This is a genomic window from Microbacterium sp. sgz311019, assembly GCF_056135325.1.
Map to the genome: position 1 here is coordinate 509800 of NZ_JBWAXO010000001.1, position 57088 is coordinate 566887.

The 57088-nt window shown below is 69.6% G+C and carries 54 protein-coding genes (2 of these 54 running past the window's edge); 15 read left to right on the forward strand and 39 right to left on the reverse strand.

The genetic code is table 11. The features are described 5' to 3' along the window. Together gatA and gatC are read right to left on the reverse strand one after the other, a co-directional pair. A protein-coding gene (gene gatA / locus AC0NZN_RS02440) for an Asp-tRNA(Asn)/Glu-tRNA(Gln) amidotransferase subunit GatA (RefSeq protein WP_474590668.1) crosses the window boundary here: on the reverse strand, positions 1-294 show its beginning. It extends 1227 nt beyond the left edge of the window; only the first 294 of its 1521 coding nucleotides appear in the window; the start codon lies at positions 292-294; the stop codon falls past the left edge of the window. Next, complete coding sequence (gatC, locus tag AC0NZN_RS02445) at positions 291-590, reverse strand: Asp-tRNA(Asn)/Glu-tRNA(Gln) amidotransferase subunit GatC (protein WP_474590669.1); 300 nt, start codon at positions 588-590, stop codon at positions 291-293. The genes gatA and gatC overlap by 4 nt, the downstream gene beginning before the upstream one ends. A 118-nt stretch (positions 591-708) precedes the next feature. Here gatC and AC0NZN_RS02450 point away from each other — a divergent pair, with 118 nt between their 5' ends. From AC0NZN_RS02450 to AC0NZN_RS02465, 4 genes are read left to right on the forward strand one after another with little or no spacing between them, the layout of a single operon-like run. Further along, positions 709-1419 (forward strand): hypothetical protein, encoded by a 711-nt coding sequence (locus AC0NZN_RS02450; RefSeq protein ID WP_474590670.1) that lies wholly within the window; start codon positions 709-711, stop codon positions 1417-1419. Between the two features lie 2 nt (positions 1420-1421). Continuing rightward, a complete protein-coding gene (locus AC0NZN_RS02455; RefSeq protein WP_474590671.1) occupies positions 1422-2951 on the forward strand; it encodes a DNA polymerase Y family protein in 1530 nt (509 codons plus the stop codon). After that, a complete protein-coding gene (locus tag AC0NZN_RS02460; protein ID WP_474590672.1) occupies positions 2951-6460 on the forward strand; it encodes an error-prone DNA polymerase in 3510 nt (1169 codons plus the stop codon). Before AC0NZN_RS02455 ends, AC0NZN_RS02460 begins: the two co-directional genes overlap by 1 nt. A 53-nt stretch (positions 6461-6513) precedes the next feature. Further along, complete coding sequence (locus AC0NZN_RS02465; protein ID WP_474590673.1) at positions 6514-8217, forward strand: long-chain-fatty-acid--CoA ligase; 1704 nt, start codon at positions 6514-6516, stop codon at positions 8215-8217. A gap of 4 nt (positions 8218-8221) precedes the next feature. Here AC0NZN_RS02465 and ligA read toward each other — a convergent pair whose 3' ends face one another. The 3 genes from ligA to AC0NZN_RS02480 are packed head-to-tail and all read right to left on the reverse strand — an operon-like array spanning position 8222 to position 12146. Further along, positions 8222-10558: an NAD-dependent DNA ligase LigA gene (gene ligA, locus AC0NZN_RS02470; protein ID WP_474590674.1), complete on the reverse strand. Its 2337-nt coding sequence runs from the start codon at positions 10556-10558 to the stop codon at positions 8222-8224. A 42-nt stretch (positions 10559-10600) separates the two neighbouring features. Next, entirely contained in the window at positions 10601-11698 is a 1098-nt protein-coding gene (gene mnmA / locus AC0NZN_RS02475) for a tRNA 2-thiouridine(34) synthase MnmA (RefSeq protein WP_474590675.1), read from the reverse strand. Positions 11699-11708: 10 nt separating this feature from the next. Further along, a complete protein-coding gene (locus AC0NZN_RS02480) occupies positions 11709-12146 on the reverse strand; it encodes a YchJ family protein (protein WP_474590676.1) in 438 nt (145 codons plus the stop codon). Between the two features lie 40 nt (positions 12147-12186). Here AC0NZN_RS02480 and AC0NZN_RS02485 point away from each other — a divergent pair, with 40 nt between their 5' ends. From AC0NZN_RS02485 to AC0NZN_RS02500, 4 genes are all read left to right on the forward strand, one after another. Then, positions 12187-13146, forward strand: a complete 960-nt coding sequence (locus AC0NZN_RS02485; RefSeq protein ID WP_474590677.1) for a 5'-3' exonuclease — start codon at positions 12187-12189, stop codon at positions 13144-13146. A 58-nt stretch (positions 13147-13204) separates the two neighbouring features. Then, positions 13205-14377, forward strand: a complete 1173-nt coding sequence (locus tag AC0NZN_RS02490) for a sensor histidine kinase (RefSeq protein ID WP_474590678.1) — start codon at positions 13205-13207, stop codon at positions 14375-14377. Then, positions 14374-15027 (forward strand): response regulator, encoded by a 654-nt coding sequence (locus tag AC0NZN_RS02495; RefSeq protein WP_474590679.1) that lies wholly within the window; start codon positions 14374-14376, stop codon positions 15025-15027. The genes AC0NZN_RS02490 and AC0NZN_RS02495 overlap by 4 nt, the downstream gene beginning before the upstream one ends. Positions 15028-15142: 115 nt before the next feature. After that, positions 15143-15427 (forward strand): SHOCT domain-containing protein, encoded by a 285-nt coding sequence (locus AC0NZN_RS02500; RefSeq protein WP_474590680.1) that lies wholly within the window; start codon positions 15143-15145, stop codon positions 15425-15427. Positions 15428-15442: 15 nt separating this feature from the next. On the opposite strand, the gene AC0NZN_RS02505 is transcribed toward AC0NZN_RS02500, so the two are convergent. The 3 genes from AC0NZN_RS02505 to trpD form a co-directional block, all read right to left on the reverse strand. Continuing rightward, the gene (locus AC0NZN_RS02505) at positions 15443-16480 is read right to left on the reverse strand and encodes a PHP domain-containing protein (protein ID WP_474590750.1); all 1038 of its coding nucleotides are present in this window, start codon (positions 16478-16480) and stop codon (positions 15443-15445) included. Positions 16481-16506: 26 nt separating this feature from the next. Next, positions 16507-17025 (reverse strand): aromatic ring-opening dioxygenase LigA, encoded by a 519-nt coding sequence (locus tag AC0NZN_RS02510; protein WP_474590681.1) that lies wholly within the window; start codon positions 17023-17025, stop codon positions 16507-16509. Between the two features lie 124 nt (positions 17026-17149). Continuing rightward, the gene (gene trpD, locus AC0NZN_RS02515) at positions 17150-18211 is read right to left on the reverse strand and encodes an anthranilate phosphoribosyltransferase (protein ID WP_474590682.1); all 1062 of its coding nucleotides are present in this window, start codon (positions 18209-18211) and stop codon (positions 17150-17152) included. Between the two features lie 127 nt (positions 18212-18338). On the opposite strand from trpD, the gene ctaE reads away from it, so the two are divergent. From ctaE to qcrB, 4 genes are read left to right on the forward strand one after another with little or no spacing between them, the layout of a single operon-like run. Continuing rightward, positions 18339-18980 carry an aa3-type cytochrome oxidase subunit III gene (gene ctaE, locus AC0NZN_RS02520; protein WP_474590683.1) on the forward strand — a complete coding sequence of 214 codons (642 nt, stop codon included), beginning with the start codon at positions 18339-18341 and terminating at the stop codon, positions 18978-18980. 19 nt (positions 18981-18999) lie between these two features. Further along, positions 19000-19806, forward strand: a complete 807-nt coding sequence (qcrC, locus tag AC0NZN_RS02525) for a cytochrome bc1 complex diheme cytochrome c subunit (RefSeq protein WP_474590684.1) — start codon at positions 19000-19002, stop codon at positions 19804-19806. Between the two features lie 31 nt (positions 19807-19837). Next, positions 19838-20917, forward strand: a complete 1080-nt coding sequence (gene qcrA / locus AC0NZN_RS02530) for a cytochrome bc1 complex Rieske iron-sulfur subunit (RefSeq protein ID WP_474590685.1) — start codon at positions 19838-19840, stop codon at positions 20915-20917. Then, entirely contained in the window at positions 20914-22842 is a 1929-nt protein-coding gene (gene qcrB, locus AC0NZN_RS02535; RefSeq protein WP_474590686.1) for a cytochrome bc1 complex cytochrome b subunit, read from the forward strand. The genes qcrA and qcrB overlap by 4 nt, the downstream gene beginning before the upstream one ends. Before the next feature lie 208 nt (positions 22843-23050). Here the strand turns inward: qcrB and AC0NZN_RS02540 are convergent, their stop codons facing one another. The 6 genes from AC0NZN_RS02540 to AC0NZN_RS02565 form a co-directional block, all read right to left on the reverse strand. Continuing rightward, on the reverse strand, positions 23051-23881 hold the full coding sequence (locus AC0NZN_RS02540) for a PP2C family protein-serine/threonine phosphatase (RefSeq protein WP_474590751.1): 831 nt from the start codon (positions 23879-23881) through the stop codon (positions 23051-23053). A gap of 9 nt (positions 23882-23890) precedes the next feature. Beyond that, on the reverse strand, positions 23891-24307 hold the full coding sequence (locus tag AC0NZN_RS02545; protein ID WP_474590687.1) for a cytochrome c oxidase subunit 4: 417 nt from the start codon (positions 24305-24307) through the stop codon (positions 23891-23893). Continuing rightward, positions 24308-26050 (reverse strand): aa3-type cytochrome oxidase subunit I, encoded by a 1743-nt coding sequence (gene ctaD / locus AC0NZN_RS02550; protein WP_474590688.1) that lies wholly within the window; start codon positions 26048-26050, stop codon positions 24308-24310. Between the two features lie 2 nt (positions 26051-26052). After that, positions 26053-26952 carry an aa3-type cytochrome oxidase subunit II gene (gene ctaC, locus AC0NZN_RS02555; protein ID WP_474590689.1) on the reverse strand — a complete coding sequence of 300 codons (900 nt, stop codon included), beginning with the start codon at positions 26950-26952 and terminating at the stop codon, positions 26053-26055. 156 nt (positions 26953-27108) lie between these two features. Continuing rightward, complete coding sequence (erpA, locus tag AC0NZN_RS02560; RefSeq protein ID WP_474590690.1) at positions 27109-27474, reverse strand: iron-sulfur cluster insertion protein ErpA; 366 nt, start codon at positions 27472-27474, stop codon at positions 27109-27111. A 29-nt stretch (positions 27475-27503) separates the two neighbouring features. Then, positions 27504-28898, reverse strand: coding sequence for a M20/M25/M40 family metallo-hydrolase (locus AC0NZN_RS02565; RefSeq protein WP_474590691.1), 1395 nt, complete (start codon positions 28896-28898; stop codon positions 27504-27506). A 45-nt stretch (positions 28899-28943) separates the two neighbouring features. Here AC0NZN_RS02565 and AC0NZN_RS02570 point away from each other — a divergent pair, with 45 nt between their 5' ends. After that, positions 28944-29516 (forward strand): DUF3043 domain-containing protein, encoded by a 573-nt coding sequence (locus AC0NZN_RS02570; protein ID WP_474590692.1) that lies wholly within the window; start codon positions 28944-28946, stop codon positions 29514-29516. Positions 29517-29555: 39 nt separating this feature from the next. Here the strand turns inward: AC0NZN_RS02570 and AC0NZN_RS02575 are convergent, their stop codons facing one another. From AC0NZN_RS02575 to murC, 15 genes are all read right to left on the reverse strand, one after another. Next, on the reverse strand, positions 29556-30578 hold the full coding sequence (locus AC0NZN_RS02575) for a quinone-dependent dihydroorotate dehydrogenase (RefSeq protein WP_474590693.1): 1023 nt from the start codon (positions 30576-30578) through the stop codon (positions 29556-29558). Positions 30579-30588: 10 nt separating this feature from the next. Continuing rightward, the gene (nrdR, locus tag AC0NZN_RS02580) at positions 30589-31086 is read right to left on the reverse strand and encodes a transcriptional regulator NrdR (protein ID WP_474590694.1); all 498 of its coding nucleotides are present in this window, start codon (positions 31084-31086) and stop codon (positions 30589-30591) included. Position 31087: 1 nt separating this feature from the next. Beyond that, entirely contained in the window at positions 31088-32389 is a 1302-nt protein-coding gene (gene hisD / locus AC0NZN_RS02585; protein ID WP_474590695.1) for a histidinol dehydrogenase, read from the reverse strand. A gap of 17 nt (positions 32390-32406) precedes the next feature. Beyond that, positions 32407-33162, reverse strand: coding sequence for a type 1 glutamine amidotransferase (locus tag AC0NZN_RS02590; protein WP_474590696.1), 756 nt, complete (start codon positions 33160-33162; stop codon positions 32407-32409). Next, positions 33155-34291, reverse strand: coding sequence for a hypothetical protein (locus AC0NZN_RS02595; RefSeq protein WP_474590697.1), 1137 nt, complete (start codon positions 34289-34291; stop codon positions 33155-33157). Before AC0NZN_RS02595 ends, AC0NZN_RS02590 begins: the two co-directional genes overlap by 8 nt. Positions 34292-34370: 79 nt before the next feature. Continuing rightward, positions 34371-37841 (reverse strand): DNA polymerase III subunit alpha, encoded by a 3471-nt coding sequence (dnaE, locus tag AC0NZN_RS02600; protein WP_474590752.1) that lies wholly within the window; start codon positions 37839-37841, stop codon positions 34371-34373. Between the two features lie 157 nt (positions 37842-37998). Beyond that, on the reverse strand, positions 37999-38919 hold the full coding sequence (locus tag AC0NZN_RS02605; RefSeq protein ID WP_474590698.1) for an RluA family pseudouridine synthase: 921 nt from the start codon (positions 38917-38919) through the stop codon (positions 37999-38001). A 1-nt stretch (position 38920) separates the two neighbouring features. Next, complete coding sequence (gene lspA, locus AC0NZN_RS02610) at positions 38921-39490, reverse strand: signal peptidase II (protein WP_474590699.1); 570 nt, start codon at positions 39488-39490, stop codon at positions 38921-38923. Positions 39491-39499: 9 nt separating this feature from the next. After that, entirely contained in the window at positions 39500-40057 is a 558-nt protein-coding gene (locus AC0NZN_RS02615; protein WP_474590700.1) for a DivIVA domain-containing protein, read from the reverse strand. An 89-nt stretch (positions 40058-40146) separates the two neighbouring features. Further along, complete coding sequence (locus AC0NZN_RS02620) at positions 40147-40446, reverse strand: YggT family protein (protein WP_474590701.1); 300 nt, start codon at positions 40444-40446, stop codon at positions 40147-40149. A gap of 19 nt (positions 40447-40465) precedes the next feature. Continuing rightward, the gene (locus AC0NZN_RS02625; RefSeq protein ID WP_474590702.1) at positions 40466-40930 is read right to left on the reverse strand and encodes a cell division protein SepF; all 465 of its coding nucleotides are present in this window, start codon (positions 40928-40930) and stop codon (positions 40466-40468) included. A 32-nt stretch (positions 40931-40962) separates the two neighbouring features. Continuing rightward, a complete protein-coding gene (locus tag AC0NZN_RS02630) occupies positions 40963-41649 on the reverse strand; it encodes a YggS family pyridoxal phosphate-dependent enzyme (protein ID WP_474590703.1) in 687 nt (228 codons plus the stop codon). A gap of 47 nt (positions 41650-41696) precedes the next feature. Then, positions 41697-42863 carry a cell division protein FtsZ gene (gene ftsZ / locus AC0NZN_RS02635; RefSeq protein WP_474590704.1) on the reverse strand — a complete coding sequence of 389 codons (1167 nt, stop codon included), beginning with the start codon at positions 42861-42863 and terminating at the stop codon, positions 41697-41699. A gap of 206 nt (positions 42864-43069) precedes the next feature. After that, positions 43070-43843 (reverse strand): FtsQ-type POTRA domain-containing protein, encoded by a 774-nt coding sequence (locus tag AC0NZN_RS02640; protein ID WP_474590705.1) that lies wholly within the window; start codon positions 43841-43843, stop codon positions 43070-43072. Positions 43844-44059: 216 nt separating this feature from the next. After that, on the reverse strand, positions 44060-45493 hold the full coding sequence (murC, locus tag AC0NZN_RS02645) for a UDP-N-acetylmuramate--L-alanine ligase (RefSeq protein ID WP_474590706.1): 1434 nt from the start codon (positions 45491-45493) through the stop codon (positions 44060-44062). Between the two features lie 124 nt (positions 45494-45617). On the opposite strand from murC, the gene AC0NZN_RS02650 reads away from it, so the two are divergent. Further along, a complete protein-coding gene (locus tag AC0NZN_RS02650) occupies positions 45618-45989 on the forward strand; it encodes a GntR family transcriptional regulator (RefSeq protein ID WP_474590707.1) in 372 nt (123 codons plus the stop codon). A 3-nt stretch (positions 45990-45992) separates the two neighbouring features. Here the strand turns inward: AC0NZN_RS02650 and murG are convergent, their stop codons facing one another. The 10 genes from murG to AC0NZN_RS02700 form a co-directional block, all read right to left on the reverse strand. Next, positions 45993-47069, reverse strand: a complete 1077-nt coding sequence (gene murG / locus AC0NZN_RS02655) for an undecaprenyldiphospho-muramoylpentapeptide beta-N-acetylglucosaminyltransferase (protein ID WP_474590708.1) — start codon at positions 47067-47069, stop codon at positions 45993-45995. 40 nt (positions 47070-47109) lie between these two features. After that, a complete protein-coding gene (locus AC0NZN_RS02660; RefSeq protein ID WP_474590709.1) occupies positions 47110-48357 on the reverse strand; it encodes a peptidoglycan glycosyltransferase FtsW in 1248 nt (415 codons plus the stop codon). Further along, positions 48320-49897 carry a UDP-N-acetylmuramoyl-L-alanine--D-glutamate ligase gene (gene murD, locus AC0NZN_RS02665; protein ID WP_474590710.1) on the reverse strand — a complete coding sequence of 526 codons (1578 nt, stop codon included), beginning with the start codon at positions 49895-49897 and terminating at the stop codon, positions 48320-48322. Before murD ends, AC0NZN_RS02660 begins: the two co-directional genes overlap by 38 nt. Then, positions 49894-50997 carry a phospho-N-acetylmuramoyl-pentapeptide-transferase gene (mraY, locus tag AC0NZN_RS02670; RefSeq protein ID WP_474590711.1) on the reverse strand — a complete coding sequence of 368 codons (1104 nt, stop codon included), beginning with the start codon at positions 50995-50997 and terminating at the stop codon, positions 49894-49896. Before mraY ends, murD begins: the two co-directional genes overlap by 4 nt. After that, on the reverse strand, positions 50994-52406 hold the full coding sequence (locus AC0NZN_RS02675; RefSeq protein WP_474590712.1) for a UDP-N-acetylmuramoyl-tripeptide--D-alanyl-D-alanine ligase: 1413 nt from the start codon (positions 52404-52406) through the stop codon (positions 50994-50996). The genes mraY and AC0NZN_RS02675 overlap by 4 nt, the downstream gene beginning before the upstream one ends. 24 nt (positions 52407-52430) lie before the next feature. Next, the gene (locus AC0NZN_RS02680) at positions 52431-54218 is read right to left on the reverse strand and encodes a peptidoglycan D,D-transpeptidase FtsI family protein (protein ID WP_474590713.1); all 1788 of its coding nucleotides are present in this window, start codon (positions 54216-54218) and stop codon (positions 52431-52433) included. Between the two features lie 4 nt (positions 54219-54222). Further along, positions 54223-54846, reverse strand: a complete 624-nt coding sequence (gene ftsL / locus AC0NZN_RS02685; protein ID WP_474590714.1) for a cell division protein FtsL — start codon at positions 54844-54846, stop codon at positions 54223-54225. Further along, on the reverse strand, positions 54843-55814 hold the full coding sequence (gene rsmH / locus AC0NZN_RS02690; protein WP_474590715.1) for a 16S rRNA (cytosine(1402)-N(4))-methyltransferase RsmH: 972 nt from the start codon (positions 55812-55814) through the stop codon (positions 54843-54845). The genes ftsL and rsmH overlap by 4 nt, the downstream gene beginning before the upstream one ends. 100 nt (positions 55815-55914) lie before the next feature. After that, positions 55915-56346 (reverse strand): division/cell wall cluster transcriptional repressor MraZ, encoded by a 432-nt coding sequence (gene mraZ / locus AC0NZN_RS02695; protein ID WP_474590716.1) that lies wholly within the window; start codon positions 56344-56346, stop codon positions 55915-55917. A 222-nt stretch (positions 56347-56568) separates the two neighbouring features. Next, positions 56569-56940 (reverse strand): DUF3040 domain-containing protein, encoded by a 372-nt coding sequence (locus AC0NZN_RS02700; RefSeq protein WP_474590717.1) that lies wholly within the window; start codon positions 56938-56940, stop codon positions 56569-56571. A gap of 66 nt (positions 56941-57006) precedes the next feature. Between AC0NZN_RS02700 and AC0NZN_RS02705 the strand changes: the two genes are divergently transcribed. Then, on the forward strand, positions 57007-57088 hold the 5' end (the start) of the coding sequence (locus tag AC0NZN_RS02705; RefSeq protein WP_474590718.1) for a polyprenyl synthetase family protein. It continues 998 nt past the right edge of the window; only the first 82 of its 1080 coding nucleotides appear in the window; it begins with the start codon at positions 57007-57009; its stop codon lies off the right edge, out of view.

Sequence of the window (57088 nt, forward strand, 5' to 3'; positions counted from 1 at the left end):
GCCCTCGAGGATCTTCGATCCGCTCGTGGACGGCATGTCGGTGGTGACCAGCACGTCCTTGATGGCGAGCGGGACGCCGGCGAGCTCGTGGAGCTGCTCTCCCGCCGCGCGGCGGCGGTCGATCTCGGCGGCCACGTCGAGCGCGGCGCCGTTGACGTGGAGGAAGGCGTGGATGTCGGCATCCACCGCCGCGATGCGGTCGAGGTGCGCCTGCGTGGCCTCGACGCTCGACACCTCGCGCGCGGCGAGCTTCTCGGCGAGGGCCGCGGCGGAAAGGCGGGTGAGGTCGGTCACTGCTCTTCTCCCAGGATCGCGGTCACGCGGAAGCGGCCGTCGGCGGCGTCGGGCGCGTTCTGCAGCGCCTGGTCGACGGTGAGCGTGTCGCCGGGGACATCGGGGCGGAACACGTTCTCCAGCGCGACGGGATGACTCGTGGCGGGGACGTCCGGGGTGGCGACCTCGGACACCTTCGCGATGTTCGAGACGATCACGTCGAGCTGGCCGGTGAGGCGCTCGACCTCGACGTCGCTCAGCTGGATCCGGGCGAGCACACCGAGATGGCGCACGAGATCGGGGGTGATTTCAGACACCGCTCAAGTCTATGGGGCTCGATGGACACGCTTCATACGGTCCTCCTTCGCATCGAAGGACTGATGAACGACTCCCGATCGCATTGTCAATGTCGTACCTTCGTTCTACTCTCGATGCATGGCACTCACCCGCCCCGCTCCCGCCGACCTCGCGCAGCTGCGCGCTCGGCTCGCGCGCGTGGAGCGGCGGCAGGCCGACGTCCCCGTCCTTCCGGCGCCGTCCGCGCTCGCCGGCATCCTGCCCGAGCCGGGACTGCGGCGCGGATCGGTATACGCGCTGCCCCAGACATCCACGAGCCTGCTGCTGGCGATGCTGGCGGCGCCGTCGCGGGCGGGATCCTGGTGCGCGATCGTCGGGCATCCGGCGCTGGGGATCGAGGCCGCGGAGGACTACGGCATCGCGCTCGACCGGCTGGCGCTGGTGACCGAGCCCGGTCCGCGCTGGCTGTCCGTCGTCTCGGCGCTGGCCGAGGTGGTGCCGGTCATCGGCGTGCGGCCGGGGTCCGGCATCCGCCCGGCCGAGGCATCGCGGCTGAGCGCCCGGCTGCGCGATCGCGGCGGGGTGCTGCTGGTGAGCGGGTCGTGGCCGGATGCGCATGCCGTCCTGGAGGTGGAGGACCCGGTGTGGTCCGGACTCGAGGACGGCCACGGGCTGCTCGCCGCGCGCGAGGTGACGGTGAGCGTCGTGGGCCGTCGCTCCCCCGTCCCCCGGCGCGGACGGATGCAGCTGCCCGGACCGGAGGGCGCCTTCGTCGGTCTCTCTCCCGTGATCGCCGAGGCTCCGCGCATCCCGGCTCCTCTTTCTGCTGTTCTCTCGGCGGCGGGGTGATCATGCGCAGCATCGTGCTCGAGGTCCCGGACTGGCCGGTGATGGCCTATCTCCGTTCGATCGGCGACGGCGCGAGCGGCGAGGCCGCGCCGCCGATCGCGATCGTGCACGGCAACACGGTGGTCGCCTGCTCGCCCACCGCGCGCGCCGAGGGCATCCAGGTCGGGCGACGGCGGAGGGATGCGCAGGCCCGATGCCCCGAGCTGCGCATCGTGCCGGAGGACCTCGCCCGCGACCACCGCGAGTACCTCCCCGTCATCCGCGCCATCGAGGAGAGGGCGCCGGGCGTCCACGTCGTACGGCCCGGGCTGTGCGCCCTCCGCGCCCGCGGCCCCGCCCGTTACTACGGCGGCGAGCGCGAGGCCGCGCGCGTGCTGCGGGAGGTCCACGCCGGGCTCGGGCTCGCCGAGGTGCGTGGCGGCGTCGCCGACGGCCTGTTCACGGCCGAGCAGGCGGCTCGTCGTGCGGGAGGCGACGACCGGGTGCGGGTCATCCCTCCCGGCGGCTCCGCGCCTTTTCTCGCGCCGCTGTCGGTGACAGAGCTCGACGACCCCGATCTCGCGGACCTCCTCGTCCGGCTCGGCGTGCGCACGCTCGGGGCGTTCGCCGCGTTCGACGAGAACCAGGTGCAGGCACGCCTCGGCGAGCGAGGCGTGCGGCTGCGGGCCCTCGCCGGTGGCGCCGACTCCAGCCCGGTGACACCGAGTCCGCCGCCGCCGGAGCTCGAACGTGCCATCGCGTTCGAGCCGCCCCTCGAGTCCGCGGATCAGGTCGCCTTCGCGGTGCGGACGACCGCGGAGGCGTTCATCGCCGCGGTGGACGCCGCCGGCCTCGTCTGCACCGAGGTGCGGATCGAACTCGCCGACGAGGAGGGCGGCCGCTCCGAGCGCGTGTGGCAGCATCCGGCATGCTTCTCCGCAGCGGAGATCGTCGACCGGGTGCGCTGGCAGCTGGAGGGCGCGGGCCTGTCCGCACGGGTCGCGCGCGTCCAGATCGCGCCGGAGGCGGTGGATGCCGCGAACCGTCACCAGCCCGGCCTCTTCGGCCGGGGCAGCGATGAGCGGCTGCATCACGCGCTGTCCCGCGTGCAGGCCCTGCTCGGGCACACCGGCGTCGTGATCCCCGCGATCGGCGGCGGCAGGTGGCTGGCGGAACGGCAGGTGCTCGTGCCCTGGGGAGATCGGGGTCCCTCGCCCGAGGTGCGCAGCAGACCCTGGCCGGGATCCCTGCCCGAGCCGCGACCGACGACGGTCTTCCCCCGTCCGGTGCCCGTCGAGGTCCGCGCGGCCGACGGCGGTCCCGTGGAGATCGATGATCGCGGAATCCTGAACTCCGCTCCCGACGTGCTCCTGACCGACGGGACGACGAACACCGTCGTCGCCTGGACCGGCCCCTGGCCCATCACGGAACGGGAGTGGGATGCCACTCGACGTCGCCGTGCCCAGCGCTTCCAGGTGCTGGACGACGAGCAGAACGCCTGGCTGCTCGTCCGGGAGGACGGCCGCTGGTGGGCGGAAGGCAGGTACGACTGATGGGCTTCAACAATCCTCCGATCTCGTGGTCCGAGCTGGAGCATGCTCTCAGCGGCACGCGGCCTGATTCCATTCCCGCGGATGCGGACGGCGGCGACAGTCCGGCCTGGAGCCGCAAACGCGGCGCATACGTGGCTCCCCGGATCGAGCGTCCGGACGACGCCGTGCCGTACGCGGAGCTGCACGTCCACTCCACCTACTCGTTCCTCGACGGCGTCTCCTCCCCTGAGGAGCTCATCGAGGAGGCCGAGCGCCTGGGGCTCAGCGCACTGGCGATCACCGATCACGACGGGTTCTACGGCGCCTCCCGCTTCGCCGAGGCGGCGGAGTCTCGCCAGGTGCGGACGGTCTACGGCGCCGAGCTGTCCCTCGACCTCCCGCGGCCACAGACCGGCGAGCCCGATCCCGTCGGGACGCATCTGCTCGTCCTCGCCAGAGGCGAAGAGGGGTATCACCGCCTGTCCGGCGCCATCACACGTGCCCAGCTGCGAGGCCGGGAGAAGGGCCGGCCTCTCTACGACCTGGGCGATCTGTCCGACACCGGGCACGGTCACTGGGCCGTGCTGACGGGATGCCGCAAGGGCCCGGTCCGGCGCGCGCTGCACGAGTCGGGACCGGATGCCGCAGCCCAGGCGCTCGACCAGCTGACGGCGCTGTTCGGGCGCGACGGCGTCTACGTCGAGCTGTTCGCACACGGCGATCCCCTCGACGACCGGAGCAACGACATCCTGGCGGGGCTCGCCGCCGATCGCGGCCTGCCTGTCCTCGCGTCGGGGAACGTCCACTACGCCACTCCCGACCGCACCCGCCTGGCGAGTGTGGTCGCCGCCATCCGCGCCCGCCGCAGCATGGACGACCTGGACGGCTGGCTCCCCGCCCACGGCGGTGCGCACCTGCGCTCCGGCGCGGAGATGACGGCACGGTTCGCCCTGTATCCGGGTGCCGTTGCGCGCAGCGTCGAGCTTGCCGAGGAGCTCGCCTTCCCGCTCGCCCGCGCGCGGCCGGCGCTCCCGAAACAGGAGGTGCCGGAGGGCCACACGCCGATGTCGTACCTGCGCAAGCTCGTCTGGAATGCCGTCCCCGAGCGCTACCCACGGCTCGACGACGACGGCCGCACGCGGATCGCCCATGAGCTCGACGTCATCGAGCAGAAGGACTTCCCCGGCTACTTCCTCATCGTCCACGACATCGTCGCCGAGGCGCGAAGGCTCGGCATCCTGTGCCAGGGGCGGGGGTCCGCTGCATCCAGCGCCGTCTGCTACCTGCTGCGCATCACCGCCGTCGACCCGATCAAGTACAACCTGCCCTTCGAGCGTTTCCTCTCGGCTCTCCGCGACGAGGAGCCCGACATCGACGTGGACTTCGACTCCGACCGGCGCGAGGAGATCATCCAGTGGGTGTACCGCAGGTACGGGAGGGAGCGCTCCGCCCAGGTGGCGAACGTCATCCAGTACCGGCCGAAGAACGCGGTGCGCGATGTCGCTCGGGCACTCGGCTACTCCCCCGGTCAGCAGGACGCCTGGTCGAAGCAGGTCGAGCGGTGGGGTGCGTCACTGTCGACGGATGCCTCGCACGACATCCCCGATCAGGTCATCGAGTATGCCGGCGAGTTGCTGAAGGCGCCCCGGCACCTCGGCATCCACTCGGGCGGCATGGTGCTCACCGACCGTCCCGTCGGCGAGGTCGTCCCCATCGAGCATGCCCGGATGAAGGACCGCACCATCATCCAGTGGGACAAGGACGACTCGGCGTGGATGGGCCTCGTGAAGTTCGACCTGCTGGGTCTCGGGATGCTGTCCGCCCTCCAGCACTGCTTCGACCTGATCCACGAGACCACCGGAGAGAGGTGGGGACTCGACGAGATCCCGAAGGAGGAGCCAGCCGTCTACGACATGCTGTGCCGCGCCGACTCCATCGGCGTCTTCCAGGTGGAGTCGCGCGCCCAGATGGGTCTGCTCCCCCGGCTGCAGCCGCGCGAGTATTACGAGCTCGTGATCCAGATCGCGCTCATCCGCCCCGGTCCGATCCAGGGTGGCGCCGTGCACCCGTTCGTGCGCCGCAAGCTCGGTCAGGAGCCCGTCACCTACCCGCACGACGACCTCGAGCCGGTGCTCGAGCGCACCCGCGGCATCCCGATCTTCCAGGAGCAGCTCATGCAGATGGGCATGGTCATCGGCGATCTCAGCGGAGAGGATGCGGATCTCCTCCGCCGCGCGATGGGCTCGAAGCGCGGGATCGAGCGCATCGAGTCGCTGAAAGCGAAGCTCTATGCCGGCATGAAGCGGCACGGTCTGACGGATGCCGAGGCCGACGCGATCTACACCCGCATCCAGGCGTTCGCGAACTTCGGCTTCGCCGAGTCGCACTCGCTGTCGTTCGCGCTGCTGGTGTACGCGAGCTCATGGATCAAGCTGCACTACCCCGCCGCATTCCTCACCGGGCTCCTGCGCGCTCAGCCGATGGGGTTCTACTCCGCGGCGACCCTCGTCGCCGACGCGCGGCGACACGGTGTCGAGGTGCTGCGGCCCGACCTGCGCCTCTCCGGCGCGCTCGACGGGATGGAGGCGCTCAGCGACGACCGCCGCCCGATCCCGACCCCCACTCCACACGGCACCGGCGCGCCGCTGGGCCCGCACGCCGGAGGCTCCGCGCAACGCGAAGGGATGCGTGGAGTGGCGTGGGGAGGGGCCTCCGGGGACATGGGCCCTGGTCTCGACTCCTGTCTGGAGCGCGATCAGCCTCCGATCGGCGACTTCGACCGGGACGCTCCCGACGTGTCCGCCTCGCATCGCCGGGACAGCGCCTTCGCCGTGCGGCTCGGCCTCGCCGGCGTGAAGGGCGTGGGAACGGCGACGGCGGAGCGCATCGTGGCCGAGCGGGAGGCGCACGGCCACTACCTCGACCTGAACGACCTGGCACGGCGCACCGGCGTCACGGCGGCCCAGCTCGAGGCGCTGGCGACCGCCGGCGCCTTCGACTGCTTCGGTCTGACCCGACGCGAGGCGATCTGGCTCGCGGGCTCTGCGGCGCAGGAGCGGCCAGAGCTCCTTCCCGGCACCGCAGTCTCCGTCCAGCCGCCGCTGTTCCCCGATCCGACGAGTTTCGAGGTGCTCGCCGACGACCTGTGGGCGACGGGGGTGTCGACCGACGACCATCCGATCGCGCACTTCCGTCCGGCGCTGGACGAGCGCGGCGTGGTCTCCTCCGCAGCACTGCGGACCGCGGAGACCGGCAGACGCATCGAGGTGGCGGGACTGGTGACGCACAGGCAGCGACCGGCCACGGCATCCGGCATCACCTTCCTCAATCTCGAGGACGAGCACGGTCTCATCAACGTCATCTGCTCGATGGGGGTGTGGACTCGCCATCGCCGGGTCGTCCGCGACTCCCACGCGCTGATCGTCCGCGGGATGCTGGAGCGCTCTCCCGAGGGGGTGACGAATCTCCTCGCCGACGGCTTCGAGGACCTGCGGGTCGGGGTGCGCCACGCCTCACGCGACTTCCACTGAGGTCGACAGACGGCACCCTCACCCCAATCCTGACCGACCCGTAGGCTGAGCGCGTGACCGACTACGACCCGCCCCGGCCCTGGATCGCCAGCTACGCCGCCGGCGTCCCCGCCGACCTCGAACCCGTCTCCGGTTCGCTCGTCGACATCGTCGCCGCATCCGTCCGCGACTATCCGGATGCTCCCGCTCTGCAGTTCTTCGGGGCCGAGACGACGTACCGCCGCATGCAGGAGCAGATCGACCGGGCCGCAGCGGGACTGCGCGCTCTCGGCGTCGGCCATGGCGACACGGTCGCGATCGTGCTGCCCAACTGCCCGCAGCACATCGTCGCGTTCTACGCGATCCTGCGCCTCGGCGCTGTCGTGATCGAGCACAATCCGGTCTACACGCCGCGCGAGCTGCGCAAGCAGTTCGAAGACCATGGCGCCAAGACCGCGATCGTCTGGAGCAAGGTCGTCAAGACCGTCCAGGACTTCCCCGCGGATCTCGCCGTCACCAACCTGATCTCGGTCGACGTCACCAAGGCGATGCCGTTCGGCACGCGCCTGGCCCTGCGCCTGCCGATCGCCAAGGCGCGCGAGTCGCGGGCGGCACTCCACGAGAGGGTCTCGGGAACGCTCGAATGGGAGACGCTGCTGCGCTCCGACCCGCTTCCCGCGACGCATCCGAAGCCTGCCACCGACGACCTCGCGATCATCCAGTACACGAGCGGCACGACGGGAACCCCGAAGGGCGCGGCCCTCACCCATCGCAACCTGCTCTCCAACGCCGCGCAGGCGCGAGCGTGGGTGCCGCAGATCGTGCGCGGCAGGGGATGCGTCGTCTACGCGGTCCTGCCCATGTTCCACGCCTACGGACTCACCCTCTGCTTGACGTTCGCGATGTCGATGGGTGCGCGGCTCGTGCTCTTCCCGCGCTTCGACCCCGACATGGTCCTCGCGGTGACGAAGAAGCATCCCGCGACCTTCCTCCCGCTCGTGCCGCCGATCGCCGAGCGCCTTCTCAGAGCGGCGCAGGAGCAGGGGGTGTCGCTCAAGGGCACCGAGGTCGCGATCTCGGGCGCCATGGCGTTGCCTCACGAACTCGTCGTCCCCTTCGAAGCCGCCTCCGGCGGCTACCTCGTCGAGGGCTATGGGCTGTCGGAGTGCTCGCCCGTGCTCATGGCGAACCCCGTCGCCGACAACCGGGTGCCGGGCACCGTCGGCCTCCCGCTCCCGGGCACGGAGTGCAGGGTCGTCGATCCCGACGAGCCGACGAAGGATGTCGAGCCTGGCGCCCCGGGCGAACTCGTGGTGCGGGGACCGCAGGTGTTCAGCGGCTACTACGGCAAGCCGGAGGAGACCGAGGCCTCGTTCACCGAAGGCTGGTATCGCACGGGCGACATCGTGACGATCGACGAGGCCGGTTTCGTCCGGATCGTCGACCGCATCAAGGAGCTCATCATCACGGGCGGCTTCAACGTCGCCCCGACCGAGGTCGAGAACGCCCTGCGCCAGCACCCTGATGTCGAGGATGCGGCGGTCGTCGGTCTTCCCAGCGAGCGCTCCGGCGAGGAGGTCGTCGCGGCCATCGTGCTCACCCCCGGTGTGAGCGATCCCGACGTCGAGGCGATACGCGATTTCGCCCGAGGCATCCTCACCCCCTATAAGGTGCCGCGGCGCATCTTCATCGTGGACGAGCTGCCGAAGTCGCTCATCGGCAAGGTGCTGCGGCGTCAGGTGCGGGAGTCGCTCCTCCAGCTGACGACCGGCTCCTGACGACTCAGTCGGACGGAAGGGCCTGCAGGGCCTCCGGCCCCTGAGTGACGAGCAGGTGGAACTGCGCCGCATCTAGAATCCGGACACCGAGCTCCTCGGCCTTCGCGAGCTTCGAGCCCGCACCGGGCCCGGCGGCCACGAAGTCCGTCTTCTTCGAGACGCTGGACGCTGCCTTTCCACCGGCCTGGATGATGGCCTCCTGCGCTCCCTCGCGCGTGTAGCCCTCCAGCGAGCCCGTCGCGACGACGGTCAGCCCCTCGAGCACACCGCCTGTGACGGCGGCCGCCCCGGGGCCGGGATGCCCCGGGATGGCCCATTGCACGCCGGCGGCCGTCCACTGCTCGACGATCTCGCGATGCCAGTCGACCTCGAACCACTCGATCAGCGAATCCGCGATGATGCCGCCGACGCCTTCGACCTCCGCGAGCTGCTCGCGGTCGGCCGCGCGGATCGCATCGAGCGAGCCGAACCACTGTGCCAGCGCGCGGGCCGCGACGGGCCCGACATGCCGGATGTTGAGGGCGACGAGCAGCCGCCACAGCTCCTTCGTCTTGGCCTTCTCGAGTTCGGCCAGGAGCTTGACCGCCGCAGCTGAGGGCTGCGGCCCCTCGATCCCCTGCTTCTTCTCGACGGCCGTCGGGTTGCGTCGGAACGGGGTCCGCCGCACGGGCTGGCCGGTGAGCTCGTCGACCTTCATCTCGCCGGTCTCCGAGTCGCGTACGACGACCGAGATCGGCACGAGGTCCTCGAGCGACAGGGAGAACAGGCCGGCCTCTGTCTCGAGCGGCGGCACGGACGGCGGCTCCGCCTGCGTGAGGGCGGCCGCGGTCACCTCGCCGAGCACCTCGATGTCGAGCGCGCCGCGCGAGCCGATGTGCTCGACGCGGCCCTGCACCTGCGCCGGGCACGAGCGGGCATTCGGGCAGCGCAGGTCGATATCGCCCTCCTTGGCCGGGCGCAGGGGGAAGCCGCACACGGGGCAGTTCGCGGGCATCACGAACTCGCGTTCGCTGCCGTCGCGCAGTTCGACGACCGGACCGAGGATCTCCGGGATGACGTCGCCCGCCTTGCGCAGCACGACCGTGTCCCCGATGAGCACTCCCTTCGCGCGGACGACGTCCTGGTTGTGGAGGGTCGCCTGCCGGACGACCGAGCCCGCGACCCGCGCGGGGGCCATCACCGCGTACGGGGTCGCGCGGCCTGTGCGACCGACCGAGACGACGATGTCGAGGAGCTTGGTGTTGACCTGCTCGGGCGGGTACTTGTACGCGATCGCCCATCGCGGTGCGCGGCTCGTGGCTCCGAGCTCGTCGTGCATCGCGAGGTCGTCGACCTTCACGACGATGCCGTCGATCTCGTGCTCGACGTCGTGGCGGTGCTCGCCGTAGTACGTGACGAAGTCGAGGACGCCGTCGATGTCGTCGCTCGTGCGGAAGTAAGGACTCGTCGGCAGTCCCCATCCCGCGAGCAGTCCGTACACCTCGCTCTGCGAGGTGACAGGCGGGCGGGCCCAGGCGCCGATGCCGTGCACGAAGAGTCGCAGCGACTCCAGGCGCGCCCGACCGGCCTCGAGCTCCAGGCCGTCCTTCTTGTCCAGCTGCTGACGCAATCCGCCGCTCGCGGCGTTGCGCGGATTCGCGAACGACGGGAACCGGCGCTCTGCGCTGATCAGCGCCTTCATCTCGTCGAAGCCCTTGCCGCGCGCTCGCGCCTCCTCGACGACCCGCTCGCGCAACTCGGCCTGGAAGGCGTTGAGCCGATCGAACGCGGCCACAGGGATGAAGACCTCGCCGCGCACCTCCACGATCGGCGGATGCCCGGTTCCGCTGAGGCGCTGCGGGATGCCGGCCACACGGAGGGCGTTGACGGTCACGTCCTCGCCCACCCTGCCGTCGCCCCGCGTCGCGGCGGAGCTGAGCACGCCGTTCTCGTACCGGAGGCTGATCGCGAGCCCGTCGATCTTCAATTCCGTCAGCCAGCGCACTCGGGTGCCGGCGGCGGACTGCGCCTTGACGCACCAGTCCCGCAGCTCGTCCGGCGAGAAGACGTTGTCGAGGCTCAGCATCCGCTCGGCATGCTCGACGGGCGCGAACTGCGTGTTCTCGGCGGCGCCGACGGTGAGCGTCGGCGAATCCTGGCTCTGCAGTTCGGGATAGAGCCGCTCGATCGCCTCGAGGCGATGCATCCATCCGTCGTACTCTGCGTCGTCGACCACCAGCGTGTCGCGCCCATAGTAGGCGTCCCGCGCTTCGATGATGCGCTCGGTGAGGCTCGCGGCCTCCGCACGCGCCTGGTCGAGGCTCAGATCGGGAAGTTCCTCGGTGGCTGCAGCATCCGTCACCCCGTCAGTCTAGGAGCGAGCACCGACACGGATGCGGGCGCCTCACACGCCCGCGGGCACCGCCGACACGGTCCGGTCGATCGTGAACTGGCCGATGACACGCGTACCGTCGTAGAGCACGGCGGTCTGACCGGGAGCGACTCCCTCGAAGGGGCTCTCCGGGTTCACGATCACCGCCCCGTCGTGCAGCCGGGCCCGCGCGGGCACAGGGTCGGCGTGCGCGCGGATCTGCACGTCGCACGCGAACTCCGCTGTCTGCGGAGCCCGCCCCGCCCAGCTGAACCGAGCACCTGCGATCTCGCCGATCGCCAACGCCTCCTTCGGCCCGACGACCACGGTGTTCGATACCGGGCGCACCTCGAGCACGAAGCGCGGCTTGCCGTCGGGCGCGGGCACGCCGAGGCGCAGCCCGCGACGCTGGCCCACCGTGTACGCGTGTGCGCCGTCGTGAGAGCCGACGACGGCACCCGACGCATCCACGATGTCGCCCGTCTCGGAGCCCACCTTCTCGGCCAGCCAGCCGCGCGTGTCGCCGTCGGGGATGAAGCAGATGTCGTGGCTGTCGGGCTTGTGTGCCACCGACAGTCCGCGCGCCTCGGCCTCCGCGCGGACGAGCGCCTTGGACGGCGTCGCCCCGAGCGGGAAATAGGTGTGCGCGAGCTGCTCGCCGGTGAGGACGCCGAGGACGTACGACTGGTCCTTCGCGGCGTCCGATGCCCGGTGCAGCTCGAGGCCGTCCGGCGTTTCCACGAGCGACGCGTAGTGGCCGGTGCAGACGGCATCGAAGCCGAGTTCGACGGCGCGCTCGAGCAGAGCGGCGAACTTGATGCGCTCGTTGCAGCGCATGCAGGGATTGGGCGTGCGGCCCGCCTTGTACTCGGAGACGAAGTCCTCGATGACGTCGTCGCGGAAGCGCTCCGAGAAGTCCCACACATAGAAGGGGATGCCGAGGCGATCGGCCGCGCGACGGGCGTCCATCGCGTCCTCGATGGTGCAGCACCCGCGGCTGCCCGTGCGCAGTGTGCCGCCTGCGCGCGAGAGCGCGAGGTGCACGCCGACGACGTCGTGTCCCGCCTCGACGGCGCGCGCGGCCGCGACGGCGGAGTCGACACCGCCGCTCATGGCCGCCAGGATCCGCATGGTGTCCAGTCTACGAGCGGGCTCCTGGCAGGGAGCTCTGCCCGACGTCGCCGTCGACGTAGACCCAGCGCCCTCCGCGGCGGGAGAAGCGGCTGCGCTCGCGCAGCGTGCCCCGCTCGGCTCCCTCGACCCAGGAGGCCTCGAACACGACGACCCCCTCGTCGTCGTCCTCGCCGCCGGCGAGGATCCCGAGGATGCGCAGGCCCGTCCACCGCTGCGCGGGATCGAGCTCGAGCTGCGCCGGCCGCGTGCCCGGATGCCAGGTTCGCACGAGGTGGTCCGCATCCCCGGTCGCGAACGCCGTGTAGCGCGAGCGCATGAGCTGCTCGGCCGTGGACGCCGGCCGCCCCGCGAGCAGGGGGCCGCAGCAGGCGGCGAACGCCTCGCCGCTGCCGCAGGGGCACGGATCGCCGGACGCGGGGGCGGCGAGCCGGGCTCCGAAGGACATGCACCGACCCTATGTCGAGGGCGCATGCCAAGATGACCGCATGGCCGATCGCCTCATGCTGCTCGACTCCGCGTCGCTCTATTTCCGCGCCTTCTACGGCGTCCCCGACACGGTGAAGGCACCGGACGGGTCCCCGGTGAACGCCGTGCGCGGGTTCCTCGACATCATCGCGAAGCTCGTGGCGATGTACGAGCCGACGCACCTCGTGGCGTGCTGGGACGACGACTGGCGACCGCAGTGGCGGGTCGACCTCATCCCGAGCTACAAGGCGCATCGCGTCGAGGAGCTGGTCGAGGTCGGACCCGATGTCGAGCAGGTCCCCGATCCGCTCGTCGTGCAGGTCCCCCGCATCCGGGAGGCCCTCACCGCGGCGGGAATCGCGATCGTCGGCGCCGCCGAGCACGAGGCCGACGACGTGATCGGCACCCTCGCGACGCGCGCCACCCTTCCGGTGGACGTCGTGACGGGCGATCGCGACCTCTTCCAGCTCGTGGATGACGACCGCGACGTCCGCATCGTCTACACCGCCCGCGGGATGAGCAATCTGGAGAATGTCACCGACGCCGTCGTCCTCGCGAAGTATGGAGTGCATGCCAGCCAGTACGCGGACTTCGCCACGCTCCGCGGCGACAGCTCCGATGGCCTGCCCGGCGTCCCCGGCGTGGGTGAGAAGTCGGCGGCCACACTGCTGAACGCCCACGGCGACCTCGGCGGCATCATCGCCGCCGCCGAGGCGGGCACCGGGATGTCCGCCGGCGTCCAGGCGAAGATCCGCGCGTCACGGCCCTATCTCGACGTCGCACCGACGGTCGTCGGCGTCGTCCGAGACCTCGACCTCGACGTTCCCGACGCGCGGATCCGCCCGCTCGGCCCCGAAGAGCGGAGGGATGCGGCGGCCCTCGGCGAGCGCGGCGGCTACGCCTCCGCGCTCGAGCGGCTGCTCGACGCCTTCGACAGCGTCGGCGTCGCGAGCGAGCCTCCTGTACTCCCGGAGGAGTAGGCCCGGTTCCTCCGTGGGCACGGCGAACGCTCGGAAAGCCCGGCGTAGCATCGAGCGCATGCCGGATGCCGCGTGGACCCACGACACCGTGGGGACCGGCCGCTTCCGGCCGCCGGCCGCGGTGACGCTGTACGTCCCCGTCGTCGTCGCCCTGATCGTCCAGGTTCCCCCGACCATCGTCATCGCGATGCTCTCGCATACGGCGCCGCTCGCCGCGGCCGCGAGCATCGCGCTGGCGACGGCATCCGCCCTGGCACTCCTCGCGGCACGCGCCTTCCCCGGTCCCACCGTCGCGGCGGTGGCAGCGCTGACCGTCGCGGACGTCTTCATACCGCCGGCCTGGGGGCCGCCCTACATCTCGCTCGCCTTCGCGATCGTCGGCGCCGTCGTGCGCGGAGCCCGCGCGTGGGCTCTCGTCGCGGTCGGCGTCGGCTGGCTGATCGCGGTCGGAGCCGGCGCCGCCGTGGGCATCGACTGGCATCCCCTGCGGGTCGTCGCGACGACCGCCGTCCTGGCGCTGTGCTTCGGGATCGGCGAGGGCATCCGCCGACGAAGCGATCGTGCCGCCGCCTCCCGGGCCCAGCTCGCCGAGCGCCGCCGCACGACGGAGCGTGAGGAGCGCGAGCGCATCGCCCGCGAGCTGCACGACGTGCTCGCGCACTCCCTGAGCCAGATCTCGGTCCAGGCCGGCATGGGGCTTCACCTCTTCGACCGCGAGCCCGAGAAGGCCCGCGAGGCTCTCACCAACATCCGTGGGTTGAGCGCCACCGGCCTCGACGAGGTGCGGGGCGTCCTCGCGTTCCTGCGCGGCGACGAGCGCAGTCCGCAGACCGCACCATTGACGCCCGCTCCCCAGCTGGCGGATCTCGAGCAGCTCGCCGCTCAGCGCACGGGTCTTGGCCTCACCGTCGATCTCGACGATCGACTCGCGGGCGACCTGCCGCCGTCGGCCGTCCAGACGACGGCGTATCGCATCGCGCAGGAGGCGCTGACGAACGTCGTCCGGCACAGCGCCGCGTCCACGGCGACCATCAGGCTCCTCCGCGACGGCGACGACCTCGTCGTCACGGTCTCCGACGACGGCGTGGGGATGCAGGATGCCACGGAGGGCACCGGCATCCGCGGCATCCGCGAGCGCGCCTCTCTGCTCGATGGCACCGCGCAGCTCGGCGAGGGTGCGCGCGGCGGAACCGTCGTGACCGCGCGGCTCCCCTGGGACGGCGTCTCGTGATCCGCGTCGCCCTGGCAGACGACCATCAGCTCGTGCGCGCTGGATTCCGAGCGCTGCTCGACGCCGAACCCGGCATCGAGGTCGTGGCCGAGGCATCCGGTGGCCAGGAGCTGCTGCACACGCTGCGGGATATCCCTGTCGACGTCGCCCTCGTCGACATCCGGATGCCCGACGGCGACGGTCTCTGGGCGACCGAGCAGATCGCCGGAGATCCTGCGCTCCAGGGCGTTCGGGTCGTGATCGTCACGACGTTCGAGCTCGACGAGTACGTCGCGCGGGCGATCAGGGCCGGCGCCTCGGGCTTCCTCGTGAAGGACACCGAGCCGGTCGACCTCATCCGCGCGGTGCGCGTCGTCGCGCAGGGCGATGCGCTGCTCTCACCGAGCGTCACGCGCACGCTCCTCAGCCGCGCGGCGACCGGACTCCGTGTGTCACCCGCGCCCGAGGGCATCACCGAGCGCGAGACGGAGGTGCTGCGCCTCGTCGCCCAGGGACTGACCAACGACGAGATCGCCGCGCGCCTGTTCCTCTCGCCGCTGACGGCCAAGACCCACGTGTCGCGCATCATGCAGAAGCTGCAGGCGCGCGATCGGGTGCAGCTCGTCGTGCTCGCATACGAGTCCGGGCTCGTCGCCCCCGGTTGGCAGTAGCCAGTACTCCCCGCGGAGCAGAGGAGGTCACTCCCTCCGGCCGATGTGCGGCAGCATCGGTCGGCGTTGGCTGGAGGCATCCTGCAGCGATCTCCGCGCAGGAGAAGGGAGTCCCATGTCCGCCTCACTCACCGCCTCGCTCGCGGCCGCCCATGTCGCAGGCCCGTGGATCGGGTTCGGGTGGTGGTTCCTCGTCATCCCGCTGTTCTGGATCCTCCTCTTCGTGATCCTGTTCGCGGTGTTCGGCCGACGCTGGCGCAACGCCGCCATGAGCCGTCGCGACCCGTCCCGGCAGGCCGAGGCGACGCTCGGCGAGCGCTACGCGCAGGGCGACATCGACGAGGTCGAGTACCGCAAGCGCCTCGAGGTCCTGCGCGCCAATTCGGCTGCGGGCGCCTGACCGGATGCGGGCGGTTCAGAATCCTTCTGAGCCGCCCGCGTCGCGCGAGCGTTCCGTCCAGGTCCGCAGCCGCTCGAGCGGCCACGCCGTCACGATGCGCTCCGGCGGCACACCCAGCGTCATCGCGCGGGCGGCGCCGTGGTCGATGAGCGAGAGCTGGCCGGGAGCGTGCGCGTCCGAGTCGATCGAGAACAGACACCCGAGCTCGAGCGCGAGCGCCATCAGATCATCCGGCGGATCCTGCCGCTCCGGGCGCGAGTTGATCTCCACCGCCACTGCGTGCGCGGCGCACGCTTCGAAGACCGCGCGCGCATCGAACGTCGAGGGCGGACGCGTGCCGCGGCTCCCCTCGACGAGCCGGCCCGTCACGTGACCGAGGACGTCGACGTGGGGATCGGATGCGGCGGCCACCAGCCTCCGCGTCATCGGGGCGCGCTCCATCCGGAGTTTCGAGTGCGCCGACGCGACGACGACGTCGAGCGCGCCCAGCATCTCCGGCGTCTGATCCAGCGCGCCCTCCTCGAGGATGTCGACCTCGATTCCCGTCAGCAGAGTGAAGCCCGCCGATCCGGATGCGTTGATGCCGGCGACGACCTCGAGCTGCTCCCGCAGGCGCTCCTCGGACAACCCGTTCGCCACCCGCAGCCGGGGTGAGTGATCGGTGAGGGCGAGGTACTCGTGGCCGAGTGCACGAGCGGCCTCGACCATCTGATCGATCGGCGTCAGGCCGTCGGACCATTCGCTGTGGCTGTGGAGGTCGCCCCGGAGCTTCGCCCGCAGCGTGGCTCCGGCCGTCGGCGCCTCCACACCGGCGGCCTCCCGCAGCTGGAGGAGATACCCGGGCACCTGGCCGTCCAGCGCCTGCTGGATCACCGCGAACGTCGAGTCGCCGATTCCCTTGCGGCGACGGAGGGATGCAGCGTCCCGCAGCTGCTCGTCCGTCAAACCCGTGATGGCGGCAGCGGCCGCCCGGAACGCCTTCGAGCGGTAGCGCGACGCCCGTTCGCGCTCGAGGAGGAACGCGATCTCTTCGAGCGCCGCGAGCGGCGTCAGCGCCTGATCGTCGTCCGCCATGCCGGTCAGGGTGCGAGGGCCGCGGGCTTGACGATGACCGGGGCGGTCGCAAGGCGGTGCAGACCCCAGCCGAGAAGGATGAACAGGATGCCGAGACCGACGACGAGCGCCGCGACGCCGAAGGCGACGACCGACGTGAACAGCGACGCGCGCAGGAACGATGCGGTCATCATCGTCTGGCGCGCCGGGTCGTCCTGCGACAGCTCGGCGTAGGTCTGGCCCCCGGACGAGGCGAGCGCGTGCTTCTGGATGACCTCGGCCTGCGCGTATGCGGTGAAGGGGCCGGCGACCGGCTGACCGGCGAAGGCCGCCGCGTCGTCGGAGACGATGATCTTCTCGGCGCGCAGCTCGTTGGACACCGCCACGTACGCGATGGTGCCCGCGATGATCATGACGATCCCGGCGAGGATGCCGAGGATGCCGACGGTCTTGACGAGTCCGAGACTGCGCGCGGGCGGTGCGACGGCTCCTTCCATCGGTGCGGTCTGGACTGCGCCCTGCCCTGCGGCGGTGGATTCCGACATGAGTCCTCCTGGGTGCGTGCATGCGCACCATGGCACGTCCTGGTGCGGCCGGCTCCCTCGGCCGGCTGGTGCTCACGCTAGCGCGGGCCGACGACCTGTCGCCACGCGCCGAGCCGTGGCAGACTCAGCCGGCGAGCTCGCGCGTCGCCGCGACCCAGTCGTCGAGCTTTCGAGCAGCCGCGCCGCTGTCGATCGCCGCGGCCGCAGCATCCTTCGCCTCCGCGAGACGCTCCAGGATCGGACGCTGGACGAGCGCCGGATCGCGGAAGAGCCGGTACGCAACGATCCCGGCCGCAGCGTTCAGGAGCACGATGTCCCGCACCGCGCCCTCCTCGCCGGCGACCGTGCGACGCACGACCTCGGCGTTCTGCGCGGGCGAGCCGCCGATGAGCTCGTCGATGCGGGCGAGACGGATGCCGAGATCCCGCGGGTCGATGTCGTGCTCGTGGATGTCGCCGAGGCTGACCTCCCACATCCGGCTGTGCCCCGTCGTCGTGAGCTCGTCGAGTCCGTCGTCGCCGCGGAAGACCAGGGCCGTCGCGCCGCGCGTGCGGAAGACGCCCGTGATGAGCGGCACGCGGTCGAGCTGGGCGACCCCGACGGCATTGGCCTCGGCACGAGCCGGATTGCACAGCGGGCCGAGGAAGTTGAAGACCGTCGGCACGCCGAGTTCGGCGCGTGTGGGTCCCGCGTGCCCGAAGCCGGGGTGGAAGGCGGAGGCGAAGACGAAGGTGATCCCGGTGCGCTCGAGCACCTCGGCGACCGCCTCCGGCTGCAGCGTGAGCTCGACGCCGAGCTCGCCCAGGACGTCGGAGGACCCGGACGACGAGCTCGCGGCCTTGTTCCCGTGCTTGACGACGGGGATGCCGGATGCCGCGGCCACGATCGCCGACATCGTGGACACGTTCACGGTGCCGAAGCGGTCTCCGCCGGTGCCGACGATGTCCAGGACGGCGGCCGGAACCGGCAGCGGGCGAGCCGCTTCGAGGATCGCGTCGCGGAACCCGACGACCTCGTCGACGGTCTCGCCCTTCGCCCGGAGGGCCACCAGGAACCCCGCGAGCTGGGACGGCGTGGCCGCGCCCTCCATGACCTGACGCATCGCCCAGGTCGACTCCGAGACACTCAGATCGCGGCGCTCGAGCAGCGCTGACAGGATGTCGGGCCACGCGTACAGATCGGTCACGAGCACCGATCCTATCCAGCCAGCGGATTCCAGGCGTTCTCGCGGAATCTTCTTAGGTTCACCTAACTTCACACGGGCTCGAAGTCGAGGGCCGCGATGGGGGAATCCGGCTGAGAATTCGGCAATAATGGGGTGTGTGACGACCCCCGCTACTTACAACCAGGCCCTGCGCACCGTGAAGAGGCCCGACCCGGTGGCCGTCGGCACGATCGTCTGGCTCGGCAGCGAAGTGATGTTCTTCGCAGGTCTTTTCGCGATCTACTTCACGCTGCGCAGCACCTCCCCCGGCCTGTGGGCCGAGATGACGCAGCACCTGAATGTGCCGTACGCGTTCGTGAACACCGTCATCCTCGTGCTGTCCTCCGTGACGTGCCAGATGGGCGTGTTCGCCGCGGAGCGCTTCCAGCCCTACACGGTGAAGAGCAACAAGCGCTGGAGCCGCTGGGGCATGGTGCCGTGGTTCTACCTGACCTTCGCGATGGGCGCGATCTTCGTCTCCGGCCAGGTGTGGGAGTACTCGCAGCTGGTCATGGAGGGCATGCCCATCCAGGCGAACGCGTACGCCTCCGCGTTCTACCTGACGACCGGCTTCCACGCCCTCCACGTCACGGGCGGCCTCATCGCATTCCTGCTGGTGATCGGTCGCGCGTACGCCGTCCGGAACTTCGGCCGCAAGGAGATGACCACCGCGATCGTCGTGTCGTACTACTGGCACTTCGTCGACGTCGTGTGGATCGCCCTGTTCGCCGTCATCTACTTCATCCGATAGAGCGGAGCTGCACACCCCCATGGCACGAGAGAAGAAGCGCCGCCAGACCGGACGCCGGAGCCGAGTCGCCACCGCCGCCTTGATCGGCGCGGGCCTGCTGCTCACGGGCGGCATCTACGCCGGAGCATCGGCCGCGATGGCCGCGACGAGCGACGACACCAAGACGGCTGTCAGCGCGTCCGGCGTCGAGGAGGGCAAGAAGCTCTTCCAGGCGAACTGCGCCACCTGCCACGGCCTCGACCTGCAGGGCACCGCGAACGGCCCGTCGCTCTACGGCGTCGGCGAGCTGGCCGTGCACTTCCAGGTCTCGACCGGTCGCATGCCGCTGCAGATGCAGGGACCTCAGGCGCCGGCCAAGCCCCCGCAGTTCACCACCGAGCAGATCGACGCGCTCGCCGCGTACGTCCAGTCCGTCGCGCCCGGCCCGACTTACCCGTCCGCCGAGATCATCGACGGCAAGGGCAACGTCGCCGAGGGTGCCGAGCTGTTCCGCATCAACTGCGCGATGTGCCACAACGTGGCCGCCGCAGGTGGCGCGCTGACCGAGGGCAAATTCGCTCCGTCGCTCGACAAGACCACGCCGCTCAACATGTACGCGGCCATGGTCACCGGCCCGCAGAACATGCCGGTGTTCAGCGACATGAACCTCACGCCGGATCAGAAGCGCAACATCATCTCGGCGATCCTGTACCTGCAGAAGAACAACTCGCCCGGCGGCTTCGACCTCGGCAATCTCGGCCCTGTCTCCGAGGGCCTCTTCATCTGGATCTTCGGCATCGGCGCTCTGATCGCCATCACCGTGTGGATCACGGCGAAGTCCAACTGACCTCTAGCTAACGGAACGTACGAGGAGCACCATGTCACACGAGGACGACCCGCTCGAGCACGAGAGGGCTTCATGGCAGCCGTCTGCGGGGCTCGCTGTCGCGGTGACCGACCCCGTGCAGAACCCCGAGCTGCCGCCGCACCGCGAGCGGGTGACGGACAGCGACCCCGACGCCATGAAGCGCGCGGTGCGCACGGTCTACACGCTGTTCTATCTGTCGGTCGCCGGAAGCATCTGGGCCATCGCCGCCTACATGCTGTTCCCGATCGAGGACGGCCAGCCGGTCGCGATCCGCAACAACAACCTCTTCATCGGTCTCGGCATCGCCCTGGCGCTGCTTGCTCTCGGCATCGGCGCCATCCACTGGTCCAAGGCGATCATGTCGGACAAGGAGTTCATCGAGCCCCGGCACGCGACGCGCGGGCGCGACACCACGCGCGAGGCGGCCGTGCAGGCGTTCGCTCTCGCCAACGAAGAATCCGGCTTCGGCCGCCGCACCATGATCCGCAACTCGCTGATCGCCGCCGTCATCGCCTCCATCGCACCCGGGATCACACTGTTCCGCGGCCTCGCCCCCGAGGACACACCGGAGCGCCCCAACGCTGGGAACCCGGTCTACCTCCTGAGCCACACCATGTGGAAGGAGGGGAGCCGCCTCGCGCATGACCCGAGCGGCACGCCGATCAAGGCGTCCGAAGTCACGCTCGGCTCCGCATTCCACGTGATCCCTGAGGACCTCGCGGCCATCAGCCACTCCGAGGGCTACCTCGAGCAGAAGGCCAAGGCCATCGTCCTGCTCATGCGCCTGCCGCAGGATCAGCTGCATCCCTCCCCCGGCAAGGAGGACTGGGCCTACGACGGCATCGTCGCGTACTCCAAGGTGTGCACGCACGTCGGATGCCCCGTGGCTCTGTATGAGCAGCAGACGCACCACCTGCTGTGCCCCTGCCACCAGTCGCAGTTCGACATCACCCACGAAGCCGCGGTCATCTTCGGCCCGGCGGCCCGTCCGCTGCCGCAGCTTCCGATCACCGTCGACTCCGAGGGATACCTCGTCGCCCGGAGCGACTTCCACGAACCCGTCGGCCCGAGCTTCTGGGAGCGCCATTGAGTACCGCAACCGCACCCTCCACCTCCCAGGAGGAGGTGAAGGAGAAGCCCCTCGGCGGCAGCTTCGTCGGCTGGGCCTCCAACTACATCGACGAGCGCACGAGCCTCTCCGGCTTCGTGAAGGAGCTCGGACGCAAGATCTTCCCCGACCACTGGTCGTTCATGCTGGGCGAGATCGCGCTCTGGAGCTTCGTCGCGGTGCTCTTGTCGGGAACGTTCCTCACGTTCTTCTTCCAGGCCTCGATGGTGCCGACGCACTACATGGGAACCTTCATCCCGATGCGCGGCGTCGAGATGTCGGCGGCGCTGGACTCCACCCTGAACCTGTCGTTCGACATCCGCGGTGGCCTGCTGGTCCGTCAGATCCACCACTGGGCGGCACTGACCTTCGTCGCAGGCATCGGCGTGCACATGCTGCGCATCTTCTTCACGGGTGCGTTCCGCAAGCCGCGCGAGCTGAACTGGGTGATCGGTTTTATCCTGTTCATCCTGGCCATGGCCGAGGGCTTCACGGGCTACTCGCTGCCCGATGACCTGCTCTCGGGCAACGGTCTGCGCATCATCGACGGCATGGTGCTCGGCATCCCCGTGATCGGCACCTGGACCTCGTTCCTGCTGTTCGGCGGAGAGTTCCCGGGCAACGACATCGTCGGGCGCCTGTACACGCTCCACATCCTGCTCCTTCCGGCGATACTCGTCGGTCTGCTTGTGCTGCACCTGATGCTGATGGTGATCAACAAGCACACGCAGTTCGCGGGCCCCGGCCGTCAGAACAGCAACGTCGTGGGCTACCCGATGATGCCGATCTACATGTCGAAGATGGGCGGCTTCTTCTTCATCACCTTCGGTGTGATCGTGCTGATCGCGTCGCTGTTCACGATCAACCCGATCTGGAACTACGGCCCGTACGACCCGTCCCCCGTGTCCGCGGGCACGCAGCCCGACTGGTACATCGGCTTCGCCGACGGTGCGCTTCGCCTCGTGCCTCCTCATCTCGAGTTCGTGTGGCTGGACCGCACCTGGTCGTTCAACATCCTGATCCCGCTCGTCGTGATCGGCCTGTTCATCGTCCTCGTGCTCATCTACCCCTTCATCGAGGGTTGGGTGACCGGTGACAAGCGCGAGCACCACATCGCGCAGCGCCCGCGCAACGCCCCGACGCGTACTGCCATCGGCGTCGCCGGCGTGATCTTCTACGCGGTGCTGTGGGCTGCGGCATCCTCCGACATCATCGCCACGCACTTCTCGCTGACGATGGAGGGCGTGATCCACGCGCTGCAGATCCTCCTCATCGTCGGGCCGATCATCGGCTACTTCGTGGCCAAGCGCATCGCGATCGGTCTGCAGAAGAAGGACCGTGAGATCGTGCTGCACGGCTACGAGTCCGGTCGCATCGTCCGCCTCCCCGGCGGCGAGTACATCGAGGTCCACCAGCCGGTCGACGAGTATGAGCGCTTCAAGCTCGCCGACTTCGAGATCAACGAGCCTCTCGTCGTGCGTCCGAACGCCAGGGGCCGGATTCCGTGGCACGAGCAGCTTCGCTCCGGCATGTCGCGCTGGTTCTTCGAGGACCGTCTCATCCCGCTCACGCAGGCGGAGCTGGAGGCGCATACGCACCACCAGCACGAAGAGCTGGACGAGATGGCCGAGACCGAGGCTGCGGAGATCCAGGGTGCGCACACGCGGGCCGGTTTCCCCGATGCGCCCCTCCGCCCCGTGGACACGTCCAAGAGCGGCGAGTTCCCGGTCCGTCCGACGAGCGTTCTGGCAGCCGGCCAGAACGTGCCTCGCACCGGCGAAGGCACCGCTCCCCCTGCGCCCGAGAACCAGCCGAGCCCGATGGCCGACACCGACGCTGCACCGTCCTCCGATGTGCCGTCGACGGCAGACGGCGACAACGACGAGGACGCGCCCGGCAAGCCGTAGGACGCTCTCAGAGCACACAAGATGCCCCGTTCCGACCCGCAGTCGGAACGGGGCATCTTGTGTGTCGCGGGCGTCTGCGGCCGAGCTCACGAGGATCGTCACGCACGGGCCGAAGGCGCGAGGCCGGCTGTGCAGCGCAGGCGATCTCGATCCGCCACTGGGACGTCGATCGATCGGCCGTCCTCACGTGCCGCGGGAACAGGACGGGTCAATCGTGCGGATCGCGCCCGTCTTCGTTCCGGTCGTCATCGTCGTCGAGGTCTTCCAGTTCCTCGGCGAAGAGGCCCGCTGCCGCACCGTAGAAGGCAGGCCGCTCCCCCGCGTCCGCATCGCCTTCCGCCATGTCGCACACCACCACCGTGACGTTGTCGCGCGTCGGGGCCGCCAGCGCGATGGCGACCAGCTCCTCTGCCGCACGAGCAGGCGTGAGCGGGCGGGCGAGAGTTGCGAAGATCCGCTCCTCGGCGACGTAGTCCGTCAGGCCGTCGCTGCAGAAGAGCCAGCGGTCGCCGACCGCGGCATCCGCACGCATGACGGTCACATGATCGTCCTCGGCGCCCGTCATAGAGGCGGTCACGATGTTCCGGCGGGGATGGGATGCGGCCGACTCCGGCGCCAGCAGACCGTGGTCGATGAGACTCTGGACCAGAGAGTCGTCGCGCGTCTCACGCCTCGCGACACCGTCGCGGAGCCGGTACGCACGGGAATCGCCGGAGTGGCCGATCAGAATGTGCCCGGTGCGGGCGACGACGATGCCGGTGAAAGTCGTGGCCATGCCTTCCAGCGAGGGATCACGGGAGACATGGGCTCGCAGGTCCCAGTTCGCGCCGCGCAAGCGCTCGGAGAGGTCATCCTCATCGCGCACATCCACATGCGCCGCCGCAAGGCGCCTCAGAAAGGCCGCTGAGGCGAGATCACCGGCCGGGCCTCCCCCAACGCCATCGGCCACTCCTGCCCCCCAGGACGCCGTGAAAGCGGCGTCCTGGTTCTCGGAGCGGAAGCGGCCGGCGTCGGAGGCGGCCGCCGCGATAAGGCGCAGCGGTCGACCTCAGCGTGCGAAGTATCCGCGGTAGTACTCGTAGACCCATCCGACGATCGCGACGACGAACACACCGATGCCGATGGGCATCATCCATGTACCGACCGCCAGACCGATCATGCCGAGCGCAGCTGCGGAGGCGAGCACGATGGGCCACCACGACCACGGAGAGTACTCACCCAGCTCGGGGTCACCGTCGTCGATGTCCGCCGTGAGGACGTCCTCGGGCAGCTCACCACCCTGGGCGCGGTGCACGCGCTGCATGTAGAACGCGATCAGCGCAGACATGAGCGCCGTGAACAGAAGGGCGACCGTGCCGACCCACTCGGGCTGTCCGTGCTCGAGGATGTTCCATCCCGTGTACAGCACCGCGACGATCAGGAAGAAGGCGCAGAGCAGCCACCAGAGGCCGGTATTGGTGCGCATCTACTTCACCTCTCCTGCGACGACCGCGGTCTCGTGGCTCGCGGCGGCCACCGGGTACTCGGCAGCCTCGGGGTGGTTCAAGTCGAACGCGGGGCGCTCGCTGCGAATACGCGGGATCGACGTGAAGTTGTGCCTCGGCGGCGGGCACGATGTCGCCCACTCGAGAGACGCACCGTAGCCCCACGGGTCATTCACGGTCACCCGTGGCGCCTTGCGTGCGGTGATCCACACGTTGAACAGGAACGGGATCATGGACGCCCCGAGCAGCATGGCGCCGATCGTCGAGATCTGGTTCATCCACGTCCAGCCGTCGGATGCGGCGTAGTCCGCGTAGCGGCGCGGCATCCCGTCGACACCCAGCCAGTGCTGGATGAGGAACGTCATGTGGAAACCGATGAACAGCATCCAGAAGTGGATCATGCCGAGTCGCTCGTTGAGCATGCGGCCCGTCCACTTGGGCCACCAGAAGTAGAAGCCGGCGAACATCGCGAACACGACGGTTCCGAACACGACGTAGTGGAAGTGTGCGACCACGAAGTACGAGTCGGACAGGTGGAAGTCCAGCGGAGGGGCGGCGAGGATCACGCCGGTCAGTCCGCCGAACACGAACGAGACCAGGAAGCCGAGCGCGAACACCATGGGTGTCTCGAACGTGACCGAACCTCGCCACATCGTGCCGATCCAGTTGAAGATCTTCACGCCCGTCGGTACCGCGATCAGCATCGTCATCAGAGCGAAGAACGGCAGCAGAACGGCACCCGTGACATACATGTGGTGCGCCCACACCGCGACCGACAGGGCCGCGATCGAGATCGTCGCATAGACGAGGGTCTTGTACCCGAAGATCGGCTTGCGGCTGAACACCGGGAACACCTCGGAGACGATGCCGAAGAACGGCAGCGCGATGATGTACACCTCGGGGTGGCCGAAGAACCAGAACAGGTGCTCCCACAGGAGGACGCCGCCGTTGTGCGGGTCGTAGATGTGCGAGCCGAGCACACGATCGGCGGCCGCGGCCAGGAGGGCGGCGGCGAGAACCGGGAACGCCATCAGCACGAGGATGCTCGTGATCAGCGTGTTCCAGGAGAAGATCGGCATGCGCCACATGGTCATGCCGGGCGCGCGCATCGTGATGACCGTCGTGATGAAGTTCACGGCGCCGAGGATCGTGCCGAAGCCGCTCATGCCGAGACCGAGCATCCACAGGTTTCCACCGGCACCCGGTGAGAAGGTCGCGCTCGCCAGTGGCTGATAGGCGAACCATCCGAAGCCCGCCGCACCCTGCGGGGTGAGGAAGCCGGCGACGGCGATCGTCGACCCGAACAGGAAGAGCCAGAACGCGAATGCGTTCAGACGCGGGAACGCCACGTCGGGGGCGCCGATCTGCAGCGGCAGGATCGCGTTCGCGAAGCCGGCGAACAGCGGCGTCGCGAACATCAGCAGCATGATCGTGCCGTGCATCGTGAAGAGCTGGTTGTACTGCTCCTTCGTCGGGATGATCTGCATCCCCGGCGCGAAGAGCTCGGCGCGGATGATCAGCGCCATCACACCGCCCAGCATGAAGAACACCACCGAGGCGATCAGGTACATGTACCCGATCGTCTTGTGGTCAGTGGAGGTGATCCACTTGACAACGATGTTGCCCTTCTGCTCGACACGCGTCGAGCTCAAGAGCGCCGCCTGTCGCGGCGGAAGGGTCGTGGGGCGGCCCTGGGACTCCTGCAGCGGAAGCGTCGTCGCCATGGTCACTTACCTCCCTCGAGGTTGGTCGCGTCCGTGCCGGGAACGTTGTTCAGCCGGTCGTACGCATCGGTGATGTCACCGGTCTGGCCCGCGTCACGCAGGTCGGAGAGGTGCTGCTGGTATTCGGCCTCGCTGACGACCTTCACGTTGAAGAGCATCGCCGAGTGGTACTCGCCGCACAGCTCGGCGCACTTGCCGGCGTAGGTGCCCTCGCGCGTCGGCGTGAAGGACCACGAGTTGTCGCGACCGATGTACATGTCCTTCTTGTAGAGGAAGTCGATGATCCAGAAGGAGTGGATGACGTCGCGCGACTGGAGGTCGATGCGCACCGACTTGTTCACGGGCAGGTACAGGGTCGGAAGCTTCGACTGGTCGTAGTTGCCGTCGGAGTCCCTCGGCTGCGCCTGCACACCCATCGACCAGACGGCGTCGGAGTGGTCCGACTGCGTGCCGTTGTACTGGAAGTCCCACGCCCACTGCTTCGCGATCGCGATGATCGACACATCCGGGTGCTCGTCGACCGTCTCGATCGTGGCCTGGTCACGTGCCGTGAAGGCGAACATGCCGAGGATGAGGATGAACGGCACGATCGTGTAGAAGATCTCGATCGGCATGTTGTAGCGCAGCTGCACCGGGAGGCCGACCTGGCCCTTGCGGCGCCGGTAGGCGACCATCGCCCACAGCATGAGGCCCCACGTGATGATGCCGACGCCGAGGAGGACGATCCACGAGTTGACCCACAGGCTCGCCACCATGTCGGTGCGGTTCGTGGTGGGCACACCGGACGCGTCGAAGCCGGGCAGGAAGCCGTGAAGTTCGGTGGGCGAGCATCCCGCGAGGGCGACTGCGGTTGCGATCCCGAGCGGGATGACGGCCCAGCGGAGGCGTCGTTTCGAGTGCACGGTGCACCTTTCCGGGGACAGAGAACTTACCTTCGTAGTCTAGGGCAACCTCTCACCGGATTCCGGTCAATCGCCCAGCCGGAGAGGGGTCGCGCAGCCCGCCTCGCGGGCACGCCGAAACACCGGCCCCTAGTGGCCGGCGTCCTCATGCGGGGATCAGTGGAAGCTGTCTCCACAGGCGCAGCTCCCCGAGGCATTGGGGTTGTCGATCGTGAACCCCTGCTCGGAGATCGTGTCCTTGAAGTCGATCGTCGCGCCGTCCAGATACGGCACGCTCATGTCGTCGACGATGACCTCGACGCCGTCGAACTCCACCGTCTTGTCACCGTCGAGATAGCGCTCGTCGAAGTAGAGCTGGTAGATCAGGCCCGAGCATCCACCGGGCTGCACGGCGACGCGCAGGCGAAGGTCGTCGCGGCCCTCCTGCTCGAGGAGGCTCTTGACCTTCGCCGAGGCGGCGTCGGTGAGCAGCACGCCGTGGGCGCTGACGGTCTGGTCTGTCGACAGGGCTGTGTCGGTCATGATGCTCCTTCTGACGGGATGCTTCGAGTCTACGCCCGCCTCGCGTCCAGGCTCTCCAGCAGGAGCGCCTCAGCGAGGACCGCATGGCGGAAGGTCTCGATGTGCAGGGACTCGTTGGGACTGTGCGCGCGGGTGTGCGGATCCTCCACACCCGTGATGAGGATCTGCGCGCCGGGGAACTCTCGGACGAGGTCCGCGATGAATGGGATCGAGCCGCCCACGCCGATGTCGACGGAGTCGGCGCCGTACCCCTCGACGAGCGCCTGGCGTGCGTCGGCCACCGCCCATCCGCTCGCGTCGACGAGGAACCCGTCGCCGCAGTCGATGTCGGAGAACCCGAGCTCGGCGCCCCACGGTGCGTGGGCCCGCAGGTGCGCCTCGATCGCCTCGTACGCCTCGCGGGCACGCTGCCCCGGGGCGATGCGGGCGCTGATGACGACCGAGACCTGCGGGGCGAGGGTGTTGGATGCCGCCTCCACCGAGGTGTGGTCGATGCCCGTGATGGTGATCGACGGCTTGTTCCAGATGCGGCTGAGGATCGTCCCCGTGCCGATCGGACGGACACCCTCGGGCAGGCCTGCCTCGGAGCGCAGGGTCTCCTCTGCGTATTCCGGCGTCTCGGCATCCCGCTCGGTGAGACCGGACACGGCGACCGCGCCGTCCTCGTCCCACAGGGTCGCGAGGAGCGTGACGGCAGCCATCATGGCATCGGGCACCGCACCGCCGAACATGCCGGAGTGCGAGGCGTGCTCGAGCGTGCGCACCGTCAGGGTGAAGCGCGCGTTGCCGCGGAGCGAGACGGTGAGGGCGGGGGTCACGTCATCCCAGTTGCCGGAGTCGGCGACGACGATGACATCGCTGCGGAGGGCGTCGGCATTGTCGGAGAGGAATCGGCCGAAAGAGCGCGAGCCGTGCTCTTCCTCGCCTTCGATGAACATCGAGATGCCGAGGTCGAAATCGGTGCCGGCGGCGTCGACGAGGGCACGGATCGCGGCCACGTGCGCCATGACACCGGCCTTGTCGTCGGCGGCTCCGCGGCCGTAGAGTCGCCCGTCGCGCACCGTCGGCTCGAACGGATGCGTGTCCCACTGGGCCTCGTCGCCCGTTGGCTGGACGTCGTGGTGCGCGTAGAGGAGGACGGTCGGACGACCGTTGCGCGCGGCGCGGCGCGCCAGGACGGCGGGCTGGCCGACCTCGTCGGTCCCGGGGATCGCCGCGGTCTTCACCTCGACCGAGTCGAACACGCCGGTCTGCTCGACCAGCGCCGCCACCGCGTCGGCGCTGCGGCGCACCTGTGTCTGGTCGAATGCGGGCCACGCGATGGACGGGATGCGGACGAGGGCGCCGAGATCGGCGAGGGCGGCGGGGATGCCGGCGGCCGCTGCCTCGCGGATCGCCTCCCGTCGGGACAGCTCAGAGGTCATGCCGGTAATCTTAAGGGAACCCCGTTCGACGTTCCGAGGATCACTGTGACCAAGACACCCGCACCCGCACCGCACGACGCACCTGCCGGCGATGCCGGCGCCACCGGCGGGAAGGGCCGTCCGACGCCGTCCCGCGCGGAGCAGGAGGCGGCCCGAAAGCGGCCGCTGGTGCCGGACACGAAGGAGGCCAAGGCCGCCGCTCGTGCAGACCTGGCCCGTCAGCGCGACAAGGCCCGCCTCGGCATGGCCGCCGGCGAGGAGAAGTACCTGCCCGCTCGCGACAAGGGACCCCAGCGCCGTTTCGCGCGCGACTTCGTCGACGCCGGCTGGCACCTCGGTGAGATCGTCATGCCCGCCATGGTGCTGGTGATCGTGCTCACGTTCGTTCCGGTGGGCGGCATGCAGTACTGGTCGTTCGTCGGCCTCTGGATCTTCATCTTCTTCGTCATCGGCGACATGATCATCACCTCGATGCGGATCAAGAGCGCCGTCAAGGCGAAGTTCGGGGCGACGAAGCTCGAGAAGGGCCTCGGGTGGTACGGGGCGATGCGATCGATCCAGATGCGCTTCATGCGGCTGCCCAAGCCCCAGGTGCGCCGCGGCGAGTACCCCGCCTGACCCGCTCCTGGCGCCCTGACCCGCTCCTGGGCCTGAGTGTCAGCGCGCCGCGAGACCGCGGTTGATCTGGCGGCCCCAGAGGGGACCCTGGTAGAGGAACGCCGTGTAGCCCTGGACGAGGTCGGCACCCGCATCCAGTCGTTCCCGCACATCGCCGGCCGTCTCGACGCCGCCGACCGAGACGACGCAGAACCCCTCGGGAACGGTCGCGCGCAGGAGCTTCAACACGGCGAGCGAGCGGTTCTTCAGAGGTGCGCCGGACAAGCCGCCCTCCCCCGCGGCGGCGACGACGGCCGGATCGGTCGCCAGTCCCTCTCGGGAGATCGTCGTGTTCGTGGCGACGATGCCGGCGAGGCCGAGATCGACCGCAAGGAGCGCGACCGCGGCGATCTCGTCATCGGGCAGATCGGGCGCGATCTTGACGAGGAGTGGCGTGCGGCCCGCGGCATCCTTCACCGCCGTCAGCAGCGGGCGGAGCGTCTCCACCGCCTGCAGACCGCGCAGCCCCGGCGTATTCGGTGACGATACGTTGACCACCAGATAATCGGCGAGCGGCGCCAGCAGGGTCGCGCTGCGCACATAGTCGGCTGTGGCGTCCGCGACCTCGACCACGCGGCTCTTGCCGATGTTCACGCCGATGATGACGTCGCGATTGCGCCGGCGCAGCTTGTGGAGGCGGTGGGCGGCGGCCTGCGCACCCTCGTTGTTGAAGCCCATCCGGTTCACGACGGCGCGGTCGGGGATGAGACGGAACAGCCTCGGCCTCGGGTTCCCGGGTTGCGGGATCGCCGTGACGGTGCCGATTTCGACATGGCCGAAGCCGAGGGCCGCGAGACCCTTCACGCCGACGACGTTCTTGTCGAAGCCTGCCGCGACGCCGAACGGCGACGGGAAGCTCAGACCGAGCGCCTCGGTGCGCAACTCGGGCGCCGGCGCCGTCAGGCCGCGGGCCACCCACGAGAAGGGCGGGACTCCCGCGATCCGGATGACGAGCATCGCGTCGTGGTGCGCGACCTCCGGATCCAGGCGCGACAGAACGGTGCGGAAGAACAGGGGATACATCCCCGCCAGGCTACCGGGAGGTGGCATCCTCCGACGATTCGGCGATCGCGACGGCCTTGTCCGCATGATCGGCACGGAGCTGCGCGATCGATGCCTCGAAGTCCTCGAGCGACTCGAACGCCTGGTAGACGCTGGCGAAGCGCAGGTACGCCACCTCGTCCAGCTCGCGGAGCGGACCGAGGATGGCGAGGCCGATCTCGTTGGTGTCCACCTGGGACGAGCCGGTCTGGCGCACGGCCTCCTCGACGGTCTGTGCGAGCACGGCCAGGTCTCCCTCCGTCACCGGGCGTCCCTGGCACGCCTTGCGCACGCCCGACATCACCTTCTCGCGGCTGAACGGCTCGACGACGCCCGACCGCTTGATGACGTTGAGGCTCGCGGTCTCGATGGTCGAGAAACGCCCCCCGCACTCGGGGCACTGGCGACGGCGACGGATGCTGAGCCCGTCGTCGCTCGTGCGCGAGTCGATGACGCGGGAGTCGGGATGACGGCAGAAGGGACAGTGCATGTCAGACCTCGAATCGCGCCTGGACGGCTTCGCCGTGCGCCGGCAATTCCTCGGTGTCGGCGAGCGTCACGATCTCGTCGCGGACCGCCGCCAGCGCGTCGCGGTCGTACCGGATCACTTGCTGCGGTCGCAGAAAGGTGGCCGCCGACAGGCCTGCGGCGTACCGCGCCTGCCCCCCGGTGGGCAGCACGTGATTGCTGCCGGCGAGGTAATCGCCCAGGCTCACGGGTGAAAAGGCGCCGACGAACACGGCGCCGGCGTTGACGAACTCGTCCGTCCGCGGATCGGCGAGGTGCAGCTCCAGGTGCTCCGGCGCGTAAGCGTTGCTGAACGCGATGGCGGCGTCGATGTCGTCGACCAGGACGATCGCGGACTGCGGTCCGACGAGGGCCTCCCGTGCACGGGCGCCGTTGTGCGTCGCCGCCGCGCGGGCCTCCGTGCGCCGATCGACCTCGGCGGCGAGCTCGGGGCTGTCGGTGACGAGGACAGCGGAGGCCTGCTCGTCGTGCTCCGCCTGGCTCACGAGGTCGGCCGCGATGAGGTCGGGGTCCGCCGCGGCGTCCGCGACGACCAGGATCTCCGTGGCACCGGCCTCGGCATCCGTCCCCACCATGCCGGCGACGGCCCGCTTCGCCCCGGCGACGAAGTTGTTGCCGGGGCCGGAGACGACGTCGACGGGATCCAGCCCGAGGCTGTCGACGCCGTAGGCGAAAGCGCCGATCGCCCCGGCACCGCCCATCGCGTACACCTCCGTCACGCCGAGCAGGCGCGCCGCGGCCAGGATGACCGGGTGGACCCGGCCGCCGTGCTCACGCTGAGGCGGGGAGGCCAGCGCCACCTGGACGACGCCGGCGACCTGCGCCGGCACGACATTCATGACAACGCTCGACGGATACACGGCCTTGCCGCCGGGAACGTAGACGCCGACGCGGCGGACCGGCTGCCACCGCTGCTCCACGAGGGCGCCGGGTGCGAGCTCGGTGGACGACGGCGCGGGGACCTGCGCCGCGGAGGCCGCACGGACCCGGAGGATCGCCTCCTCGAGCGCCGCGCGGACATCGGGGGCCAGCGCCTCGAGCGCCTCGTCGAGCTGCTCGGCCGGGACGCGGATGTCGTGGCCCGATGCTCCGTCGAAGCGCTCGGCCTGATCGCGGAGCGCCTCCTCCCCGCGGGCGGCGACATCGTGGACGATCTGCGCCGCGGCCGTGAGTGCCCGATCACGCGCCGCCTCGGCGCGTGGGACGACGGTCAGCCACTCGGCCGCGGACAGCGTGCGGCCGCGAAGGTCGATGGTGCGGAGCATCCTGCCAGGCTACCGGCTCAGGACGGCAGGGCCGCCCGATCACGGGCGTCCGCGGACTGCCGGACGACGTCGATCCATCGGTCGGCGACGATCGACCAGGTCGCCCGGAGGTCGTCCTCGGCCGCCCGCACATCGGAGACGACCTCGTCGGCCGTCAGACCCACCGCGGCGAGGTCTGCGGCACCCGTCGAAGTCCAGTCGACCGCTGTACGGGCGGTGGCTTCGAGGTGGAACTGCAGGCCCCACGCGCTCTCGCCGACGCGGAACGCCTGGTTCGCACACCGGTCGCTCGTGCACAGGGGCACCGATCCTGCGGGCAGCTCACGCACCTCCAGGAAGTGCCACTGCAGCGTTCGCAGGTCCTCGGGCAGATCGTGCAGAAGCGGGTCGGATGCCGCAGCATCCGTCATCCGCACGGCCCTCAGGCCGACTTCTCCCCCGCGGACAGCCTCCGCCACGTCGCCGCCCGCGACGACCGCGAGCAGCTGCGCGCCGAGGCAGACGCCGAGCAGAGGGATGCCGGCATCCAGCGTCGACCGCATCAGCTCGCGCGTCGGGCCAAGCCAGGGGGCGCGCTCGTCCTCCAGAGGTCCCGGCGTGCCGCCCAGGACCACGACGCCGTCGAAGCCCTCGGGCGTGCTGGGGACGTCGCGCCGGGCGTCGGGGCCGACGACGTGCACGTCGGCGCCGGCAGCGTGCAGGCGTTCGCCGACGAGTCCGAGGCCGGCATCCACCTCATGCTCGACGACGAGGACGCGCAGCGCGTCACCCACGCGTCACGCCGGACACGTCGCGCAGGTAGCCCACGCGGCCGTCGTCGTTGCGCACGACGAAAGTCGACCCGCGGTCCTCGATCACGAGCGCCCACGCCGTCGGACCGATGCGGAAGAGTGGCACGCCGTGCTCGTCGACGACATCGCGCTCCACAGGGGCGAGGGCCCAGAAAGCCTGGTGTGCGACCGGGACAGCGACCGTCTCGGCGTCATCCTGGATGGCCTCGGTCCGCGTCGTCACGGTAGCCGGCTCGACGGGCTCTTCCGCGATGGGCAGGACGGCCTCGACAGGCAGGTCGTGCTTCACCTTCGCGGGACGCGGGGCCCGCGGCGAGCGGTTGACCGCCGGACGCGGCGTGAGCTCGCGGATCGGGCGCGCCGACGGCTGTGCGACGACCGGCTCGCGGTACTGGAAATCGTCGCCGAGCACCGGCAGCCACTTCGCCGCCGCGGTCAGCACGACGCCGCCGAGCATCAGGACGGCCTCGACCCACATCACCCACGAGCGGACCCAGCCTCCGCCGGCGACGGCGATCGAGACGGTCTCCCAGATGTACTGCAGCCAGAGCAGGAGGGACACGGAGAAGACGACCGAGGCGAACTGGTCGATGCCGAGGGAGCCGACGCGTCGGATGCCGGTCGGCGAGAGGCGACGCAGCACGATGAGGAACACCGCCGCGGTGGGCAGCCCGATCGTGAGGATCCACTCCAGGCCGTTCGTCCAGACCGAGCGGTCGCCGATCAGGTGGAAGAAGGAGACGACGAAGGCGAAGACCCACACGATGCCGAGCGTGATCTCCCGGACGGAGAACGGCCCGATGCCGTAATGGGGCGGAGCGCCTACATCCGTGGCGACGACGTCGCCGGTTCCCCGAGCGTCGGAGGTGGCAGGATCATCGGCGGCGACGGGTGTCGGCTCTGCAGTCGACGGCTCTGCACTGGACGGCTCTGCGCTCGACGTCTCGACGATCGATGCGGCGCCGGTGGAGGTGGGCGGAGTCGATCGGGACGACCGGAGTGCGCCGGTGTCCGTCGTCCGCTCGGTGCCGGAGTCTGCCGATGAGCGTGCCTGATCGACGGGGATGGCGGCAGCGGTGCTGTCGTTCTCGGGGCGGTCGGTGTCGGTCACGTGCGTTCCTTCCGTCTGCGCGGGTGGGGAGACCGCGCGGGTGGGTCCGTCCGATACTACCCAGCGAGGTCGCGGGGCCTCAGCCGAGACACTGAGGTCCCAGCAGACCCTTGAGATCGCCGAAGAGATCGGCCGAGATCGTCACCGGCATAGGCACCTCGAAGACCTTGGCGGTCGATCCGCGGTGCAGCCGCAGCGTCACCTCGGTGGTTCCGCTGTGTCGCGTCAGCACCCCGGCGAGCTCGGTCACGACCGCCTCCGTGGCGCGATGCTCCGGCATGACGAGGATGAGGGGGCCCGAGGCATCCATCGCCCCGAGATCGGGAGCGAACGCCGACTGCGCGTGCAGGTTCATGCCGTCGTCGCGCCGCGAGACGCGCCCGCGGACGACGAGGATGCTGTCGGCCTGCAGCATCGTCTGGAACTCCGTGTACGTCTTGCCCATGAACATGACCGTGATCTCGCCGTCGAAGTCCTCGACCGTGATCATGCCGTACGGGTTGCCGCTCGTCTTCGCCACACGGTGCTGCACGCTCGTCACGAGGCCGGCGATCGTCACCTGCTCGCCGTCGCCGATGTCCTCGTTGGCGAGGAGGTCGTGGATGCTCGTCGAGGCGTGCTTCGCGAGGGGCACCTCGAGTCCCGCCAGCGGGTGGTCGGAGACATAGAGGCCGAGCATCTCGCGCTCGAAGGCGAGCTTGTCCTTCTTGGTCCACTCCGGCCGCTCGGGCACCTTCGCCGCCTGCTGCGGCTCGTCGTCGCCCCACAGGCTGTCGAAGTCGAAGCCGACCTCGCCGTTCGCCTCCCGGCGCTTGTCGAGCACCGCCTGTTCTGTGGCGTCCTCGTGGATCTCCATGAGGGCACGTCGCGTGTCGCCGAGTGAGTCGAACGCGCCGGCCTTGATCAGCGATTCGACCGTGCGCTTGTTCGCGACGTGCACGGGCACCTTGGAGAGGAAGTCGTGGAACGAGGTGAAGGGCGTGGCCGCACGCGCCTCGATGATCGATTCGACGACATTGGTGCCCACGTTGCGCACCGCGCCCAGGCCGAAGCGGATGTCCTCGCCGACAGCCGCGAAGTACCGGATGGACTGGCCGACGTCCGGCGGGAGCACCTTGATGCCCATGCGGCGGCACTCGTTGAGGTACACCGCCATCTTGTCCTTGGAGTCGCCGACGCTCGTGAGCAGAGCGGCCATGTACTCGGCGGGATAGTGGGCCTTGAGGTAGGCCGTCCAGTAGGAGACGAGACCGTAGGCCGCAGAGTGCGCCTTGTTGAAGGCGTAGTCGGAGAACGGCAGGAGGATCTCCCACAGCGCCGCGATGGCGGCCTCGCCGTAGCCTCGGTCGACCATCCCCTGGTGGAAGCCCTCGTACTGCTTGTCGAGCTCGGACTTCTTCTTCTTGCCCATCGCGCGGCGCAGGATGTCGGCCTGGCCGAGGCTGAATCCGGCGACCTTCTGAGCGATCGCCATCACCTGCTCCTGATAGATGATCAGGCCGTAGCTGATGTCGAGGATCTCCTTGAGCGAGTCCGCGAACTCCGGATGGATCGGCGTGATCGGCTGCTGCCCGTTCTTGCGGAGCGCGTAGTTGATGTGCGAGTTCGCGCCCATCGGACCCGGGCGGTACAGCGCGATGACAGCCGAGACGTCCTCGAAGTTGTCGGGCTTCATGAGGCGCAGGAGCGAGCGCATCGGCCCGCCGTCGAGCTGGAACACGCCGAGCGTGTCGCCGCGGGTCAGGAGGTCGTACGAGGCCTGGTCATCGAGCGGCAGGTCCTCGAGCACCAGCGGGTGGCCGCGGTTCGCGGCGATGTTGTCGAGGGCATCGTTGATGATCGTGAGGTTGCGCAGCCCCAGGAAGTCCATCTTGATGAGGCCGAGCGACTCGCACGCCGGGTAGTCGAACTGCGTGACGATCTGGCCGTCCTGCTCGCGGCGCATGATCGGGATGATGTCGATGAGCGGGTCGCTGGACATGATGACGCCGGCCGCGTGCACGCCCCACTGGCGCTTCAGGTTCTCCAGGCCCACGGCGGTGTCGAAGACGGTCTTCGCCTCGGGATCGGTCTCGATGACCGTCCGGAACTCGACAGCCTCCTTGTAGCGCGGATGGTTGGGATCGAACATGCCCTCCAGCGGCATGTCCTTGCCCATCACGGCCGGAGGCATGGCCTTCGTGAGCTTCTCCCCCATGCTGAAGGGGAAGCCCAGGACGCGACCGGCATCCTTCAGCGCCTGCTTCGCCTTGATCGTGCCGTACGTCACGATCTGGGCCACGCGGTCGTCGCCGTACTTGTCGGTGACATAGGCGATCACCTCTGCGCGGCGGCGGTCGTCGAAGTCGACGTCGAAGTCGGGCATCGAGACTCGGTCGGGATTGAGGAATCGCTCGAAGATGAGGCCGTGCTGGAGCGGATCGAGATCCGTGATCCTCATGGCGTAGGCGGCCATCGAGCCGGCGCCGGATCCACGGCCGGGACCGACGCGGATGCCGTTGTCCTTCGCCCAGTTGATGAAGTCGGCGACCACGAGGAAGTAGCCCGGGAACCCCATCTGCACGATGACCCCGCACTCGTACTCCGCCTGCGCGCGGACGTCATCCGGAATGCCGTTCGGATAGCGCACGTGGAGGCCCTGCTCGACCTCCTTGATGAACCAGGACTCCTCGGTCTCGCCCTCGGGCACCGGGTAGCGCGGCATGTAGTTGGCGCTCGTGTTGAACTCGACGTCGCATCGCTCGGCGATGAGCAGCGTGTTGTCGCACGACTCGGGGTGGTCGCGGAAGATCTGGCGCATCTCGGCGGGCGACTTGACGTAGTACCCGTCTCCGTCGAACTTGAACCGCTTGGGGTCGTCGAGGGTCGAACCCGACTGCACGCAGAGCAGGGCCGCGTGGCTGCCCGCGTCGTGCTGGTGCGTGTAGTGCAGATCGTTCGTGCCGACGAGGGGGATGCCGAGATCCTTCGCGATCTTCAGGAGGTCGGGCATCACCCGGCGCTCGACGCCGATCCCGTGGTCCATGATCTCGGCGAAGTAGTTGTCTCTGCCGAAGATGTCCTGGAACTCGGCGGCCGCCGCCCGGGCCGCATCGTACTGGCCCAGCCGCAGCCGCGTCTGCACCTCGCCACCCGGGCAGCCGGTGGTCGCGATGAGACCCTTCGAGTAGGTCTGCAGCAGCTCGCGATCCATGCGCGGCTTGAAGTAGTAGCCCTCCAGGCTCGCGTAGGACGACAGCCGGAACAGGTTGTGCATGCCCTGCGTCGTCTCCGACAGCAGGGTCATGTGCGTGTAGGCGCCCGAGCCGGACACGTCGTCGTCGTTCTGCTCCGGCGTACCCCAGCGCACGCGGGACTTGTCGGACCGGTGGGTCCCCGGCGTCACATACGCCTCGATGCCGATGATCGGCTTGATGCCGGCATCCTTCGCCGTCTTGTAGAACTCGTAGGCGGCGAAGGTGTTGCCGTGGTCGGTGACGGCGATCGCGGGCATGCCCTGAGCGACGGCCTCCTGCACCATCGGCCCGATGCGGGCCGCTCCGTCCAGCATCGAGTACTCGCTGTGCACGTGCAGGTGAACGAAGGAATCGGATGCCACGGATCGAGTCTATGGAGCCTCGGCGACATCGCCGTCGGGCCATTCCCGCGCCCCCGCGATGGCGGGCCTGGTTCGCCTCAACCTCAAGTCGAGGGTCAGGCTTCGACGCTCACTCGCCGCGCAGCACCTCGAGCGCGTGGGCGAGGTCCGCCGGGTACTCGGAGACGAAGCTCTGCCAGTCCTTCGTGACCGGATGCGCGAACGAGAGCTGATGCGCGTGCAGCCACTGCCGCGTGAGGCCGAGGCGTGCCGCCAGCGTCGGGTCCGAGCCGTAGAGGGGGTCTCCGACGCACGGGTGACGGTGGGCCGCCATGTGCACGCGGATCTGGTGCGTGCGGCCGGTCTCGAGATGGATCTCCAGCAGCGACGCACGCGGGAACGCCTCGAGCGTCTCGTAGTGGGTGACCGAGTCCTTGCCGTCCGGCGTGACGGCGAACTTCCACGAGTGGGTGGGATGCCGGCCGATCGGGGCGTCGATGGTGCCGGCGAGCGGATCGGGATGCCCCTGCACGACCGCGTGATAGATCTTCTCCACCTCGCGCTCCTTGAACGCGCGCTTGAGGGCCGTGTAGGCGCGCTCGGTCTTGGCGACCACCATGAGGCCGCTCGTGCCGACGTCGAGCCGGTGCACGATCCCCTGACGCTCGGCCGCGCCGGTCGTCGCGATGCGGAAGCCGCCGGCGGCCAGCGCCCCCAGCACCGTCGGACCTTCCCAGCCGAGGGAGGGGTGCGCGGCCACCCCGGCGGGCTTGTCGACGACGACGAACTCGTCGTCGTCGAACACGATCCCGAGGTCGGGGACCTCGACGGGCACGACCTCCGGCTCGCGCTTCGGCGTCCACGACACGTCGAGCCAGCCACCGGCCCGCAATTTGTCGGACTTCGCCAGCGTGCGGCCGTCGAGCGTCACCCCGCCTCCGTCGGCCACCTGGGCGGCGAACGTACGCGAGAACCCGAGCATCTTGGCCAGCGCCGCGTCCACGCGAACACCGTCGAGCCCGTCCGGCACGGGCAGGCTGCGGGATTCCACCTCAGTCCTTCGGGACGGGGGGATGCTCGGCATCCTCGTCGTCCTCGCTCCGCGCGGGACGAGGGTCGCGCGTGCCGTCAAGGCGCAGGCCGATCACGATGAGGAGCGCGACGCCGATCATCATCGTGACGATGAACATGTCGGCGACGTTGTAGATCGCCGGCATCATCCACGGCGTCGAGATGAAGTCGACGACGTGACCCACGCCGAAGCCGGGCTCGCGGAACAGACGATCCGAGAGGTTGCCGAGCACGCCGCCCAGGAGGAGCCCCAGCACGATCGCCCACGCACGGGATCGGATGCGCAGCGCGAGGACGATGATCACCGCCGCGACGACGCTCAGCGCGATCGTGAACAGCCACGTCACCCCGGAGCCGAGTGAAAAGGCGGCGCCGGAGTTGCGGATGAGGAAGAAGATCAGGAAATCGCCGATGACGTGCACCGGCTCCTCCGGGGGGAGGTTGTGGATGGCCCAGTACTTGGCCAACTGATCGGCGGCCAGCACCAGCACCGCGAGGATCGCGATGGTGATGCCGGCCGCCGCCTTGCTGATCGGAGCTCGACCGGTCAACGGACCGGCTTACAGACCGATGGCAGAGACCGGTGCCTGACCCGAGGGCGAGGAGGTCTCGAGGTCGCGCAGGTGTCCCTCGATGAAGGAGCGCAGCTGCCCGCGGTAGTCGCGCTCGAACTGGCGCAGCTCCGTGATGCGGCCCTCGAGCGTGGCGCGCTCGCGGTCGAGGCGGGCCAGCTCCTCGCGACCGCGGGCCTCGGCCTCGGACACGATCTGCGAAGCCTGGGTCTGCGCCTCGGAGATGAGCTGGTCGCGCTTCGCCTTGCCCTCGGCGATGTGCTCGTCGTGCAGGCGCTGGGCGAGTTCGATGATGCCGGCACTGGCGGCGGCGGGCTGACCCTCGCTGACGGAGGGCTTCGGGGCCGCGGCCACGGCGGGCACGCTCGCCTCACCGGACTCGAGCGCGGAGACCTTGGCCTTCAGCTCGTCGTTCTCCGCAATGGTCTTGCGCCACTCCACGACGATCTCGTCGAGGAAGTCATCGACCTCATCCGGGTCGAACCCCTCCTTGAAGCGAACGTGCTGGAACTGCTTGGTGACGACGTCATCCGGAGTCAATGCCATGGTTTCCTCTTTCGGGGCTCGGGGCTGGCCGATGTCTGGGGAGGCGAACCGGGTGTCGGCTCGCCCAAGAAAGCATACCTGCCGCTCATTCACCCCGCGAGGGAGCGCGTGACCCCAATGAGTATGAAGCACAGAAGGAGCGTCAGGCTGAAGGCCAGGTCGAACGCGACCGGGCCGAACCGCAGCGGCGGGATGAAGCGGCGGAACAGACGGATCGGCGGATCCGTCACGGTGTAGACGAGCTCAGCCGCGATCAGGCCGGCGCCGTGCGGGCGCCATTCGCGGTTGAGCAGGGGCATGAAGTCGAGGACCATGCGCGCGAGCATCACGAACACGTAGATCAGGAGCAACGTGTTGAGGATGGCCGCGATGAGGGAGATCACGACCATAGACGCTACCGCCCGCGGATCACGGCTGGCTGAACGGCGTCGCCTCGGCGTCCGCCTGAGCCACCGCACCGTCGCCGGATACGGCTACGTTCTCCGGCGAGAGCAGGAAGACCTTGCTCGTCACCCGCTCGATGCGGCCGTACAGCCCCATCGACAGCCCGCTGGCGAAATCGATCAGGCGACGCGCATCCGAATCGCTCATCTGGGAGAGATTGATGATGACCGGGATCCCGTCACGGAAGTTCTCGGCGATGACCTGGGCGTCCCGGTACTGCTTGGGGTGGACGGTGAGGATCTCGCTGACCGTGCCGGCCACCGGCTGGCGGACGACCTCGGGGCGGCGGATCGGCGTCACCGGCGCTGCGGGCTTCTCGACCGCTGTCGACGACTTGCGCGGAGCGGCCTGAGGCACCGGCTCCTCGTAGGCCTCTTCCTCATCGGCAAGGCCCAGATAGACCATGGTCTTCTTCAGCGGGTTCGACATCGCATTCCTCCCATTGCTCGTCTGATCCGAGGTTAACCGCGGGTCGGCCGCGGTCCGGTTATTGCGGACCCGATCCGCAGGTGTGTCGCACCGCACGCGATGGCCTCGACGAAGTCACCGGTCATGCCGGCGGAGATCCAGGATGCGTCGGGGACGATGGCCCGCACGCGATCGGAGTACCCCGCGAGCCGCTCGAAGGCAGGTGTGGGCTGCTCGTCGAGCGGGGCGACCGCCATGACCCCTCGCAGGCGCAGGGTGCGGCATCCCGCCACGTGCTCTGCGAGCGCCTCGATGCCGTCCGGGGCGACACCGCCGCGGGCCGGGTCGTCCGTCAGATTGATCTGCAGCAGGACATCGAGCGTCGGTGAATCGTCCTCTGCGGCCGCGTCGAGCGCCTCCGCGAGGCGGGCGCGGTCTACGGAGTGGACGACGGATGCCGCCGCCCGCACCGCGCGGGCCTTGTTGGTCTGCGCCTGGCCGATGAAATGCCAGCGAAGCCCGTCGTGTGGGCCCACCTCGGCGCTCTTCGCGCTGAGCTCCTGCTGGCGGTTCTCGCCGACATCGCGTACACCGAGGTCGTAGAGGTTCGTGACGAGCTGTGCGGGATGGAACTTCGTCACGACGATGCGCGTGAGCTCCGACGGATCACGACCCGCCGCCCGTGCCGCGTCGACGATGCGGGCGTCGACCGCGGCGAGGCGGGCGGCGAGGTCGTCCATGGGTATGAGAGCTCGTTTCTGCAGCGGCCCCCGAGCGTGTCGAGGGGTTACTTCAGGAATTCCGGGATGTCGAGGTCGTCGTCGCCGAACGCCGACTCGTAGCCCGACTCCGGCACGCTCACGGCGACCGGGACGCGCTCGGTCATCTCCTCACGCTCGGCGACCGCGGCGGTGGGCTCTGTCGTGCTCTGCCCGATCGCCGCTGCGACACTCGACGCCGACGGCACGTGCCGGGCGTCGTGCACGGTGTCGATCCGCAACGTGGGCTCGCCGCCGTCGAAGCCGGCCGCGATCACCGTGACGCGCACCTCGTCGCCGAGCGTGTCGTCGATCACCGTGCCGAAGATGATGTTCGCCTCGGGGTGCGCGGCCTCCTTGACCAGCTGCGCGGCGTCGTTGATCTCGAAGATGCCGAGGTTCGATCCACCCTGGATGGACAGCAGCACGCCGTGCGCGCCCTCGATCGAGGCCTCGAGCAACGGCGACTCGACGGCCAGCTCTGCAGCCTTGATCGCGCGATCCGCGCCGCGTGCCGAGCCGATGCCCATGAGCGCCGATCCGGCTCCCTGCATGACCGACTTGACGTCGGCGAAGTCGAGGTTGATGAGCCCGGGGGTGGTGATGAGGTCGGTGATGCCCTGGACACCGGCGAGGAGCACCTGGTCGGCGGTGGCGAACGCCTCGATCATCGAGATGCCGCGGTCGCTGATCTGCAGCAGCCGGTCGTTGGGGACGACGATGAGGGTGTCGACCTCTTCCTTCAGCTTCGCGACACCGGCCTCGGCCTGGCTCTGCCGACGGCGGCCTTCAAAGGAGAAGGGCTTCGTGACGACACCGATCGTCAGGGCTCCGATCGACTTGGCGATCCGGGCGACCACCGGTGCGCCGCCCGTGCCCGTGCCGCCGCCCTCGCCGGCCGTGACGAAGACCATGTCGGCGCCCGCGAGGGCCTCCTCGATCTCCTCGGCGTGATCCTCGGCCGCGCGACGACCCACCTCGGGGTCGGCGCCGGCTCCGAGCCCGCGCGTCAGCTCACGACCGACGTCGAGCTTGACGTCGGCGTCGCTCATGAGCAGGGCCTGCGCGTCGGTGTTGATCGCGATGAACTCGACCCCGCGCAGTCCCAGCTCGATCATGCGGTTCACGGCGTTGACGCCGCCACCGCCCACGCCGACGACCTTGATCACCGCGAGGTAGTTCTGGTTCTGGCTCATGCCGGCCTCCGTATCGTCCCGAACCGCGGTCCTAAACCTTCAACCTCATGTAGAGGTTTAAAGAATTGCCCGGTATGCAATTCCTGAGTTCGAAGGTATGCGGACACCCTCGCGCGGCCCGCATTCGGGTGGGCGTGTCGCGCAAGTCGGCCTCCACGCATGTCGGAGACGAGCGCAGTGGAAGACGCCGTCAGTGGAAGACGACGTCAGTGGAAGACGACGGTCGTCGGCGTCGACACGTCGTAGGCGCTGACGGATGCCGGCGGCTTCGCCTTCATGGCCTCCTCCAGCACGAGCGCCTTCAGTGCGGACTGGTCGGCGCTCCCCCACATCACCTGCGTCCGCGTGCCGCCGAGCGTGAGCGTGACGTCGTCGGGCGTTGTGGCCGATGCCGCCGTCACCTGGGCGCGGATGACCGCCGGAAGGGCGCGCATCACCTGGCCCAGCGAGGCGAACGCCGGCGAGTGCACCCCCGGCACGGTGACGACCGGCACGCCCGAGGGAGCCGCGGGGCTGGTCGAGAGGGCGACACCCGCCGCATCCACCAGCGTGAAGCCGGCCGGTCCCTGGATGACGCCCACCGGCGTGCGCTCGACGATCCGCACCACGAGCTCGTGCGGCGGACGGGCCTCGAGCGTGTACGACTCGACGAGAGGGAAGCGGACGAGCGCCGCCTTCACCGCGCTCTCGTCGACGAGGGGCAGCGGCGTGCCGACCTGGCCGTCCAGCGCCTGCGCCACGGCCGACGCCTGCAGCTGCGACGTGCCGACGACCTGCACCTGCTCGACGGCGAACAGCGGGCTGTAGGCGGCGCCGAGCGTCACCAGGGCGAGAACGCCGATGGATGCCGCGGCCCCGATCCACACCGCGCGCCGCCGCCGCTGGCGGCCCGTGAAGCGGCGCACCTCGGCGCGCAGCGCCTTGCGGCGGGCACGCGCGGCGCGCCACACGTCGCGCACGCCGATGGGAGCGGCATCCATCGGATCGCCCCCCGCCCGACCGTGGTCACGGTCGTCGGACGTGATCGGGGTGACAGGGGCGAGCGCCCCGGAATCCGCCGGCGGCGACCCGTCCCGAAGCTGCCCGCCCGCTCCGCGGGGGTTCGAGCGGCGTTGCCTGGACCCCGCCGCCTCGGCCGCAGTCCTCGCCGCCGGCTTCTCAGCCTGCGGCGGGAGCGGAGTGGGGCGCCGCACGGGCTAGGCCTCGTCCGCCGCGTCATCGGCACCGCCGGCGCTGTGGGCGCTGTCGCCCAGCGCGCTGAGCACCTGCGGGATGATCTGGTAGACGTTGCCGCAGCCGAGCGTGATGACGTAGTCGCCGGGCCGAGCGATCGACGCGGTGTAGTCCGCGGCATCCTGCCAGTCCGGCACGTAGTGCACGTGCGACGGGTCGGCGAAGCGCGAGGCCACCGTGTCGCCCGTGACGCCCGGGATCGGATCCTCCCGCGCGCCGTAGACGTCGAGCATCACCGTGTGGTCGGCGTGGCTCTCGAGCACCTCCGCGAACTCACCGGCCATCAGCTGCGTACGCGAATACGTGTGCGGCTGCTGGATCGCGATGATGCGGCCGTTCCCGACGACCGTGCGTGCGGCGGCGAGGGCGGCCGCGACCTCGGTCGGGTGGTGGGCGTAGTCGTCGAAGACGCTGACGCCGCGCTCCACGCCGTGCAGCTCGAACCGCCGGATCGTGCCGGTGAACTCCTCGACGGCGCGCGCGGACTCCTCCAGGCCGTTGCCGAGCAGGAGCAGCACCGCGACGGCGCCTGTCGCGTTCACGGCGTTGTGCGCGCCGACAATGGGCAGCTGCACCTCGACACGCTCGCCCGCATACTCGACCGCGAACGAGACCGGCCCGTCGGTGCGGATGTCGACCACGCGCACGTCGGCGGACTCGGCCTCGCCGAACGTGACGATGCGCGGATGCGACATGCGCTTGGCGACCTCGATCGCGCCCGGGTCGTCGGCGGAGATGACGACCGCCTCGCGCGCGCCGTCGCCGAAGCGCGCGAAGGCGTCGACGAAGGCGTCATGACTGCCGTAGTGGTCGAGGTGGTCCGGATCGACGTTGGTGATGAGGGCGATCGAGGTGTCATACAGCAGGAACGTGCCGTCGGACTCGTCGGCCTCGATGACGAACAGCGGATCCGCGCCGCTGCCACTCGAGACGCCGAGCTGCGAGATCACACCGCCGTTGACGAAGCTCGGGTCGGCGCCGAGCGACGTCAGCGCCGTCACGATCATGCCGGTCGACGTCGTCTTGCCGTGCGCACCGGCGACGGACACGAGGCGACGCCCGCCGATCAGCCAGAACAGCGCCTGAGAGCGGTGGATGACCGGCATCCCCCGCTCCTTCGCCGCCACGTACTCCGGGTTCTCGGGCCAGATCGCGCCCGTGTGGATGACGGTGTCGGCATCGCCGAGGTTGGCGGCGTCGTGGCCCACGTGCACGCGGGCGCCGCGCACGGCAAGGCTCTGCAGGGCGGCGCTGTCCGCGCGATCCGACCCGGAGACCGCGATGCCGCGGTCGAGGAACATGCGGGCCAGTCCCGACATGCCGGAGCCGCCGATGCCGATGAAGTGCGCGGAACGGATCTCGTCGGGAATGGGAAGGCTCAGGTCGGGTCTGATCATGGCCCTACGAGTCTAGGTCGGGCTCGGGATGCACCGGCCCAGGCACGCCCGCCGGGCTGCGCCAGGCGCGCGCGTCCATGCGGCACGATGGAGGTGTCCGCTGCGCGCACAGGGAGGTGTCCGGGTGATCGTGATCGATCCGGCGTCCGGTGTACCGCCGTTCGAGCAGCTGCGTGCGCAGCTCGCCGATGCGGTCTCGTCGGGCGAGCTGACCGCCGGGGATCGTCTGCCGACGGTGCGCCGGCTCGCCGAGGAGCTCGGCGTGGCCCCGGGAACCGTGGCTCGCGCCTACCGCGAGCTCGAGACCGCCGGGGTCATCGAGACGCGGGGCCGGAACGGCAGCTTCGTCCGTGCCGGTGACGACCCCGTCCGGGAGCTGGCGCGCCGCGCCGCCGAGGCGTTCGCCCAGCAGATCCGCACGCTGCACCTCGATGTCGACGAGGCGCTCGCCCTGGCCGCGGCCGCGCTGCGATCCGGACCGGCGAACCTCAGCTGATCGCTACCGCGACGCGAGCGCCTCGTCGATGAGCTCGACCACGTTCTGCGTGCCGCGGCGGGTCCCGACGCCGGCCGCGGCCTCGCGCATCCGGTGCAGTCGCTGATCGTCGTGCAGGAGCGGGATGATCTCGCTCCGCACGCGATCGGGTGTGAAGTCGGCGTCAGGCACGATGATCGCCGCTCCCGCCTCGACCTCGGCGGCCGCGTTGAGCGCCTGCTCGCCGTTGCCGACGGCATACGGCACGAACACCGCAGGGATGCCGAGCGCGGCGATCTCGCTCACCGTCGCAGCGCCCGAGCGCGACACGATGAGATCGGCGATGGCGTAGGCGAGGTCCATCCGGTCGACGTAGCGGCGCATCGCGTAGCCGGCGACCTCCGGATCGGCGAGGTCTGCCCGCTCCCCCGTCACGTGCAGCAGCTGCCACCCGGCATCCAGCACGTCTCGCCAGGAGGCGGCAAGGGCCTCGTTGAGGCGCTGCGCACCCAGCGACCCACCGAAGACGAGAAGCGTGCGGCTGGTCGCATCCAACCCGAAATGCTCGGCAGCCTCCGCACGCGTGGCGGCGAGGTCGAGGTCGACGATCTCGCGGCGCAGCGGCATTCCGACGACCCGCCCACCCCGCAGACGCGTGCCGGCGAACGCGACGCCCACACGGGCCGCGCTGCGCGCACCCAGGACGTTCGCGAGGCCCGGCTTCGCGTTCGCCTCGTGCACGACGAACGGGATGCCCTCGCGGCGAGCAGCGACGTACGCCGGAGCCGACGCGTACCCGCCGAACCCGATGACGACGTCGACGCCGTGGCTCCGGATGTGCTCGCGCACCTGCGCGATGGCCGTGCGATACCTGCGCGGGAAGGTCGCCGCGGCCCGTCCCGGCCGGCGCGGGAAGGGGACCTTGTCGACGATCAGAAGCTCGTAGCCGCGCTCGGGAACGAGCCGAGCCTCGAGCCCCTCCTTCGTGCCGAGCACCAGCACGGACGCGTCCGCATCCCGGTCGCGCAGAGCGTCCGCGACCGCGAGGAGCGGGTTCACATGCCCGGCCGTACCGCCGCCGGCGAGGAGGTAAGTCGTCACCGTCCGACCCTATCGGGCCGTGATCGACGTCCCCGAGCGCCTACCGCGCGGCGGCGCGCGGACGCGGGGACGGCCGTCGGGGCACCGCATCCCTGCGCGGCAGCGTCCGCGCGAACGACAGCAGCACCCCGGTGGCCATCAGCACCGACAGCAGGGACGTCCCTCCCTGCGACACGAACGGCAACGGGATGCCGAGCACCGGGAAGAGTCGCAGCACCACAGCGATGTTGATGAGCGCCTGGCCGACAATCCAGATCACGATTCCACCGGAGACGATGCGGACGAAGGGGTCGTCGGTCTTGCGGATGATGTGGAAGACGCCGACCGCGAAGATGGCGAACAGCGTGAGCAGCACGGCGCAGCCGATGAGCCCCAGCTCCTCGCCCACGATCGCGAAGACGTAGTCGCTGGATGCCGCAGGCAGCCACCCGTACTTCTCCTTGGAGTTTCCGAGCCCCAGGCCGAACAGGCCGCCGCCGGCCAGCGCCCAGATCCCGTGCAGCGGCTGGTAGCAGTCGCTGTAGTACGTGTCGAGGCAGCTGGTGTCCATGAAGCTCAGGATGCGGCGCATCCGGTCGGGGCTCTTCATGGCGTAGAACGCGACGAACCCGATGCCGGCGAGCAGCGGCAGGATGAAGACCCGCAGGCGCACACCCGAGAAGAACAGCGCGCCGAGCACGATGAGCGTCAGGATCATGGCCGTGCCGAGGTCGTTGCCGGCCATGACCGTTGCGATGACCGCGGCGGACACGGGGACGACCGGGATGTACACGTGGCGCCACAGCCCGAGGAGGGTCTGCTTGCGATACAGGACGAACCCGAGCCACAGCGCGAGGGCGAGCTTCAGGAATTCCGCCGGCTGCGCCTGCACGCCGGCGACCACGATCCAGTTGCGGTTGCCGTCGAAGGTGTGGCCGAGCGGCGTGAACACCAGCAGCTGGAACACCGTGGCGAGGATGAGCGCAGGCCACGCGATGCGCTTCCAGAACGCGACGGGCATGCGGCTGCCGATGAACATCAGTGGGATGCCGACCATCGCGAAGACGCCCTGCTTCATGACGGTCTCGAGCGGCGACGACGGCGTCGCCGCCGAGGTGGCGGAGAGGATCATGACGAGACCGAAGATCGTCAGCAGCAGCGCCGTCGACGCGATCAGCAGGAACTCGACCGGCACGGGCGCGAAGACGCGCCCCAGCGAGATGCGTGCGGCGAGGCCACGACGGGCGTCGGGGCCCGCAGCGTCGAAGGAGTCAGCCGGCCGGGTGGGCCGGGTCGTCGTGGTCGTCACCGGTCCCCCCTCCGATTCGATCCCGAACGGCCTCGGCGAAGCGTCGGCCGCGGTCCGCGTACGACGCGAACTGGTCGAAGGATGCTGCGGCCGGGGCCAGCAGGACGACATCGCCGTTCTGCGCGATCCCGGACGCGAGCTCGACGACCCGCGCCATGACATCCTCAGTCTCGCCGTGGTCGACCTCGAACACGGGCACCGCGGGCGCGTGTCGCGCGAACGCCGCGACGATGTCGTCGCGCTCGACGCCGATCACGATCGCGGCCTTGGCAGAGGGTCCGCGCTCGGCGACGAGGCGGGAGATGTCGACTCCCTTGAGGAGCCCGCCGACAACCCAGACGGCTCCCGGATACGCCGCGAGCGACGAGCCCGCGGCATGCGGGTTGGTCGCCTTCGAGTCGTCGACCCAGGTCACCCCCGCCGCGACGGCGACGATCTCGATGCGGTGCGGGTCCAGCCGGAAGCCTTCCAGAGCCGTGCGGATCGCCCGCGGCTCGACGTCGAACGAACGAGCCAGCGCTGCCGCTGCGAGGATGTTCGCGACGACGTGCGGTGCCGCGAGCCCCTCGGCCGCGAGGTCCTCGAGCGTCGTCAGCTCGAGGGCGCTCGTGCGACGGTCCTCGAGGAACGCGCGATCGACGAGAATGCCCTCCACGACGCCCAGGTCGCTCGGACCCGGAATCCCGAGGTCGAACCCGATCGCGCGCGCACCCTCGACGACCTCGGCCTCCTCGACCATGCGGCGGGTCGCGGCATCCGCCTTGTTGTAGACGCACGCGATGCGCGTGTTCTCGTAGACGACCGCCTTGGCCGCGCGGTACGCCTCGGCCGAGCCGTGCCACTCGAGGTGGTCGTCGGCAAGGTTCAGGCACACGCTCGCCCACGGTGAGAGGGGGTCGGGACCGTGCGTCTGCAGGCCGAGGTACCAGAGCTGGTGGCTGGAGAGCTCGACGACGAGCACGTCGAATCCGCCCGGGTCGCGGACGGCGTCGAGCACGGGCACGCCGATGTTGCCGCACGGCGCGACCCGTTTGCCGCCGGCCGCGATCATGGTCGCGGCGAGGCGCGTCGTTGTCGTCTTTCCGTTCGTGCCGGTGATCAGCACCCAGTCGGCCGGAGAGCCGTCGGCGCGCAGGACCTTGTCGCGCACCCGCCACGCGAGCTCCACGTCGCCCCACAGGGCGATGCCCTCGCGCCGCGTCCATCGGATGGCCGGATGGTGGGGCGCGAAGCCCGGCGACGCGACGACGACCTCGGGCCCGAAGGCGACCAGCTCATCGGGGACGGCATCCAGCGGACCGACGTGCAGACCGGCGCCGATCACGGGCAGCAGCCGTTCGTACTCGGGGTCGGCCGACTCCGTGACCACCAAGACCTCGGCGCCGAGCTCGGCGAGCGTGTCCGCCGCGGAGAACCCCGTCATCGACAGGCCCAGGACGGCGACGCGGAGGCCGCGCCAGTCCGCGTGCCAGCTCCGCAGAGCGTCGAGGCGCTCGGTGCGCGGTCCTTCGCCGTCGCCCGCCCCCCTGGCCCCGCTCATACGGCGGACAGCCATTCCACGTAGACCAGACCGACGCCCGTGACCGCCAGCATCCCGGCGATCAGCCACATGCGCACGACGATGGTGACCTCCGGCCAGCCACGCATCTCCAGATGGTGATGGAACGGGCTCATGAGGAACATGCGTCTGCCGCGGGTGGCCTTGAAGTAGGCACGCTGCAGGATGACGGACCCCGGCGCGATGACGTACGCGCCGGCGACGATGATGAGCAGCAGCTCGGTGCGGGTGAGGATCGCCATGGCCGCGAGCACCCCGCCGATCGCCATCGAGCCGACGTCGCCCATGAAGACCTCGGCCTTCGGCGCGTTCCACCAGAGGAAGCCGACGAGCGCGCCGACGAACGAGGCCGACACGATCGTGAGGTCGAAGGGGTTGGGAGTGGAGTAGCACGCCGCGAAGATGTCGGCGCTCGCGCGGCGGCACGACTCGTTCCACTGCCAGAACGAGATGAGGCTGTAGGCGCCGATCACGAAGACACCGCTGCCGGCCGCGAGGCCGTCGAGGCCGTCGGTGAGGTTGACGCCGTTGGAGGTGGCCAGGCCGATGATCGAGATCCACAGCAGGTAGAGGATCCAGCCCAGGATCGCGCCGCCGGCGAAGAAGTAGAGCGCCGGGATGTCGCGGAAGAACGAGATGAACGGCGAGGCCGGCGTCTGGTTGTCCCGGTTGGGGAAGTTCAGGGCGACGATGCCGAACGGAACGACGACGATGAGCTGGCCGATGATCTTGCGCCAGCCGCTCAGCCCGAGGCTGCGCTGCTGGCGGAGCTTCATGTAGTCGTCGATGAATCCGACGACACCGAACCCGACCATCATCCAGATGACGAGCCAGCCGGACAGCGAGGGCGGGTTGTTGCCGGTGTAGCAGCCGATGACATAGCCGACGATCGTGCCGACGATGAAGATCGTGCCGCCCATCGTGGGCGTTCCGCGCTTCGCTCCGTGGCTCGGGTTGCGGATGTCCTCCGGCGTGCGGATGACCTGCCCCCAGCCCCACTTCCGGAAGATGCGCAGGAACACCGGTGTGAGGAACAGCGTGAACGCGAGCGAGATCGCCGCCGCAGAAAGGATGGACCTCACGAGAACGATTCTCCCAGACGATCCCCCAGGAAGCGGAGCCCAGCGGAGTTCGATGACTTCACCAGGACGCGGTCGCCCTCCCGCAGCTCACCGAGAAGATAGTCGAACGCCTCGTTCGCGGTGGCGAAGAAGACCGCCTCGCCGTCCCACGAGCCCTCGCCGATCGCGGCGAGGAACATCCGGCGCGCGTCCGGGCCGACGATGACGATCCGCTGGATGCGCAGGCGCACGGCGAGCTCGCCGATCCGGTCGTGCTCCTCCCCCGCATACTCGCCGAGCTCGCTCATGGCACCGAGGACGGCCACCGTGCGCTCACCCGGGCCGACGATCTGCGCCAGGGTGCGCAGGGCGGCGGCCACCGAATCGGGGCTCGCGTTGTAGGCGTCGTTGATGATGCGGACGCGATCGGAGCCGAGCGGCTGCATGCGCCAGCGCTCGGCGAGCTCGAGGGTCTCGAGGCGTGCGACGGCGTCGGCGAGCGAGACGCCCAGTGCGGTCGCGGCGGCTATCGCTGCGAGGGCGTTCCCGATGTGATGCGCGCCCAGCACACGCAGGTGGAGCGGCAGGCTCTCGCCGTCGGCAGTGACGACGAGGCGGGTCCCGGATGCCGTGACCTCGACGTCGCTCGCGCGCACATCAGCCGACGGGCCGTGGCCGAACCAGCGGACGTCCACGCCGCGCTCCTCGGCAATCGAGGCCATCGATGCCACGCGGGCATCGTCGGCGTTCAGCACGGCCAGGCCGCCCGGTCGCACCGCGCGGATGAGCTCGGACTTCGCGAGGGTCGTGCCCTCGATGCCGCCGAAGCCGCCCGCATGCGCCATCCCCACCATCAGCACCACGCCGAGGTCGGGGGTGACGAGTCCTGCCAGCTTCGCGATCGCACCGGGACCGCTCGCGCCGAACTCGCTGACGAGGTAGGCCGTGGCATCCGTCACCCGCAGCATGGTCAGCGGCGCGCCGACCTCGTTGTTGTACGAGGCGCGCGGGGCGATCGTCTCGCCCTCGTCCTGCAGGATGCGGGCCAGCATGTTCTTGGTGGTCGTCTTGCCGTTCGACCCGGTGATGCCGACGATCCGCAGGCGCCCCTGTGCGCGCACGCGTGCCACGACCTCGCGGGCGAGGTCGGCGAGAGCCACCACGACGTCGTCCACGACGATCTGCGTGACGGGGTCCTCGACGGGGTGCTCCACGACCGCGAGAACAGCACCCGCCTCGATCGCCCGGCCGACGAACAGGTGGCCGTCGGTGGTCTCGCCGGGCTTGGCCACGAAGATCCCCCCGGGGCCGATGGCACGGGAATCGGTGTCCACCTCGCCGGACACGATCGTGTCGGGGGTGTCGTCTCCGGCGAGGCGGATGGTGCCGCGCACGGCGGCGGCGATCTCGGTGAGGGTGAGCGCGATCATGACTTCCTGGGGCGGGCGCCCCGTTCAGCCGAACTTCGGCAGAACGGTCGGCGCCGACGTCGACGGCATGACGCGGAAAGTCTTCAAGACCTGCGTCATCGCCTTCTGGAACGCGGGGGCGTTGGCCGAAGACGACCTTACCGTAGAGGGCGAATCGAGGGTCACCGCGACGAGGTACTGGGGGTCGTCCGCCGGGGCGAAGCCGATCATCGTCGTGAAGTAGAGGCCGGCGCGATAGCGGCCGGTTCCCGGGTCGACCTGCTGCGCCGTTCCGGTCTTGGTGGCGATGCGGTACCCGGGGATCTGGACGAGCTTGGAGTACGACGCCTGCATCGCGACGTTCTCCAGGATCTGGCGCATCTGCGCCGACGTCTGCGTGGAGATCACGCGGGTGGGCGCCGGCGTCTTCGGGGTCACCACGGTGCCGTCGGCCTTCGTGCACGATTCCACGAGCCGCAGCGGCATCTTCATCCCGCCGTCGACGATGGCCGTGTAGGCGCTCATGAGCTCGGGCACGGTGGTGGTGAGGCCCTGGCCGTATGCCGTGTCGTAGAGCATCTGGTTGTCCCAGCTCGACACGGGGTGGATCTTCCCCTCCGCCTGACCTGGGAAGGCGACGGCGCTGCCGGTGCCGATCCCGAACTTCTTGAGGTAGTCGTAGCGGAGGCTCGGATCGATCCGCTCGCTGAACTTCGAGATGCCGGCGTTCGACGAGTCGATGAGCACCCCGGCCAGCGTGTAGTCGACGAGCCCGTGCGATGTGGCGTCGCTCACGACCGCGCCGTTGGCGAACCGCATGTGATCCGACACCTGCACCGTGGAGGTGGGCGACTGCCCGGCTCCGTCGATGAGGGACGACGCGGTGAGGCCCTTGAATGTCGAGCCGGGCTCGAACGTGTCGGTGAAGATATGGCTGCGCCGATCTTCCGGCTTCGAGGCGGTGACGTCGTTGGGATCGACCGTCGGATACTCGGCCGCGGCCTTGATCTTGCCGGTCTTGATGTCGACGACGGTGATCGTGCCGCGCCGCGCCTGGGTGTCCTGCACCTGCTCGGAGATCAGCTGCGACATGAACCACTGCAGGTCGGCGTCGATCGTGAGCGTCACCGTGCCGCCGTCGACGGCGGGCATCTCGGACTCCGTGCCCGGGATGATGACGCCGTCCTTGCCCTTCTCGAAGGTCAGCGTGCCGTCCTTGCCCGTGAGGCACTGGTTCTCGGCGAGCTCGAGTCCACCGAGCGCCGTGCCGTCCGTCCCCATGAAGCCGAGGAGGTTGCCCGCCACGGCCCCGTTCGGATAGGCGCGCTTCTGGGCGGGCACGCAGGCGAGGAAGCCCGTGCCGAGCTCCATGAGCTTGCGGTACTGCTCGGTCGACAGTCCCTTCTTCAGGTACGCGAAGCGGGAATTCGGATCGACGGCCTTCGCATCCGAGACGATCCTCTGCACGTCCGGGCCGGTCTGCCCCGTGATGGCGCCGATCTCGTCCGCCACGTCCTGCCAGCTCGTCGTGACCTTGGTGCCGGCGGTGTTGCGGCGCTCGACCGCGCCGGCGTTCTTCGGATCGAGCTGGCAGTCATACTGCAGCACGCTCGTCGCCAGCGTCGTTCCCGACGCATCCACGATCGATCCCCGCGTGCCGTACAGCTTCTTCGCGTCGCCGAGGCCGAGGGACATGGAGTCGGCGATGTGCTCGCGCGCGTTGACGACCTGGATGTCGACGAGCCGGATGACGAACCCGGTGAGAACGGCCAGCACCACGGCGAGGACGACGACCGTTCGACGGCGGGGGCTTCGCGTGCTTCTCGTCGTCATGTCTTCAGTGTGTGCTCGGCGACGGCAGTCCGTCGGTCAGAGGCGGGGGTGTCGCCGGATCGGGCTGAGCGGCGCCCGATCCCGTCGTCGTGTCGGCTCCGGGCGTGGGCGTCGCGGCAGGGGTGTCCGCACCCCCCACCGTCGCCGCGGGATCGGTGACCAGCGGCGTCTTCGCGATGAGCGAGTTGGGCACGGAGCCGCGCGCGGTGACATCGACGCTCGATGCCCCGGTGGCGGGCGCTCCGGTTCCGAGGACGGCGCCGTCGCTGAGACGGAGATAGGAGGGCGACTCCGCGACGATCATGCCCAGGGCGGATGCGTTCGCCGCGAGGTACTGCGGAGAGCTGAGGCCCGCCACGTCGTCGTACAGCACCTGCTTCTGCAGGGTCAGCGTGCGCTGCTGCTGCGTCAGCTGCGACAGGGCGAAGGTGCTCTGGGTCGTCATGATCGAGAGCGTCATCTGCGCGGCGCCGATCGCGAGCACGCCGGCGATGGCCACCAGCGCGTACGCCAGGCGCGGCCGCCGGCGGCGCGCTCGGGTGTCGACCGCCCGGAGGGGCGTCTGCGCGGTCTCCCGCCGCGGCGCGGGCGTTGTGCGCGCCGCGGCCGTGGTCGTCGCGGTCGTCATGATGCCTCCCCCTTCTGCTCGTCTCGCACTCGTTCAGCCGCGCGCAGCCGCACCGGCTTCGCCCGCGGATTGCGGGCCTGCTCCTCGTCGCTCGCCAGCTCCGCGCCTCGCACGAGCAGCCGGAACCGGGGCGCGTGCTCGGGCGGCTCGAAGGGCAGCCCGGCCGGCGCCGTCGAGGACGAAGCATCCGCGAACTCGCGCTTGACGATGCGGTCCTCGAGCGACTGGTACGAGAGCACGACGATCCGCCCGCCGACCCGCAGCGACGCGAGCGCGGCGGGGATCGCCCGCTCGACCGCGGTCAGCTCGGCGTTGACCTCGATGCGCAGCGCCTGGAAGACGCGCTTGGCGGGATGCCCCTGGCGCTGGACGGCGGCCGGCGTCGCCGCCTGCAGGATGTCGACGAGCTGACCCGAGCGCTCGATCGGCTGCGTCGCCCGCGCGGCGATGATCGCCCGGGCGTAGCGTCCGGCGAGCTTCTCCTCGCCATAGCGCTCGAAGATGCGGCGCAGGTCGCCCTCGCCATACGTGGCGAGGACGTCGGCCGCCGTCATCCCTGTCGTCTGATCCATGCGCATGTCGAGCGGCGCATCTCGGGCATACGCGAAGCCGCGATCGGCGACGTCGAGCTGCAGCGACGAGACGCCGAGATCGAACAGGATGCCGTCCGCCCGGCCCCGGGGAGCGTGGGTGGCGACCGCATCGGCGATGCCGTCGTAGACGGTGTGCACGAAGGTGACCCGGCCGGCGAAGGGGGCGAGCCGCTCCCCCGCGATGCGGAGGGCGTCGGTGTCGCGGTCGAGGCCGATCAGATGCAGCCTCGGGAATCTCTCCAGGAAGGCCTCGGTGTGGCCGCCCATGCCGAGCGTGGCGTCGACGAGCACGGCGCCGTCATTCTCGAGCGCCGGGGCGAGCAGCTCGACGCAGCGCTCGAGCATGACCGGGGTGTGGATGTCGCGGAGGCTCATGGCTTCGGGGCGGGATCCTGAACCCTGATCCCCCACCGTCGCGACCTGGCACCGGGGAAGTGGCGTCAGGGCGTCAACGGGTGGAGATCACAGCCCAGGATCAGAACAGGCCCGGAATCACCTCCTGCTCGAGTTCTGCGTAACCGGCTTCGTTCGCCTCGGCGTAGGCGTTCCACGCGTCGGCGTTCCAGATCTCCGCGTGCGCTCCGACACCTGTCACCACGAGCTCGCGATCGAGGCCGGCGTACTGGCGGAGGTGCGGCGGGATGATGATGCGGTTCTGGCCGTCGGGGGTCTCGGCGCTCGCACCCGCGAGGAACATGCGCATGAAGTCGCGCGCCTGCTTGTTGCTCAGCGGCGCCTCGCGGATGCGCTCGTGGACGCGCTCGAACTCCGCCGTGCTGAAGACGTACAGACAGCGCTCCTGACCTCGGGTGACGACGACGCCCATGCCGAGGTCGTCGCGGAACTTCGCGGGGAGGATGACACGACCTTTGTCATCGAGCTTGGGAGTGTGCGTGCCCAACAGCATCGCCAAACCACCCCCTTCCTCCGGCCCCCCGTGAGGTATTCCCCCACCGTACTCCACTTTCCTCCACTTCGCCTCTCTTCGGGCGGACTTTCCCGGGTTCCCCTCCATCCGGACGCGCCGGATGGCCCCCGGCGACGCATCCCGCGCTGTCGTGGTGCCGCGTCAGGGCACAAAAAAACACCGGCCCGAGGGCCGGTGTCGAAGTTGTGGAGCGAAGTGGAGTCAGTGATCGCCCTGGCGTCGATCCCATCGGTCGTTCATGCGGTCCATGAACGATCCCGATGACGAACCCTTGGGCGCTGAGTCCTTCTTCTTCTTCTTCGCCTCGGGAGACTCGTTCCGGGTCGGAGTCACCGCGAGGATGACGCCCGCGAGCATGGCGACGAAACCGAGCACGCCGACGATGACGACCTGCGTGACGACTCCACCGAGCAGGCCGCCGATTCCGACGAGCACCAGGATCGTTCCGTAGACGATGTTGCGATAGCTGAGGGAGCGCCCATCGCGCTGGGCTGACACGATGTCTGCGTCGTTCTGCATGAGATGCCGTTCCATCTCGTCGAGCAGACGCTGCTCCTGTTCGGAGAGTGGCATTCATCCCCCTAGAGTTGTGCCGGGTGCGACGATTCTACGCGCGCGATTCCTTATTAGGCTAGGCCCGTGGCACCTGCTCCGGACCTGATCGCGGCGGTTTCCCAGCGACTCGACAATTTCCTCCGGATTCAGCGGGATCACGCCGGTC

Coding starts and splice junctions, on each gene's coding strand:
- AC0NZN_RS02640 (WP_474590705.1), bottom strand. CDS start 43,843: ATGGATGCCGCTCCCATCGGCGTGCGCGACGTGTGGCGCGCCGCGCGT.
- AC0NZN_RS02480 (WP_474590676.1), bottom strand. CDS start 12,146: ATGTCCTTCGGAGCCCGGCTCGCCGCCCCCGCGTCCGGCGATCCGTGC.
- qcrA (WP_474590685.1), top strand. CDS start 19,838: ATGTCACACGAGGACGACCCGCTCGAGCACGAGAGGGCTTCATGGCAG.
- AC0NZN_RS02620 (WP_474590701.1), bottom strand. CDS start 40,446: ATGGTCGTGATCTCCCTCATCGCGGCCATCCTCAACACGTTGCTCCTG.
- AC0NZN_RS02485 (WP_474590677.1), top strand. CDS start 12,187: ATGGCCGATCGCCTCATGCTGCTCGACTCCGCGTCGCTCTATTTCCGC.
- qcrC (WP_474590684.1), top strand. CDS start 19,000: ATGGCACGAGAGAAGAAGCGCCGCCAGACCGGACGCCGGAGCCGAGTC.
- AC0NZN_RS02675 (WP_474590712.1), bottom strand. CDS start 52,406: ATGATCGCGCTCACCCTCACCGAGATCGCCGCCGCCGTGCGCGGCACC.
- nrdR (WP_474590694.1), bottom strand. CDS start 31,086: ATGCACTGTCCCTTCTGCCGTCATCCCGACTCCCGCGTCATCGACTCG.
- AC0NZN_RS02625 (WP_474590702.1), bottom strand. CDS start 40,930: ATGTCGAACCCGCTGAAGAAGACCATGGTCTATCTGGGCCTTGCCGAT.
- rsmH (WP_474590715.1), bottom strand. CDS start 55,814: ATGAGCCTCCGCGACATCCACACCCCGGTCATGCTCGAGCGCTGCGTC.
- mraZ (WP_474590716.1), bottom strand. CDS start 56,346: ATGCTGTTGGGCACGCACACTCCCAAGCTCGATGACAAAGGTCGTGTC.
- AC0NZN_RS02615 (WP_474590700.1), bottom strand. CDS start 40,057: ATGGCATTGACTCCGGATGACGTCGTCACCAAGCAGTTCCAGCACGTT.
- mnmA (WP_474590675.1), bottom strand. CDS start 11,698: ATGCGGATCCTGGCGGCCATGAGCGGCGGTGTCGACTCCGCCGTCGCG.
- AC0NZN_RS02545 (WP_474590687.1), bottom strand. CDS start 24,307: ATGCGCACCAATACCGGCCTCTGGTGGCTGCTCTGCGCCTTCTTCCTG.
- AC0NZN_RS02565 (WP_474590691.1), bottom strand. CDS start 28,898: ATGACCTCTGAGCTGTCCCGACGGGAGGCGATCCGCGAGGCAGCGGCC.
- AC0NZN_RS02500 (WP_474590680.1), top strand. CDS start 15,143: ATGTCCGCCTCACTCACCGCCTCGCTCGCGGCCGCCCATGTCGCAGGC.
- AC0NZN_RS02490 (WP_474590678.1), top strand. CDS start 13,205: ATGCCGGATGCCGCGTGGACCCACGACACCGTGGGGACCGGCCGCTTC.
- AC0NZN_RS02680 (WP_474590713.1), bottom strand. CDS start 54,218: ATGACGACGAGAAGCACGCGAAGCCCCCGCCGTCGAACGGTCGTCGTC.
- dnaE (WP_474590752.1), bottom strand. CDS start 37,841: ATGCTGGACGGAGCGGCCCGCATCGGGCCGATGGTGCAGGAGGCCGTC.
- murD (WP_474590710.1), bottom strand. CDS start 49,897: ATGAGCGGGGCCAGGGGGGCGGGCGACGGCGAAGGACCGCGCACCGAG.
- AC0NZN_RS02455 (WP_474590671.1), top strand. CDS start 1,422: ATGCGCAGCATCGTGCTCGAGGTCCCGGACTGGCCGGTGATGGCCTAT.
- ftsL (WP_474590714.1), bottom strand. CDS start 54,846: ATGACGACCGCGACGACCACGGCCGCGGCGCGCACAACGCCCGCGCCG.
- AC0NZN_RS02450 (WP_474590670.1), top strand. CDS start 709: ATGGCACTCACCCGCCCCGCTCCCGCCGACCTCGCGCAGCTGCGCGCT.
- murC (WP_474590706.1), bottom strand. CDS start 45,493: ATGATCAGACCCGACCTGAGCCTTCCCATTCCCGACGAGATCCGTTCC.
- AC0NZN_RS02510 (WP_474590681.1), bottom strand. CDS start 17,025: ATGTCGGAATCCACCGCCGCAGGGCAGGGCGCAGTCCAGACCGCACCG.
- AC0NZN_RS02460 (WP_474590672.1), top strand. CDS start 2,951: ATGGGCTTCAACAATCCTCCGATCTCGTGGTCCGAGCTGGAGCATGCT.
- AC0NZN_RS02630 (WP_474590703.1), bottom strand. CDS start 41,649: ATGGACGACCTCGCCGCCCGCCTCGCCGCGGTCGACGCCCGCATCGTC.
- hisD (WP_474590695.1), bottom strand. CDS start 32,389: ATGCTCCGCACCATCGACCTTCGCGGCCGCACGCTGTCCGCGGCCGAG.
- AC0NZN_RS02700 (WP_474590717.1), bottom strand. CDS start 56,940: ATGCCACTCTCCGAACAGGAGCAGCGTCTGCTCGACGAGATGGAACGG.
- ftsZ (WP_474590704.1), bottom strand. CDS start 42,863: ATGAGCCAGAACCAGAACTACCTCGCGGTGATCAAGGTCGTCGGCGTG.
- erpA (WP_474590690.1), bottom strand. CDS start 27,474: ATGACCGACACAGCCCTGTCGACAGACCAGACCGTCAGCGCCCACGGC.
- AC0NZN_RS02575 (WP_474590693.1), bottom strand. CDS start 30,578: ATGTATCCCCTGTTCTTCCGCACCGTTCTGTCGCGCCTGGATCCGGAG.
- ctaD (WP_474590688.1), bottom strand. CDS start 26,050: ATGGCGACGACGCTTCCGCTGCAGGAGTCCCAGGGCCGCCCCACGACC.
- ctaE (WP_474590683.1), top strand. CDS start 18,339: ATGGGGTGTGTGACGACCCCCGCTACTTACAACCAGGCCCTGCGCACC.